The organism is Exiguobacterium sp. U13-1 (assembly GCF_001750115.1).
GTDB classification, from domain to species: Bacteria; Bacillota; Bacilli; order Exiguobacteriales; family Exiguobacteriaceae; genus Exiguobacterium_A; species Exiguobacterium_A acetylicum.
On the sequence record NZ_CP015731.1, the window covers coordinates 465,001 to 522,671 of the forward strand.

Genomic DNA, 57,671 nt, shown 5'->3' on the forward strand with positions numbered 1-57,671 from the left:
GAAGGACCTGGAAAGGTCGGCCGAAGAAGGTGACAGCCCTGTAGCTGAAACTGTTTTCCCTCCAGAGTGGATCCTGAGTACGGCGGGACACGTGAAACCCCGTCGGAATCCGGGAGGACCATCTCCCAAGGCTAAATACTCCCTAGTGACCGATAGTGAACCAGTACCGTGAGGGAAAGGTGAAAAGCACCCCGGAAGGGGAGTGAAATAGATCCTGAAACCGTATGCCTACAAGTAGTCAGAGCCCGTTAACGGGTGATGGCGTGCCTTTTGTAGAATGAACCGGCGAGTTACGATAACGCGCGAGGTTAAGCCGATGAGGCGGAGCCGTAGCGAAAGCGAGTCTGAACAGGGCGTTCAGTGCGTTGTCGTAGACCCGAAACCAGGTGATCTACCCATGTCCAGGATGAAGGTCAGGTAACACTGACTGGAGGTCCGAACCCACGCACGTTGAAAAGTGCGGGGATGAGGTGTGGGTAGCGGTGAAATGCCAATCGAACCTGGAGATAGCTGGTTCTCCCCGAAATAGCTTTAGGGCTAGCCTCGAGGTTGAGAGTTCTGGAGGTAGAGCACTGATTGGACTAGGGGCCCCCACAGGGTTACCGAATTCAGTTAAACTCCGAATGCCAGCAACTTATACTCGGGAGTCAGACTGCGAGTGATAAGATCCGTAGTCAAGAGGGAAACAGCCCAGACCGCCAGCTAAGGTCCCAAAGTGTATGTTAAGTGGAAAAGGATGTGGCGCTGCCTAGACAGCTAGGATGTTGGCTTAGAAGCAGCCACCATTCAAAGAGTGCGTAATAGCTCACTAGTCGAGTGGCGCCGCGCCGAAAATGTAACGGGGCTAAACATACCACCGAAGCTGCGGATTCCGTAAGGAATGGTAGGGGAGCGTTCCAAACCGCTGCGAAGCTGTACCGGAAGGAGCAGTGGAGCGTTTGGAAGTGAGAATGCCGGTGTGAGTAGCGAAAAGAGGGGTGAGAATCCCCTCCGTCGAAAGCCCAAGGTTTCCTGAGGAAGGCTCGTCCGCTCAGGGTTAGTCTGGACCTAAGCCGAGGCCGAAAGGCGTAGGCGATGGATAACAGGTTGATATTCCTGTACCGCCGATCCACCGTTTGAACAATGGGGGGACGCAGGAGGATAGTGACGCATGCGGATGGAAGTGCATGTGCAAGTTTCAAGACCGTCTGATTGGCAAATCCGTCAGGCATCAAAGTCAAGGAACGACGCGGAGTCCCGTAGGGACGTAGGTCACGATTTCACACTGCCAAGAAAAGCCTCTAGTGAGGGGGAAGGCGCCAGTACCGTAAACCGACACAGGTAGGCGAGATGAGAATTCTAAGACGCGCGGGATAACTCTCGTTAAGGAACTCGGCAAAATGGTCCCGTAACTTCGGGAGAAGGGACGCTCTACATGAGTAGAGCCGCAGTGAATAGGCCCAAACGACTGTTTAGCAAAAACACAGGTCTCTGCTAAATCGCAAGATGACGTATAGGGGCTGACGCCTGCCCGGTGCTGGAAGGTTAAGGGGATGGGTTAGCGCAAGCGAAGCTTTGAACCGAAGCCCCAGTAAACGGCGGCCGTAACTATAACGGTCCTAAGGTAGCGAAATTCCTTGTCGGGTAAGTTCCGACCCGCACGAAAGGCGTAACGATTTGGGCACTGTCTCAACGAGAGACCCGGTGAAATCATAGTACCTGTGAAGATGCAGGTTACCCGCGACAGGACGGAAAGACCCCATGGAGCTTTACTACAGCCTGATATTGAGGCTTTGTGCATGATGTACAGGATAGGCGGGAGACGTCGAGCCCGGAGCGCCAGCTTCGGAGGAGTCACCCTTGGGATACCGCCCTTCATGCATAGAGTCTCTAACTCGCAGCCGTGATCCGGCTGGAGGACCGTGTCAGGCGGGTAGTTTGACTGGGGCGGTCGCCTCCTAAACAGTAACGGAGGCGCCCAAAGGTTCCCTCAGAATGGTTGGAAATCATTCGTAGAGCGCAAAGGCAGAAGGGAGCTTGACTGCGAGACCTACAAGTCGAGCAGGGACGAAAGTCGGGCTTAGTGATCCGGTGGTTCCGCATGGAAGGGCCATCGCTCAACGGATAAAAGCTACCCTGGGGATAACAGGCTGATCTCCCCCAAGAGTCCACATCGACGGGGAGGTTTGGCACCTCGATGTCGGCTCATCGCATCCTGGGGCTGGAGTAGGTCCCAAGGGTTGGGCTGTTCGCCCATTAAAGCGGTACGCGAGCTGGGTTCAGAACGTCGTGAGACAGTTCGGTCCCTATCCGTCGTGGGCGCAGGAAATTTGAGGAGAGCTGTCCTTAGTACGAGAGGACCGGGATGGACGCACCGCTGGTGTACCAGTTGTTCCGCCAGGAGCATCGCTGGGTAGCTACGTGCGGACGGGATAAATGCTGAAAGCATCTAAGCATGAAGCCCCCTCCAAGATGAGATTTCCCTTTGAGTAATCAAGAAAGACCCCTCAGAGACGATGAGGTAGATAGGTCACGGGTGGAAGCATGGCGACATGTGGAGCTGAGTGATACTAATCGGTCGAGGCCTTGTTCTAGCAGATGCTTGTTGATGACTTCAGTTTTGAGGGCGCGAGCCCGATCGTCTGGTGACGATAGCCAAGTGGTCACACCCGTTCCCATGCCGAACACGGAAGTTAAGCACTTGAACGCCGAAAGTAGTTGGGGGCTTCCCCCTGTGAGGATAGGACGTTGCCAGGCACTTGACCGATCTGCAGATTGCAGGTCGGTCTTTTTGTGTAATCATTTTAGAGGAAAAGGAGTTTTTTCATGAAACACGAACTTCCTATTGTACATGCACTTCGACGTCACTTAGATCGAACGCCCATCTCATGGCATGTTCCTGGACATAAGAATGGGACATTAACACCGCTTCCTGACTTTTTTAAATGGGACGTCACAGAATTACCTGGTCTAGATGATTTTCATCATCCGGAAGAGGCCATTGCAGACGCGATAGCTTTGTTGCGAAAAGTCTATGATGCAAAAGCGAGTCATTTCCTTGTGAATGGTTCGACTGTTGGGAATTGGGCGATGCTTGCCGCTATAGCAACAAGAGGAGAGCGTGTTTATGTACAGCGTAACTCGCATAAATCCGTGTTCAATGCGTTAGAATGGCTAGGCATCGAACCGATCTTTCTTGAACCAGATATTCATGAGGAAACGGGAATTAGTGGCCATGTTTCACGTGAAACATTAAAGGAAGCGTTTACGAAATATCCAGGAGGAGTTGGCGTGTTTATCACTTCACCGACCTATTACGGGGAAGCAGCTGATATCATGTCACTCGTTCAGCTCACAGCGTCGCATGAATTCCCTTTATTAGTGGATGAAGCACACGGTGCACACTTCGGTGAAGCATTTGGTGTGCGCTCAGCATTTGAATTAGGAGCAACCGCGGTCGTTCAATCTGCCCATAAAACGCTTCCCGCACTAACGATGGGAGCATGGATGCACGAGCGATTTTCAGAAAAGACGAGAAGGAAGTTACAGCGAGCGCTTCAAGCGTTTCAGACCTCAAGTCCTTCATATTTACTTCTGGCTTCATTAGACTATGCGCGTTCCTATCGTGAACAATGGACAGTTAAAGGTATGTCAGATATTCAGGCTAGTCATGATGCATTCATCGAAGCACTTCAACGGTTCGATCATATGACGGTCCTTCGCTTCGATGATTGGTCACGGATGACATTAACGTATGAGGGATATTCAGGAGATGCGTTGCTGCACGCGTTACGAGCTGTTCAACTCGATGCGGAATTTGCTCTAGGAGATCACGTCGTCTGTATTTTGCCACTTCGTCCGCTAGCAAAGTCTGAGCAGAATGACTGGGTCCATCGTGTCGAACGAGCCATTCAAATGATGAAATCAGAAGGAATTCCTTTGAAAAGGTATATCGAGCAACCAATTATGGGTAAAATACAGGTATCTGCTTTATCTTGTTCTTATGAACAGTTAGAACAAGCAACAGGTACGTTCCGTCAGCTGGATGAGTGTATCGGTCATGTTTCACTCGAAACGATTATTCCGTACCCGCCAGGCATTCCGTTGATCGTCAGAGGAGAACGTATTACGGCGGAACAGGTATTACGTTTACGACATTATCAAACCGTAGCCGTTCATTTGCAAGGAGGCGAACAATTGCAACGAGGAGCGTTACGCGTCATAGAGGAAGGGTTTGAAGAATGAAAGGTACGTTCATTACTGTCGAAGGACCGGATGGTGCCGGTAAAACGACACAACTACAATTGCTTGGCGATGTGTTAAAAGAAAAGGGCTATAACGTCATGACGACCCGCGAGCCAGGTGGCACACGCGTTGGAAACGAAATTCGTTCGTTGATTTTGAATCCTGATTTTGAAGAGATGAAAGAGATGACGGAAATTCTGCTGTATGCAGCGTCTCGTGCCCAGCATGTCGAGGAATTGATTCGACCGGCGTTAGAGGCAGGCACAATCGTCTTATGTGACCGATTCGTCGATGCGTCACTTGCGTATCAAGGATATGGTCTTGGACATCCGATTGATCTCGTGCGTCAAATCAATGATTCTGCAACAGGCGGGTTGGCGCCAGACCGGACGTATTTGTTTGATTTAACGGTAAAAGATTCTAAAAAACGAATGATGGATCGGGGAGCACTTGATCGAATCGAGCAACGAGATGATGCGTTTCGTGCCCGCGTCTATGATGGTTTTCAGCAGATTGCGGCGTCGGATCCAGAACGGGTACAGATCGTACAAGCCAATCGGTCGATTGAAGCGATTCATCAGGACTTAGTGGAAGATGTCATTACGTATTTAGAAGAAAAGGAGAGATTCTCATGAAAATGGTCATTACGATCGTTCAAGATAAAGATAGCTTACGTTTGGCGGAAGCACTTGTCGAGCATGATTTCCGAGCAACGAAACTGGCAACGACAGGTGGTTTTCTTAAAGAAGGGAACACGACGTTCATGATTGGTGTACAGAGTGAGCGTCTCGATGATTTGTTACGATTGATCAAAAAGAACTGTTCGAGCCGCGAACAGATGGTCTCTCCAATCTCACCAATGGGTGGTCATGCCGATTCTTATATCCCGTATCCCGTTGAAGTCCAGGTAGGCGGGGCAACGGTCTTCGTCTTGCCAATCGAAGGGTTTCATCAATTCTGATGCAGACGTTTCATGAACTGGAACAGACACAATCGGTCATTTCGACGATTCTTCAAAATTCGTTACGGAACGATCGAATCAATCACGCTTATATCTTCACCGGAGACTATGAGCCGCTTCTACTTGAAGCGGCTCACTTGTTCGCGAAAAGCCTTTTTTGTGAGGCACCGGTCGATGTAGAACCGTGTGGTGTCTGTCGTAGCTGTCGGCGGATGGAAAGTGGCAACTTGGTCGATTATTATGAAATCGAACCAGATGGCGCGACCATCAAAAAAGAACAGATTCAACAATTGATGCATGATCTCTCACTCCGAGGACTCGAAGGCGATCGTCAGATTTATGTCATTACCCAGTCCCATAAGATGACTCCGCAGGCAGCGAACAGTTTGCTGAAGTTCTTTGAGGAACCAGGAGAAGGAAAAGTAGCCTTATTGTTGACGAATCAACCTCAACTCCTTTTACCGACGATTCGATCGCGGGGACAGTTATTAAGTTTTCGCCCAGCGGATCGTCAAATGATTGGCGAGGTTTTATCTGAAAAAACGGGACGGGACCACGAGTTGACGCAACTGGCAGCGCGTGTCTATCCAAAAGTCGAGGATGCGGAAGAAGCATTACTCGAAGACTGGTTTGTAAATGCGCGAGCGTCAGTGTTACAATTGATGGAGGAATTAGCGAATCGTCCGGCTGATTTACCGCTGTTCGTACAAGAGAAATGGATGGGACAATTCAAGAACCGTCAGGATGTCCGAATCGGTCTTGAACTCGTCACCTGTTTCTTCGAGGATGTCTTACGTCTGAAACTGAATCCGGCGTGGGAAGGTATGACCTATACGAATAGTAAACCCCAACTTGAACAGATGGGGTCTAAGAGCCAGACGACGATCACCCGCTGGTTGCAAGCTGTGCTTGCTGCAGTCCGACGGGTCGAAGCGAATGTTAATCCCCAATTAACAGTTGAGCGTCTCATGTTTGACTTACAGAAAGGGTAGAGCGACATGCTAGAAGTAGTAGGCGTTCGCTTTAAAGAAGCGGGCAAAATTTATTATTTTGCACCTGGACAAGAGTCATTATCACGAGGACAAGCAGTCATCGTTGAGACGGTACGGGGCATTGAATATGGCGAAGTGGTCATCGCCGATAAACAAATGGACGAAGAAGATGTGGTGTTGCCACTGAAATCCATTCTTCGAATTGCTGACGATAAGGATGCAATGATCGTCCGCGAAAATAAAGTCGCAGCGCTTGATGCGCATGCGGTATGTGTCGAAAAAATCCGTGAACATAAACTCGATATGAAATTGGTCGATGTCGAGTACACGTTTGACCGCAATAAGGTCATCTTCTACTTCACGGCAGAAGGACGTGTCGATTTCCGTGAGCTCGTCAAAGATTTAGCGGCTGTCTTCCGGACACGCATCGAACTCCGTCAAATCGGTGTTCGGGATGAAGCGAAGTTACTTGGAGGCATCGGTCCGTGTGGTCGTGTCTTATGTTGTTCATCTTTCCTTGGTGAGTTCGAACCGGTCTCGATCAAGATGGCAAAAGATCAAAACCTGTCGTTGAATCCGACGAAGATTTCAGGAGTATGTGGTCGTTTGATGTGCTGCTTGAAATATGAGAACGATACGTATGAAGAGATGCGCCGTGATTTGCCGGACTACGGAAAACGTTTGACGGTACCTGAAGGCGAAGGACGCGTCGTTGGCTTGAACATCCTCGATCAAGTCGTTCAAATCGAACTGAAGGATCGTTCCCGCGTCTTGACGTATTCGATGGAAGAACTATTATCCGTTGGTGCCGTAAAACCAAAACGACCAAAAGAATAACGGGGTGCATACGCGTGGAGAGAGTCGATAAAAAAGAAATCATTACGCGTGTCGATGCGATTGAGCAACAGATTCATTTGCTGACTGAGCATCTGAGCGTGTTAAAGGATCAGCTGGCTTACATGATGGAAGAGAACCAACATCTGTATCTGGAGAATCATCATCTTCGGGAAAAAGTCGAACGCGATGAACAACAGCCGGTCACGGAAGCGGAAGAAGCGGAAGCGGGCGTCGGTGCGGGCTACGATAATCTCGGACGATTGTACCAGGAAGGGTTCCACATCTGTAACTTGCATTATGGACAAGTACGAAAAGACGGCGATTGCCTCTTTTGCTTATCCATGTTAACGAAACATTGAGAGGCTGACTTCTACATGAGTCAGTCTTTTTTTCGGAAAGGAAGGCACGACATGTTTGAACTATTACCAGACGAACGACTTGATTATCTCTTAGGACAAGAAGGGAAAATCATTCAAAGTCCATCCGTCTTCTCGTATTCACTCGACGCGGCACTGCTCGCACGATTTGCGTGGGTCCCGATTCAACAGGGACGGATTGCCGATCTCTGTTCGGGAAACGGTGCGATTCCACTCTTTTTATCCTACCGGACGAAAGGGCAGATCACGGGTCTTGAAATTCAACCGCGACTAGCGGAGATGGCACGACGTAGCGTCAACTTGAATGAACTGAACAATCGGATTGAGATGATTGAAGGGGACGTCAAAGAGGCGGGTACGCGTCTTGGATACGGCATCTATGATGCTGTCACCTGTAATCCTCCTTATTTTTTAGCAAACGAGACATCGAACCAAAACCAAAGTGAACATTATACGATTGCAAGACATGAAGTCCTCTGTACACTCGAAGACTGTATTCGAGGTGCATCTGATTTGTTGAAACAAGGCGGGAAAGCAGCGTTCGTCCATCGACCGGAACGACTGCTTGATATCGTTACCTTGATGCGGGCGTATCGCTTGGAACCGAAACGGATGCAGCTGATTTATCCGAAAGCAGGGAAGGAAGCGAACATGCTCTTGATCGAGGGGATCAAGGATGCAAAACCTGGACTAAAGGTCCTTCCCCCATTCATCGTCTATGAAGCGGACAACTCGTATGCGGCTCAGATGAAGGAGCTGTTCGATGTCTGAGCATGCAGTCTATATTGTTCGTTGCCAAGATGATACGTATTATACGGGTTACGCGGTAGACGTCACGCAACGCATCGCGACACATAACGCAGGTAAGGGTGCGAAGTATACACGTGCCCGTCTACCGGTCGTCCTCGTTCATCAGGAGATATTCGCAACGAAGTCAGAGGCAATGAAGCGGGAATATGCGATTAAACAATTAACACGTTCACAAAAAGAACGTTTGATTCAAGGAGGAACCTCATGAAAGCGACGAGTAGCTATCAACAGCAAGGAGCCGGTCTCTATATCGTCCCGACACCGATCGGCAATTTAGAAGACATGACGTATCGGGCCGTCCGGATCTTACAGGAATCCGATATCGTCGCAGCAGAAGATACCCGGCAGACGATGAAACTGTTTCGGCACTTTTCGATTGAGACGAAGCTTGTCAGTTACCACGAACACAATAAACAAACGAGCGGAGAACGACTCCTCGCTGATTTAGAGGCAGGAAAACAAATCGCTCTCGTCTCCGATGCCGGCATGCCAGGTATCTCGGACCCGGGAAGTGATTTGATTCGTCAAGCGATTGCAGCAGACATTCCTGTCATCGTTCTTCCGGGTGCAAACGCTGCGTTAACAGCTCTTGTCGCGTCTGGTCTTTCGACAGAACGCTTTTTGTATTACGGCTTTTTGCCACGGAAGAAAAAAGAGCGTCGCGAAGCGTTAGAGCAATTGAAATACGAAACAGGAACGCTCGTCTTTTATGAAGCACCGCATCGTTTGAAAGAGATGTTACAAGGGGTCGAGGAAGTACTTGGTGATCGTCACGTGACGTTAGCTCGGGAACTAACGAAACGGTATGAAGAATACATTCGGGGGAGCGTGAGTGAATTACGCGCTTGGGCAGCAGAAGACGTTCGGGGCGAGTTCGTCGTTCTTGTCGAAGGATCAAACGAAGAACGACCGGATGCTGTCATCCAAGACAGTGATCCGCTCGAGCAAATCCGCCGGTACATCGAAGAAGGCGAAAAGCCTAATGCGGCGTTGAAGCGTGTCGCAAAGGAACGGGGACTGGACCGTCAGGAACTGTACCTCGCGTTTCACGAAGCAGATTAAAAAAGGAAGCCCCGTCAGGAGCTTCCTTTTGTGTTTATTCGTTGCTTGCGTAGTGACGATCGAGGAAATCTTTTAATTCAACGAGAACGCGTTGTGCGCCATCTGGTGAAAGAATCAATTTACCATCAGCCAATTTGAAGTTATCTTCTGAAACTTCTCCTGTGACTTGGCAAGTCATGTTTGGTTTATATTTTTTAAGGATGATCTGTTCGTTATCGACATAGATCTCGAGGGCATCCTTTTCTGCGATTTGAAGTGTACGGCGTAATTCGATTGGAATTACGACACGACCGAGCTCGTCTACTTTACGTACAATACCTGTTGATTTCATTTTGTTGTTCCTCCTTTGATGTCATGGATCTCTTTTTCTTTTGAAAAATCGTCAAAATTCGACATCGTTTCTATAGAATGTAGAATACTAGACTTTCCAAAAGTAGTCAACCAATCTGAATAGTTTGAAATCAAAATGTCATTTATTTCTCAAAAACACCATATTTGAAACGATTTATTAATATATTTTCCCTTTTTAAAGGAAATGAAACTATAGAGTGTGTTTTTTTGTAATTTGATGTCTGATGTCAAAAAATGTTTCGATTCGACAAAAAGTGAGTTTCGACATCAGTCCCGTAACAGCGTATAATAGCCTATAATGAAGATGGAAATCAGAGAACGGAGGAATAACATGGCAAAGACATTTTATATCACGACCCCAATTTATTATCCAAGTGCAAAACTACATATCGGTCACGCGTACACGACGGTGGCTGGAGATGCGATGGCACGGTACAAACGGCTTCAAGGATTCGACGTCCGGTATTTGACTGGTAGCGATGAGCACGGTCAAAAGATCCAGGAAAAAGCAGCAGAAGCAGGGATCTCGGAACAGGCATTCGTCGACGGTGTCGTCGAACAGATTAAAGTCTTATGGGATCGTCTCGACATCTCGTACGATGATTATATTCGGACGACAGAACCACGTCACAAGAAAGTCGTCGAAAAAGTGTTCGAAACACTTCTTGAATCAGGCGATATCTATTTAGGCGAATACGAAGGATGGTATTCGATTCCGGATGAGACGTACTATACGGAATCACAACTCGTCGATGGGAAGAGCCCTGACAGCGGACACCCGGTCGAACTCGTTCGCGAAGAATGTTACTTCTTCCGGATCAGCAAGTACGCGGACCGTCTGCTTGAGTACTTTGAAGCGAATCCGTCATTCATCTTACCGGAATCACGTAAACACGAAATGATCAATAACTTCATTAAACCAGGTCTTCAAGACTTAGCGGTCTCACGGACGACGTTCAACTGGGGTGTACAAGTCCCGTCGAATCCGAAGCATGTTGTCTACGTCTGGATCGATGCGTTGACGAACTATATCTCGTCACTCGGTTACGGTACAGATGATCATGGTAACTTCGATAAGTACTGGCCAGCAGATGTCCATCTCGTCGGAAAAGAAATCGTTCGTTTCCACACAATCATCTGGCCGGCACTCTTGATGGCGCTTGACCTCCCATTACCGAAGAAAGTCTTCGCACATGGTTGGTTGTTGATGAAAGACGGAAAAATGTCGAAATCAAAAGGAAACGTCGTTGATCCGATTCCATTAACGGATCGTTACGGTCTCGACGCTCTTCGTTACTACCTCTTACGGGAAGTGCCATTCGGTTCGGACGGTATGTTCACACCTGAAGCATTCGTTGAGCGGATGAACTACGATTTAGCAAACGACCTCGGGAACTTACTCAACCGGACAATCGCGATGGTCACGAAATACTTTGATGGTGAGATCCCAGCCTATACAGGTAATGTGACACCGTTTGATGCGACATTGTCGGATCTTGCAAAAGAAACGGTCACGAAAGTCGAAGCATCGATGGAACACATGGAATTCTCTGTTGTGCTGTCGAACATTTGGCAATTGATCAGCCGTGCCAATAAGTACATCGATGAGACACAACCCTGGGTGCTTGCAAAAGACGAAACGAAAACAGTCGAACTCGGTTCAGTCATGGTGCATCTCGTCGGCGTCTTGCGTCACGTGGCGATCATGTTGCAACCGTTCATGACGCGTTCACCAAAAGAGATCTTTGCGCAACTCGGTCTCTCTGGACAAGCGATGGACTGGGCAGCGCTCGAGAAGTTCGCAGACATCACACCAGGAACAAAAGTTGGAACAGCGACACCGATTTTCCCACGTCTCGACGTCAAAGAAGAAGTCGAAGCAATCGTCGACATGATGCGTCAAGCTTCTGCAGCACGTGTTGAGGAAGAGGAAGTCGAAGAGGCGGATGAAGATGTCCGTCCGGAAACGACGATCGATGTCTTTGACCAAATCGAATTACGTGTTGGTGAAGTCGTGACGGCTGAGAAAATCAAAAAGGCGAAAAAACTATTGAAGCTACAAGTCGATATGGGGAATGAAACACGCCAAATCGTCTCCGGTATCGCTCAGTGGTATGAGCCGGAAGATTTAGTCGGACGAAAAGTCATCGTCGTGGCGAACTTGAAACCGGTCACGTTACGTGGCGAACTCTCACAAGGAATGGTCCTTGCTGCTGAAAAAGCAGGAAAACTTGAACTGGCGACGGTCCCGTCAACGATGGCGAACGGCGCAAGCGTAAAATAAAACCGATGCCTGTGGACTTCATGTCACAGGCATTTTTTTAAAGAAGGAGTCGAATAGCTATGTTAATCGATACACATACTCACTTGAATGCAGACCAATTTGCGGATGACGTCCACGAGACGATCGAGCGGGCACGCGCGAACGGCGTCTCACCGATGATCGTCGTAGGATTTGATCATAAGACGATTGATCGCGCGATGGAGCTCGTCGAAGCGTATGACGATCTCTATGCGGTCATCGGCTGGCATCCTGTCGACTCGATTGATTTTGATGAGGAAGCTTATCAAAAGGTCGAACGGTTGATGGACCATGAAAAAGTCGTCGCGCTTGGAGAAATCGGGCTCGACTATCACTGGGACACGTCACCGAAGGACGTGCAGCAGGAAGCTTTCCGTAAACAGATCCGTCTCGCGAAGCAGAAGAAGAAGCCAATCGTCATCCATAACCGGGAAGCGACAGAAGATACGTTACGAATTCTTGAAGAAGAGGATGCAAAAGAAGTCGGGGGGATTCTGCACAGTTACAGCATGAGTGCTGAATTGCTACCACGATGCCTGGCGATGAACTTCTACATTTCACTCGGTGGTCCCGTGACGTTTAAGAATGCGAAGATGCCGAAGCGTGTCGCACAGGAAGTACCGCTCGATCGTTTACTCGTTGAGACGGATTGTCCGTATCTGACACCGACACCGCACCGCGGAAAACGCAACGAACCAGCTTACGTCCGGTTCGTCGCTGAAGAGATTGCGCAGCTCCGTGGCATGATGTATGCCGATGTGGAAGCGGCGACGACAGAAAATGCAAAACGGGTCTTCCGTCTGCCATGATGCGTTCGTTGACATTCGTTACGATCGGGTGCAGCCTGCTACTTGCGGCTGCACTCGTCTATGGGATGATGGATCATCCACAGACTGTGACTGTCTTGATTGATGGTCAAGAACAGCAAATTGAAACGACAGCTGACTCTGTCTATGGAGCACTCGAAGAAGCTGGTATTACGACGCGTGACAATGATGTGATTGAACCGGCTCTTAGTGCCGACTTGCCGGAAAAACGATTGATCGTCATTCAGCGGGCAAAAGAAATCACGCTGATCATGGGATATGGTGAATCACGTCGGGTTCGGACGCAGGCACGGCAAGTGAAGGATTTGCTTGCAGAACGCGGCATCAAGAAAGCAGACACCGATGATATCTATCCGTCCTCTGATGCTGTATTGACGAACGGCATGACGGTGCGGTACCGGGAAGCTTTTCCCGTTGATCTCGTCGTCGGTGGAAAAGCCCGACAAATCTACACGTATGAGACGTCCGTCCGCGAATTGTTAGCGCGAGAAGGAATCCGCTTGCAAAAAGAAGACCGGGTCGCTCCGGATCCCGACACCCGCGTGACGGAAGGTACGTTGATTACCGTCAACACGACACGTCGTGCGACGTTGACGCAAGAACAGCTCGTTCCGTTTGAAATTGAAGAAGTCGAGGATCCGACCTTACCGGAAGGCGAGCAACTCGTGACGGCATCTGGTCGTCCAGGTGTCCGAACGAAAAAGTATCAATTGACATTAGCTGACGGTCTTAGCAAAGAGAAGAAACTGATTGATGACCAAGTGACACGGACACCTATCAAACAAGTCGTCAAGGTCGGAACAAAACCAATCGAGACGCCTACTGAAGCACCCGTCTTTAACGAAGAGCAGGCGACGAATCCACTAACTGAAACACCGAAAGCCGATGCGGACCTTGATTTTTCGAGTGCGAAGAGTTTGATGGTCGAAGCGACGGCGTATACGAACGATCCAGCTTCGAACGGCAGTCGTTTGTACAACGGACGTGCCTTGACAGCGACCGGGTATGACGTGACGGATACGATTACTTATCAAGGGATGCCGATCATCGCGGTTGATCCGAAAGTCATTCCGCTTGGAACGAAGGTCTACGTCGAAGGAGTGGGTCTTGCGATCGCCCTCGATACCGGTGGAGCCATCAAAGGAAATAAGATCGATGTCTTGGTCGACGGAGAACAAAAAGCGAAGACGTTCGGTCGAAAACAACTGCAAGTCTGGGTCATTCCTAGTGCAACGGAAGCGGACACGTGACGCTTCCTTGTTTTTTTCGTGGAAACAGGTACAATTACGAGAGTGTTTGAAGAAGGTGGAGAGATCATGCGGAAACGCTTAAAAGAAGTCATAGTCGTCGAAGGACGGGATGATACGACACGATTACAGGAAGTTTTTGATGTCGATACAATTGAAACGAACGGCTCAGCCGTTAATGAACAAACGATGCAACGCATCGAGAAGGCCCTTGAACGACGCGGTGTCATCATCTTCACGGATCCTGATTTTCCAGGAGATCGTATCCGTGCCCGAATCAATGAACGCGTACCAGGCTGTAAACATGCTTATCTTCCGCGTGCCCAAGCAAAAGATAAACGAGGCAAAATCGGTGTGGAACATGCCTCACCTGACGCAATCGAAGAGGCGCTCGCTGCTGTCTATGAGACGGAAGAAGCACCGGTTGCCGAAGTGACACGTGAGATGATTCTAGCAGCCGATTTGATCGGTGGACCAGCAGCCTCGATCCGTCGTCGTCGTCTCGGTCAGATTCTTGCGATCGGTGAACCAAATGCAAAACAACTCGTCAAACGCGTCGCATCGATCCGAATCACGCGGGCGGAATGGGAAGCGGCATTGAAACAATTAGAGGAGGAAGAAGTTTGAAAGACATTGCTACATTGCACCGGACGAAAGAAATTTTAGCGAAACATGGCTTTTCGTTTAAAAAATCGTTGGGACAAAACTTTTTAATCGATTTAAACGTATTAGGAAACATCGTCGGGGCAGCTGGATTAACGCCTGAAAGCGGAGTACTCGAGATCGGACCAGGAATCGGCTCATTGACGGAACAATCGGCGAAACAGGCGAAAAAAGTCGTCGCTCTTGAAATCGATCAGCGGTTGCTACCGATTCTTGACGATACACTTTCACCGTATCCTCATACGAAGGTCATTCACGGCGATGCTCTTGAACTTGATCTTTCGACGATCGTCGCAGAAGAGTTCACGCAAGAAGGCATCACTGACATTGCCGTCGTCGCGAACCTCCCGTATTACGTCACGACACCGATCATCATGCGGATTCTCGAAGCGAAAGCACCGTTTCGGACGCTCGTCATGATGATTCAAAAGGAAGTCGCTGAACGAATTGGTGCAAAACCGGGCACGAAAGCATACGGTTCTCTATCGATCGCGATTCAGTATTATGCGGAAGCTGAAGTCTGCTTCACGGTTCCAAAACAAGTCTTCATTCCGGCACCAAATGTCGATTCAGCAGTCATCCGTTTGAACATTCGAAAAGAGCCGGCGGTACAGACACAGGATGAGGCATTATTCTTCGAAATCGTCCGAGCAAGTTTTGCACAACGCCGGAAAACGATTTTGAACAACTTGACGACACACTTCGGGAAGACGGAAAAGGCGGCGGTCGAAGCGGCATTGTTGGAAGCTGGAATCGAACCACGTCGTCGCGGAGAAACGCTCAGCCTGCAGGAATTCGCACAGTTAGCGGATGCACTTTTGCCAATTAAAAAACGTTGACGGATACGATTAGAACAGATATAATATTTCCCCTTTCTAATATTTATTTAATATGCTATAATAAATATTAGTGAGGTGAAGCGTATGCCAAAGACGTTGAACGAAATCAGACATGTTTTCGAAACACATGTTGGTGAAAGACTGACGCTAAAAGCAAGCGGCGGTCGTAAAAAGGTCGTAACCCGAATCGGAACGCTCGTTGAGACGTATCCTTCGGTGTTTGTAGTCAAGCTAGACGCAGAGCGCCACAATGTCGAGCGAGTTTCTTATAGCTACGCCGACGTGCTAACAGACTCCGTACAAATCGAATTTGCGAATTCGTAAACTTACCTTCCGAAGCGGACAAAATGTTCGCTTCTTTTTTTGTGGAAAGGTTGATACAATTCCTACAGGAAACGAACTAGAGGAGGAACGGCACGATGACGATTATTGTAAAGGCTCCGGCCAAGATCAACCTAGTCCTGGATGCGACGGCAAAGCGCCCGGACGGCTATCACGATGTACATATGGTGATGACGACAGTCGATTTGGCAGACCGTCTAGAATTGACGGAGCTGCCGTCAGGAGAAATTCGAATGAATGCCCAGCATGCTTACGTTCCGAACGACGAACGTAATCTTGCGTATAAAGCAGCAGCGATCTTAAAAGAAAAATACGACGTCAAGACAGGGGTCGAAATCTTCTTAGAAAAACACATCCCGGTCGCAGCGGGACTCGCTGGTGGTTCTAGTGATGCAGCAGCGACATTACGTGGTTTGAACGAGTTATGGCAACTTGGCTTGACGCTGGAAGAGTTGGCGGAAGTCGGGGCAGCGGTTGGCTCTGACGTCCCATTTTGTGTCATGGGAGGAACGGCGATTGCAACGGGTCGCGGAGAGAAGCTAGAAAAACTTGTTTCACCACCCCCATGCTGGGTCGTTCTTGCTAAACCGACGATTGGTGTCTCGACGGCTGACGTCTATGGTGCCCTTGACTTGAACACGGCAAAACGTCCGAACGTCGAAGCGATGATCGATGCGGTGAAGGCGCAAGATTTCCAAGGCATTTGCCAGTCACTCGGTAATGTTCTCGAATCGGTCACGTTGCCGATGCACCCGGAAGTCGAGCAGATCAAGGAATTCATGGCGAGTTGTGGCGCAGAAGGCGTCTTGATGAGCGGAAGTGGTCCGACGGTCTTTGCGTTGACGGAACACGAGAATCGGGCACAACGTCTCTATAATGGATTACGCGGCTTTTGTAACGAAGTCTACGTCGTTCGTCTTTTAGGCGAAAACCATTGATAATATCCGTATGAAAATGATATATTCACTATTGAATATTCGGAATTACGGAGAGGTGGAACAAAACAAATGAAAATTCGGAGAAGTGGTCGATTGGTCGACATGACGCGGTACTTGCTTGACCATCCCCATCATCTCGTCTCATTGACGATTTTTGCAGAACGCTATAAATCGGCGAAATCGTCGATCAGTGAAGATTTAGATATCGTCAGCGAGATGTTAGAGCATGAGGGAACGGGACGTCTCGTCACGGTACCAGGTGCTGCGGGTGGCGTCATGTTCATCCCGACGTGGAGCAGTAAGAAGGCGTTACCGTTCATCGACGATCTATGTGAACGTGTCGCACGTCCAGATCGACTGTTGCCAGGGGGATACCTTTATTTGACGGACTTACTAGGGGATCCGAAGATGGTCAAACAAATGGGGCAAGTGTTTGCATCTGTCTTTAGCCAAAAGAAAGTCGATGTCGTCATGACAATCGCGACGAAAGGGATTCCACTTGCTTATGCGGTCGCTGAGCAACTTGGTGTGCCGTTCGTCATCGTGCGTTCGGATAGTCGCGTGACAGAAGGTTCAACGGTCAGTATCAACTATGTCTCAGGTTCTTCAAAAGCGATTCGGACGATGGCACTTGCGCGTCGGAGTTTACCACGCGGGGCGAACGTCTTATTGATCGATGACTTCATGAAAGCCGGCGGAACGATTCGCGGAATGATGAGTCTCTTGAGCGAGTTCGAAGCAAAGGTCGCAGGTGTGGGTGTCTTGATCGAGGCAGAGGGTGCCGAGAAGAAGATGGTCAACGAATACGTCAGCTTAATGAAATTAGCGGACGTCGACGTCGATCTTGGTCAAATTCAAGTCAAGCGTGGAAACGTCGATCACTATTTCTCGGAAGTAGAGACTACCTGAAATTGACAGCCGCATGGATTGTAACTATACTGTAATTATCAAACTTTTGGAAATTATGCGTAAAAAGATTGGGAAAGACTAAATCTTTGTTTGTTTTAAGCCGTAAGTAGAAGTAGACAACGAAGAGTTGTGACAACGGTTAAAGGGGTGCGGACAAAATGAACGTTACGGACGTTAAAATTCGTCGCGTCGTGGCAGAGGGTCGAATGAAAGCACTTGCCTCTATTACGCTCGACCACGAATTCGTGGTACATGATTTGCGTGTGATCGAAGGGAACAGTGGTCTCTTCGTCGCCATGCCAAGCAAACGAACGCAAGAAGGTATCTTCCGGGATGTCGCTCATCCAATCAATGCATTAATGCGAAAAAAGGTCGAAGATTCAGTACTCGAAGCCTATGCGGCACGTGAGGATCAAGAAGATGGCGTCGGTTACGAAGTCTCTTCTGCCCAAACGACAGATCAAGCATAAGAAAAAGACAGGTTTTCTCTTCTTGGGAAAACCTGTCTTTTTTCTCGCTTTTTCCTCGATTCCGCTTCGTCCCATCATTGAATAACGATGCCATTTTCGTTATAGTTGGAACGAGTGTACTATTTCAGAACGAAATCAACACTAATTTATGTGGAGGAGCGACAAGGATGAATCATTTCGCGGTAATTCTAGCAGCGGGTAAAGGAACTCGGATGAAATCGAAGCTTTACAAAGTACTTCACCCAGTCGCTGGGAAACCTATGGTACAGCACGTCGTCGATCAATTAGCGACGCTCGGCGTCAAGCGACAGGTCGTCATCGTCGGTCACGGTGCGGAATCCGTCAAAGAAGTGCTTGGCACATCGGTGGAATACGCACTTCAAAGTGAGCAGCTTGGCACAGGTCATGCTGTTCAAATGGCAGAACCCGTACTCGGGAACGAACAGGGAGCAACACTCGTCGTCTGTGGCGATACACCACTCTTGACGAGCGAGACACTGTCTTCATTGTTACAACATCATACGGATACGAACGCAAAAGTGACTGTCTTGACGGCACTCGCTGACGATCCGACAGGTTACGGACGAATCGTGCGTGGCGAAGATGGAAACGTCTCGAAAATCGTCGAGCACAAGGATGCGAATGCAGAAGAACTTGCACTTCGGGAAATCAATACAGGTACGTATGTATTCGATAACGAGATGTTGTTCGCGACGCTGAAGCAGGTCAAGAACGATAACGCGCAAGGTGAGTATTACTTACCAGATGTGATTGAGATCGCTAAAGCAGCGGGCGAGACGATTGCAGCGTATGCGGCACCTACGTTCGAAGAGACAATCGGTGTCAACGATCGCGTCGCACTTGCGCAAGCGGAAACATCGATGCGTAAGCGGACGAACGAGTACTGGATGCGTCAGGGTGTCACATTCGTTGACCCGTCTTCGACGTATATCGGACCGGACGTCACGATTGGTTCAGATACTGTTCTTTATCCGGGAACGCAATTACTCGGTCGCACGGTCATTGGTTCAGAATGTACGATTGGTCCGAACTCGGATATTCGCAATAGTGAAGTGGCAGATGGTGCCATTGTTCGTCAATCCGTCGTCACGGATAGCAAGATTGGTCCAGCGGCACAAGTCGGTCCATTCGCGCATTTACGTCAGCAAGCGGTTCTCGGTGCGAACACACGCGTCGGAAACTTTGTTGAGATCAAGAAATCAACATTTGGCGAAGGTAGCAAATCAGCACACCTGAGCTATGTCGGAGATGCGACGATCGGAGAGAACGTCAACCTCGGTTGTGGATCAATCACGGTCAACTACGATGGAAAAAATAAATTCCAGACGATCATTGAAGACGATGCCTTCATCGGCTGTAACGTCAACTTGATTGCACCGGTCACGGTCGGCAAGAACGCCCTTGTTGCTGCCGGATCAACCGTCACGGATGATGTGCCGGAAAACGGTCTCGCGATCGCACGGGAACGTCAAACGACGAAACCTGATTATCGTTAATTCATTACTTGTCGCTCTACTCGTCTAAACCCAAACAAATGGAGGCCACCTACACATGTCTACTGTCTTAGAACATGAAATTCGTATTTTCGCACTCAACTCGAACAAACCACTGGCAGAGGAAATCGCTAAAGTCATCGGAATCCCGGTGAGCGAAAGTTCAGTCAAACACTTCAGTGATGGCGAAATTTCGATGAACATCGAAGAAAGTGTCCGGGGGGATGATATTTACATCATTCAATCGACAAGCCAACCAGTCAACGAAAACCTGATGGAACTTCTCATCATGATCGATGCACTGAAACGGGCGTCTGCACGGACAATCAACGTCGTCATTCCATATTACGGTTATGCGCGTCAAGACCGCAAAGCACGTTCACGTGAGCCAATCACGGCGAAACTCGTTGCGAACTTGCTTGAAGTAGCAGGGGCGACACGCGTCGTGACGATGGATCTCCATGCAGCACAAATCCAAGGGTTCTTCGATATTCCAGTAGATCAATTGATGGGTGTACCGCTTCTCGCTTCATACTTCGAGAAAAAGAACATCGATCCAAACGAACTCGTCATCGTTTCTCCAGACCATGGCGGTGTCACACGGGCACGTAAATTAGCAGAACAATTAAAAGCACCGATCGCGATCATCGACAAACGCCGTCCGAAACCGAACGTCGCAGAAGTCATGAACATCGTCGGTCAAGTCGATGGCAAGATTGCCATCATCATCGATGACATCATCGATACAGCGGGTACGATCACACTTGCAGCGAACGCTTTGATCGAAAACGGAGCGAAACAAGTCTATGCATGTTGTACACACCCTGTTCTTTCGGGTCCAGCAATGGAGCGAATCGAGAACTCAGCGATCGAAGAACTCGTCGTCTTGAACACGATTGACTTGACACAACGCGAATGTGCAAGCAAAATCAAACAAATCTCTGTGGCACGCTTGCTTGCAGAAGCAATCATCCGTGTACACGAACAGAAATCAATCAGCCCGCTCTTCAGCTGATTGCTTGATGCATACGAACGACGTGGTCCGGTTTATTGAAATCGGACCCTTGTTCGTTTACTTTTTTAAACAGAAATGAGGAATCGATATGAAATGTATCGTCGGATTAGGGAATCCTGGAGCAAAGTATGCCAATACGCGCCACAACATCGGTTTTCTCGCGATTGATGCCTTAGCGGAGAAGCACGGGATCAAGCTCTCAGAATCGAAGTTTAAAGCCCTCTTCGGAACGGGAATGATAAACGGAGAGCGTGTCGTACTCGTGAAGCCATTAACGTATATGAACTTATCAGGTGAAGCGGTTCGACCTTTGCTTGATTTTTATAAGATCGCGGTCGAGGATGTTCTCGTTATCTATGATGATCTGGATTTACCGCTTGAGAAATTACGCTTGCGTTCAAAAGGAAGTGCAGGCGGTCATAATGGCGTCAAGTCCTTGATCCAGCATCTCGGTACGCAGGAGATCAAGCGCCTTAAGCTCGGCGTCGGTCGACCACCGGCACCCATCCAAGTCATTGACTGGGTGTTGATGAACTTTTCGAAGGCGGAACAAGGAAGTTTGCAACACGTACTCAATGCGTCTGTCGATGTAGCGACGGACTTCATAGACACACCGTTTCTCGCTTTGATGAATCGGTATAACTGAACGCAACGCTTTGGGGCTCCAAAGCGTTTTTGCTGTCGTGTTTTAGGAGGAAGAAGATGAAACAATTACAAGAACTCTTACTAGCGATTCCTGAAATCAAGACGGTTCGGGAACGCTTCCGGGACGGTGTCAACGCCCAGTTGATCACCGGTCTGATGAATAGCGGAAAGGCACTGTTCGTCGCCGGGATTTATCAGGAGACGAAACGTCGATTCGTACTCGTGACACATAATATGTTCCAAGCGCAAAAACTGTACGATGATTTGATTGAACTCGTACCGGAAGAAGACGTCATGCTCTATCCAGTCGATGAGACGTTAGCAGCAGAACTTTCTTATGGCGCCAGTCCAGAACTGCGGGCGACGCGGATCGAGACCCGCCATCGTTTACTGACGACAGACGACGGGATCCTGATCATTCCGCTCGTTGGCTTGCGTCGATATGTTCCAGATGCACAGACGTTCCTGTCACACGTCAAACAGGTGAAGCCGGGCGACATCTTATCGATTCCGGACTTCGTCCAGGATTTAGTCGATGCGGGGTACGAACGGACAGCGACGGTGACGACACCAGGTGAGTTTGCTGTTCGCGGAAGTATCATCGATATTTATCCGCTCACGGTCGAACGTCCGTACCGGCTCGATCTATTTGACGAGGAAGTCGACTCGATCTATACATTTGATGCGGAGACTCAACGTTCGCTCGGTGTCGTCGCAGAAGCATGTTTGATGCCAGCAGCCGAACACTTCGCGACGAAGGATCAGTTGAAGGACGCGGGTGAAAAAGTCCGTCGTCTTTATGAGGCGACGAAAGAGCGCGTCCAAAGTACGGAGGTCCTCGCGGCACTTGAAGAGGGAATCGCCTATGACGTCGAGTTGTTAGAAAACGGCGATCGTCCGAAACAGTTCGCGAAGTATGCACCGATTCTCTACACGTCGACGTTACGTCAAGACGTGACGGGAAGCGTCTTGATCGTCGATGAAGTCGCACGGGTCGAAGAAGCGGCGGAAGTCCAGGATGCAGAGGAAGCAGAATGGATGGCGTCTCTCATTGAACGCGGACAAAGCGTCAGTGATTACGTCCTGTCTGTTCCGATGGCACATGTCTTTGAAGGACAACCCTTGTTGTATCTCTCGCTCCTACCGACCCGCCGGAGTGGGGTACCGGAAAGTGCGGCAATCCATTTCAGCATCAAACCGATTGCACCGTTCCATGGTCAGATGGAACGCCTGAAGCAAGAAGTCGAGCGATATCGTCGCGCTGACATGTGGATGGTTTTCTTAGCGAGTAACCGAGAACGTGCCGAACGAATGCGTCAGACGTTATCCGATTATGGGGTGGAAGCGTCGATCGTCACAAAAGAAGACATCACTCGGGGTCAACCAGCGATTCTGATCGGTGGAATTCATGGTGGATTCGAGATGACGAATGCGCGCCTCGTCGTCATCACAGAAGAAGAAGTCTTTAAGCAACCGGCGCGTCGCCGGAAGCAGACGACGAAGCTGACGAACGCTGAACGGATTAAGAGCTACCAAGAATTGAAGACAGGCGATTACGTCGTTCATATTCATCATGGGATTGGTCGGTACCACGGCATCAAGACGATTGATGTAGCCGGTAATCATCAGGACTATCTCCATCTCGTTTACGCGGGAGAGGACTCTTTGTATGTTCCTGTCGATCAGATCGACTTGATTCAAAAGTATGTCGGGGCTGAAGGGAAAGAGCCGAAGATCTATAAACTCGGCGGGACGGAATGGAAAAAGGTCAAAGCGAAGGTTCAAAAATCGGTCGAAGATATCGCTGATGAATTGATCAAGCTCTATGCTGCTCGTGAAGCTGCCGTCGGTTTTGCGTTCCCAGAGGACGACGATAACATGCAAGCGTTCGAGGCTTCCTTCCCGTATGAGGAAACGGTCGATCAATTGCGATCGATTGCCGAGATCAAGAAAGATATGGAACGTCCGCGTCCGATGGATCGTCTATTATGTGGCGACGTTGGATACGGAAAAACAGAAGTGGCGATTCGGGCAGCGTTCAAAGCGGTCATGTCTGGAAAACAAGTTGCGTTGCTCGTACCGACGACCGTCCTTGCACAACAACACTACGAAACGATGCTTGAGCGATTCAGTGAATGGCCGATTCGTGTGTCGGTCATGAGCCGGTTCCGTTCGCCAGCAGAATTAAAGGCGACGAAACAAGGACTAAAAGAGGGGACGATCGATGTCGTCGTCGGAACACACCGTGTGCTGTCGAAAGACGTCCAGTTCGCTGATATCGGATTGTTGATCATTGATGAAGAGCAACGTTTCGGCGTTAAACATAAAGAACGTCTGAAACAGTTGAAGACGAACGTCGACGTCTTGACGTTGACGGCGACACCGATTCCAAGGACATTGCACATGTCGATGATCGGAATCCGTGATCTCTCGGTCCTTGAGACACCGCCGGAAAACCGTTACCCGGTCCAAACGTATGTCATGGAATACGACGGAATCGTCATGCGGGAAGCACTCGAGCGGGAACTCGGTCGAGGGGGACAAGCGTTCTTCCTCTATAACCGGGTCGAAGGCATCGAGCGAAAGGCAGAAGAGATTCGTGCGCTCGTACCGGAAGCGCGAATCGTGACGGCGCACGGTCGGATGACGGAAACCGAACTCGAGAGTCAGTTAATCGCGTTCTTCGAAGGGGACGCGGATGTTCTTGTCAGTACGACAATCATCGAGACAGGAATCGACATTCCGAACGTCAATACGTTGATTGTTCATGACGCGGATCAAATGGGACTATCCCAACTGTATCAATTACGCGGTCGTGTCGGTCGGTCAAGCCGCGTCGCCTATTCGTACTTTACGTACCGTCCGCAAAAACGATTGACGGAAGTCGCGGAAAGTCGTCTACAGGCGATCAAGGAATTCACAGAGCTCGGTAGCGGCTTTAAGATCGCGATGCGCGACTTATCGATTCGCGGTGCCGGGAACTTACTTGGTTCCCAACAATCGGGCTTCATTGATTCGGTCGGTTTCGATCTTTATTCGCAGATGCTGGCAGAAGCAGTTGAAGAACGCAAAGAACGAATGAAAGGTAAAAAACGCGTCCAGAAATTCGTGCCGGAGTTCACGTTCAGTCTTGATGCGTATATTCCATCACACTACATGACGGACTCCGAGCTGAAAATCGAGTTTTACAAACGCTTGAAATATGTCGATACCGTCGATAGTCTCGAACAGCTCGAAACAGAGATACTCGAACGATTCGGTGAGTTCCCAGATGAGGTTGCTCGTTTAATCCAATTGACACGGATGAGGATTTTTGCCGAACGGGCGCGTGTCGAGCGTGTCAAACAAACCGATCCGAAAATCGAAATCGTTTTGTCGCTCGAATCCACACAGCAGCTTGACGTGGCGGACTTCGTTAAATGGACTGTTCCGCTAGGACGTGGTCTAGGCATGGGACAACAAGAACAGAAACTCGTCTTGACCCTGAACCGGAATAAACAGTCGACGCAACAGATGACGATGCAGGCAGAACAGTTGCTAGCAGAGCTTGATCGTCGGCTCGTCGCGCGATGAATAGACGAACGATTGCGCAAGGCGCAGCACTACTTGCGATCTCTAGCTATATCTCGAAATTGCTCAGCTTCTTTTACCGGATTCCATATCAGAATCTCGCCGGCGATTTCGGATTGTACGTCTATCAGACGGTCTATCCCTTATTCGCGATAGCGGCAGCGCTTGGCATTTATGCGCTGCCCGTCATCGTGGCGAAGTTGACGCTCCATCATCCAGACGAGAAACGAGAAGTCTTGTGGTCGATTTTCTATGTCTTGCTTGCGATGACAGTCTTCTTCGGATTACTTGGTTGGTGGATCGCCCCAACGCTCGCAGGGTGGTTCGGGGATGAGAAACTGGTCGTTCCCTTGCGTGCGGTGACATGTACGTTTTATTTACTACCCGTGATTGCCGTTCTTAGAGGTATGTTTCAAGCAGATCTCGAGATGCGACCGACGGCTGTATCCCAAGTCTCTGAAAATGCCGTCCGCGTCGGACTATTGTTGCTCGTGACCTATATCGGTGTCTCGATGCAGGCGGACCCTTACTGGATTGGTGCCAGTGCCCATCTGACAGCGATCGGCGGTAGCATCGTTTCGTTATTCGTCCTGTTACGTTTTGCGAAAGGAAAAATCGGTCGCCCTGTATTTTCAAGTATTCACGTACGGCGGGTCGGAAAGGTGCTCGTGACAAGCGGGGTGGCGGTCAGTATCGCCTCACTTGCTTTATTGCTGATGCAATTGATCGATGGATTGACGTTCGTCAATCTACTTGGCAATACGACGGAGACGAAAATTGAAAAAGGGGTGCTCGACCGTGGGTATCCGTTACTCCAATTTGCGATTCTCTTTGCAACGTCGATGAGTCTTGCGAGTGTTCCGTCCTTATCGACCGCATATCGTAAACACGATTCGCAGATGATGCGTCAACAACTGGAGACATTACTCCGTTCCGGTCTATTGATTGCCGCTGCAGCGACGATCGGACTAATGGGTGTGATGCGTCCGCTCAATATTGCGTTGTATCAAGATGACCAGGGAACAGCAGGGCTGATTTGGCTCGCAGCGACGGCATTTGCTGCTTCGATTGCGATGATGATCGTCTCTTGTCTCCAGTCGGTCGATGCTGAAAAGTATGCGCTCGTTGGTGTTCTTGTCGGATTAGGGGCGAAGCTCGCTCTGAATCTCTATTTCATTCCCCGATATGGTATGATCGGGGCGGGTATGGCGACATTTGGCGGTTTTGCCGTCATGGCGGCAGCACAATGGATTTTATTGAACCGGAAGTTTGGTCGCGTATCGGCAGGAAACACGTTCTACCGACGACTGGTCTTACCTGTGCTCGCCATGGGTGTGTTTCTGTATCTGATCGAAACGTTCTTTCAGCTGTTTGAGCTTGAGACACGAATCGGTGCGGCACTCGAAGTCGGCGTCCTTGTCGTCGGTGGTGCCATCATTTATGGCAGTATGGCGTTACGCGTCCGTGCATTAACAGAACAAGAGTGGGCGCTATTGCCTTTAGGAGATAAGTTATATCAGATGTACCAACGTAGGAGGAGCATATGACACACCGAATCAAAATCGTCGGTCTTGGCGTCGGCGAACTCGAACAATTGCCGTTTGGCATCTATCGATTATTAAAAAACACGACACAGCCTGTCTATTTACGGACAATGGATCATCCAGTCGTTTCAGAACTCGCAGCAGAGGGAATGAAGTTTACATCATTTGACTCGGTTTACGAACGACATAGTCGGTTTGAAGACGTATACACAGAAATCGTTGAGGAATTGCTTCGTCTCTCAAAGACGACGGACATCATTTATGCCGTCCCAGGTCATCCACTGGTCGCGGAGAGTACCGTCCAGCAGTTATTAGAGCGGACGGACGCGGTCGACGTCATAGGCGGACAAAGTTTTCTTGATCCGATGTTCGCAGCGCTTGGTGTGGATCCAATTGAAGGATTCCAGTTGCTTGATGCAACAGCGTTTGCCGTCGATGAAGCACAGATCCGTCAGCATCTACTAATTGGACAAGTTTATGATGCGCTCGTCGCGGGCGACTTAAAGGTCCAGTTGATGGAACGTTATCCGGACGAACATCTAGTCACTTTGGTCACGGCAGCGGGTACAAGCAAACAGTCCGTCCAAAGCGTACCGTTATATGAACTCGATCATGTGACGACGCTCAGTAACTTGACGACAGTCTACGTGCCACCTGTCACGGATGAGCAGACGTTGAACCGTGACTTCGCGACACTAAAAGAGATCATCGCGCGATTACGCGGTGAAGGCGGTTGTCCATGGGATCAAGAGCAGACGCATGAGTCCTTAAAACGTCATTTAATCGAAGAATCTTACGAATTACTGGAAGCAATCGACCTTCAGGACGATAACTTAATGATAGAAGAGCTAGGAGACGTCCTTTTACAGGTCATGCTCCACGCACAAATTGGTCTAGATGAAGGGTATTTTGATATTCGAGACGTCATCGGAAGCGTCAGTGATAAGATGATTCGTCGCCATCCGCATGTCTTTGGGGAAACAACAGTCGATTCTTCAGCAGACGTCGTTTCGAACTGGCAAGACATCAAAGCACAAGAAAAGCCGGAGCGGACTTCCTTGCTCGATGGTGTGACAAAAGGAGCACCCGCTTTGATGCGCGCAGAAGACATTCAAAAGAAAGTGGCGAAAGTCGGTTTTGAATGGAGTGACGTCGAGGGTGCACTTGAAAAAGTAATCGAAGAGTTACGTGAATTGAAGGAAGCCGCACCAGAAGAACGACTAGGTGAATTCGGAGATGTTCTGTTTTCGATGACGCTCGTCGGGAAATACCTCGGTCTCTCGGCAGAAGAGGGGCTACAACAGACGAATGATAAATTCATCCGTCGCTTTACGCGAATGGAACAACTAGCGGACCGACCGCTCGTTGAGATGACGCTTGAAGAGCAAGATTCACTCTGGCATCAAGCGAAGCAGGAGGAACAGTCATGAGACTTGATAAATTTTTAAAAGTATCGCGTCTGATCAAACGACGGACGCTTGCAAAAGAAGTAGCGGATCAAGGTCGGATCACGATCAATGGTAATGTGGCGAAAGCAAGTAGCACGGTAGCAGCAGGTGATGAGATGACAATCCGGTTCGGAAACAAGATTGTCACGGTTGCGATTTCGAGCATTAAAGAACATGCCAAAAAAGAAGAAGCGTCTGATATGTATGAGATCATCCGTGAAGAAAAGGTGAATTCCGAAGAATCGATGTAATTTACCGGAAAAAGGAAGTATACTAAAGAGTGTCAGGGATGACCACTCAGAAAGAGGAGGGATGATATGCCAACACCGCTCGAATCAGGGCGTCCAGCGCCAAAGATCAAGCCGCTCAATGACCGTAAGAAGCAGTTGAGTCAGAATGCCATCGAAAACCGTCGACGCCTCAAAAATCGCTTTTTCTTGTGTCTGACCGTCTTTTTGCTCATCTTTTCCCTCATGGGGTGGTCATACATGGAAAAACGGCAATTGATCGCTGAACAAAAGCAGTCGTTTCAAGTCGCTGAACAAGAGCAGACGAAAGCAAAAAAAGAGACCGCCCGTCTGAAGGAAGAAATCAATCGTCTCAATGATAAAGAGTATGTAGCGAACTTAGCTCGGAGCGAGTTGCTCTATTCGAAAAAAGGGGAAACGATCTTCTACTTTTCACCGGAAGACTAATTGAAGGTTGCCGATTGATTGAAAAAAGAATGAATCACTCGTATAATAAGAAACGAATCAACTAAAAAGGAGCAATACAATTTATGTCGATTGAAGTAGGCAGCAAAGTGCAAGGGAAAGTAACAGGCATCACGAATTTCGGAGCGTTCGTTGAGTTACCAACAGGGAAAACTGGTCTTGTTCACATCAGTGAAGTGGCAGATTCTTACGTTAAAGACATCAATGATGTGTTGACGGTTGGTCAAGAAATCACCGTCAAAGTCTTAAGTGTTGAAAACGATGGTAAGATTGGTCTTTCCATCAAAAAAGCCGTCGATCGTCCAGAAGGCGAACGTCCTCGTCCTGCACGTCAGTTCGACCGTGGACCACGTCCAGCAGGACAAGATCGTGGACCACGTTCGTTCGATAACAAAGGACCACGTGGAGGCGGTAACCGTGGAGGCTTCAACAAAGGCGGCCGTGGTACACCACCACCGCGCAAAGAACAATCGTTCGATACGCTGATGTCTAGTTTCCTGAAAGATAGTGAAGATCGTCTTGCTACATTGAAACGTCAAACGGATTCAAAACGTGGCGGACGCGGCGCAAAACGTCAATAACTTGCTGACCTGTTCTTTATAAGAATAGAGATGGAATGACGCCGTTCATTCCATCTTTTATTTTTTTGAAATTATTTTTAGAAAAAGCGTTGACTTTCATTTGACCTGCCCGTATTATAGAAAATGTGCTTAAGACGCACGAGTTAAAAATATGGCGGTGTAGCTCAGCTGGCTAGAGCGTACGGTTCATACCCGTGAGGTCGTGGGTTCGACTCCCTCCGCCGCTACCATATTTTTTTGGCCCGTTGGTCAAGCGGTTAAGACACCGCCCTTTCACGGCGGTAACACGGGTTCGAATCCCGTACGGGTCATTCTCAAAAGCTATCTCTATTATATAGAGATAGCTTTTTTTAGGTTTTAACGGAAAGGGGGAAATCGCTATGGAAGGTATGCCGTTCGAACCACTTTTAGTAGGTGTTTCGGGAGGTTGTGATTCGATGGTACTCGTCGATCGGTTGTACAAAGAAGGTTACGATATCGCGATTGCGCATGTGCATCATGGATTACGAGAGGCGTCCGACGAAGAAGCGTGCTTTATTAAGGAGTGGGCAACGGCCCGAAAGATATCTTTTTTCATGACGCGTTTAGAATGGACAGGACGTACGAGCTCTCAAGCAGCTTGTCGCGAAGAGAGATATGCGTTTTTTGAACGAATCATGGAAGAGACCGGGCGCTCGCGTCTGATTCTCGCCCATCATCAAGACGATCAAATTGAGACGCTACTCATTCAGCTCATTCGTGGAGAAGCGCAGGTTGATGGTATTCCCGTCGTTCGTCCGTTTGGTAACGGTTGGTTGCATCGACCGTTGCTACATGAATCGAAGCAGGCTTTGCTCGAGTATGCGTTGCAACATGAAGTTCCGTGGCGAGAAGATGCGTCAAATGCAGAAACTACTTATTTGCGCAATCAAATCCGACATATGATTGTTCCGCCACTCCGAGAAATTCGTCCGGAGTTTGAACAAGCAACAGCAGCTGCAGCACATGCGCGACAGCAAATCATGCGTGAGCAGGTGACATTCGTCGCGACGTATCTCGACCGATGTAAGGAAGCCAACGGAATTCCGGTAGCACGTATTTTAGAATTACCGACGGATTTACAGCGGCTTGTCTTGCCGACGCTAACGGGAGAAACGTTTTCTTCAGAAACGATTCGTCACTTCATCACGTGGCTTCGGGTGGATAAGGGCTCGGACGAAGTGTATTATGGAAACTGGAGGATGCGACGTGCATATGGCTTTTTGATGCAGGATCGTGTGATACGGTCAATGAATGACGATTTACCGTTTCAAGTAGGGGAGAATTTGGGAACGTATCATTATGGTGAACAAATGGTTCGCTTCTCAATCGGAAACCAAGGTATCCCGCTGGACGCGATTGCGTTCCCGTTGACGGTGCGCCCGCCATGTCCGGGAGATCGAATCCAGCTTGCTGTGGGTTCGAAAAAAGTCAGTCGAATTCTGATTGATGCTAAGGTTCCGCGTTATCTCCGGGAACAGGTTCCGGTCGTCGTCGATGCAAATGGAGTGATTTTAGCCGTCATTGGACATCGAATTGCAATATTCGGGTCATTTGAACTCCTCGCAAAATCTTATTTAATGATAGAATGGTAATGTAGTGTTTATTATGGAGGAGGAATACCTAGCATGACCTTGATGAACGATATGGAAAAAGTACTGATTTCAGAAGAAGAGATCCAAAATAAAGTGGGCGAACTCGCCGGCGAATTGACAGCGGATTATCACGATCGTTTTCCGTTGCTTGTGTGTGTCTTAAAAGGCGCAATGCCGTTCATGTCTGATCTTGTCAAAAAGATGGATATGCACCTTGAAATGGACTTCATGGACGTTTCAACATATCACGGTGGGACAACATCAACAGGTGAAGTCAAGATTGAAAAAGATTTGAACACATCGGTAGAAGGACGCGACATCTTGATTGTCGAAGATATCATCGACAGCGGATTGACGCTTGGTTACCTCGTTGACCTCTTCAAGTACCGGAAAGCGAAGTCCGTTAAAATCGTGACGTTGCTCGACAAACCAACAGGACGGAAGAATGACTTGCACGCAGATTACAGCGGCTTCGTCATTCCACACGAATTCGTCGTCGGTTATGGTCTGGATTACGAAGAGAAATACCGTAACCTTCCGTATGTAGGTGTCTTGAAACCTGCAGTCTACGGCGGCTAATTATTTTTAATCTCGTCTGTCCCATGATAAGATGAAACCAATTACAAAGCGCGCCCTGTCGCGCCAGGATTCGTATTCATCCACTAGAAAAACGAGATGGATGCGGAGAGGAGGCATAAGATGAACCGAGCAGTGAAGAATACCCTCGTGTTTGGGGTCATTTTTCTAGCTTTGATCTTGTTTCTGCAATACTTGCAGAGTCCAGTGAACAAAAGCAAAGAAATCAATTACACACAGTTTGTCGAGTCTGTTGAAAAAGGTGAAATCAAGACGGCTACCTTCCAATATGAAGGGCAGACGTATAATGTGACAGGAGATTTGCGTGAAAAAGATTCAACGTATGAAACGGTCGTACCGGCTGTGGATACGGAACTAACGGATCTCTACACGCAACTCAGAAGCCAAGGAGTCAAATTGGACTTCAAGGCAGCAGAAACGAATGGTGGTTGGATCGCGTTACTAACGACAATCGTTCCATTCATCATCATCTTCATCCTCTTCTTCTTCTTGATTAATCAAGCGCAAGGTGGCGGTGGTGGCGGTCGCGTCATGAACTTCGGGAAATCGAAGGCACGCCTCTATGATACAGAGAAGAAAAAGATCACGTTTGATGATGTAGCCGGCGCAGACGAAGAGAAACAAGAACTTGTCGAAGTCGTCGAATTCTTGAAAGATCCGCGTAAATTTGCGAAACTCGGTGCCCGTATTCCGAAAGGGGTCCTACTCGTAGGTCCTCCAGGTACAGGTAAGACGTTGCTTGCGCGTGCCGCAGCTGGTGAAGCCGGCGTACCATTCTTCTCGATTTCAGGTTCTGACTTCGTTGAGATGTTCGTTGGTGTCGGGGCATCACGTGTCCGTGACTTGTTCGAAAACGCGAAGAAAAATGCACCATGTATCATCTTCATCGATGAAATCGATGCTGTCGGTCGTCAACGGGGCGCAGGTCTCGGTGGTGGACACGATGAGCGTGAGCAGACATTGAACCAACTTCTCGTTGAGATGGATGGATTCAGTGAAAACGAAGGCATCATCATGATCGCAGCAACGAACCGTGCTGATATTCTTGACCCAGCATTACTCCGTCCAGGTCGTTTTGACCGTCAAATCACGGTTGACCGTCCAGATGTCGTCGGTCGTGAAGCAGTCTTGAAAGTTCACGCACGGAATAAACCGCTCGATTCAACGGTTGATTTGAAAGCTATCGCACAGCGGACACCTGGATTCTCAGGTGCGGATCTTGAGAACCTTCTGAATGAAGCAGCACTTGTTGCAGCACGTTCAGACCGTGATAAAGTGTCGATCGTTGATCTCGAAGAAGCGATTGACCGTGTCATCGCGGGACCAGCGAAGAAGAGCCGGATCATCTCGCCGAAAGAGAAAAAGATTGTCGCATGGCACGAAGCAGGACATACGATCATTGGTGTCACGCTCGACGATGCGGATGAAGTACACAAGGTAACGATCGTTCCTCGCGGAAACGCGGGCGGATATGTCGTCATGTTGCCAAAAGAAGATCGTTACTTCATGACGAAGCCGGAACTCGAAGATAAGATTACTGGATTGCTCGGTGGTCGCGTCGCAGAGGACATCGTCTTCGGAGAAGTCTCGACTGGAGCAAGCAATGACTTCCAACGTGCGACAGGTCTTGCACGGAAAATGGTCATGGAGTTCGGGATGAGTGAAAAACTCGGACCGCTTCAATTCGGATCAGGTCAAAGCGGTAACGTCTTCCTCGGTCGTGATTTCCAAAACGAACAGAATTACTCGGATGCAATTGCACACGAGATCGATACGGAAATCCAAGCGATCATCAACCGCTGTTACCAAAAAGCGAAAGATATCCTGACTGAGAAACGCGATCAGCTCGACTTGATTGCAACAACGTTGCTTGAAGTTGAAACACTCGATCAAAAACAAATTCACCATCTCCTAGAGACGGGCGAATACAAAAAACATGAACCAGAAGCAACGACTCCAAAAGCAGAAGAGAAAGCACCGGAATCGACAGATGCAACTGTTGATCAACCGACAGAGTCTCCAACGCAAATGGGTTCAGTCGTTGACGAAGGGAAAAATGTAGATATGGATACACCAGATACGCCGCGTCGCGACGATCAAGTGTAAACGGATGGAACGGATTCGATTGATATCGAATCCGTTCTTTTTTGTGGCAGACCGAGCGAATACACATCGGTAGGTGTGACCATACGAGCATGGTATAATCACAACGTATATAGTTCCGATCGTGAAACAACGGAATACAATAGAAGCATGAAAATTGAGAAGAAGCGGGGAAATAAGCAAATGATTTTAGTCATCGATGTCGGAAATACGAATATCGTCTTAGGTGTCTATCAAGGACAAGAGTTGATTGAGCATTGGCGGATTGCGACAGACCGGACACGGACGACGGACGAATACGGTATGCTCGTCAAAGCGTTGTTCCGTGACGCAGAGCTAAACGTGGAAGAAATCGAGGGAATCGTGTTATCATCTGTCGTACCCCCCGTCGTGTTTCCACTAGAAAATATGTGTGTGCGTTACTTTAAACGTCGTCCGTTCTTGATTGGACCAGGAATCAAGACAGGACTCGATTTAAAAGTCGATAATCCACGGGAAGTGGGAGCCGATCGAATCGTCAATGCAGTAGCGGCGACGGCGAAATACGAGGGGCCGATGATCATCGTCGATTTCGGAACAGCGACGACGTATTGTTACATCGATGCACAAAAACGGTATTACGGTGGCATCATCTCACCCGGTGTGATGGTTGCAACCGAGGCACTCTATAATAAGGCAGCAAAATTGCCACGAATCGAAATCGCGAAACCGCAGTCAGCGATTGGACGAAATACGATCCATGCGATGCAGTCGGGGACCTATTTCGGATATGTGGCACAGGTGGACGGACTCGTTCACCGGATGAAAGAGGAAATGGGAGAAGCGAAGGTCATTGCGACCGGTGGCTTAGCCCGATTAATCAGCGAGGAATCCACGATGATTGAGGTCGTCGATCCATTCTTGACGTTAGATGGATTACGGATTATCTACGAACGAAATAAGTGAGGGAATCAAGATGAAACGTGAAGAATTATTAGCACAATTAAAAGATGACTATTTAGTACGGGCGTTAGGCTTCAATGGAGAAGTCCGTGCGTTTGCGATCCGTTCGACGAAAACGGTCTATGAAGCACAACTGCGCCATCAGACAACACCGGTCGTTACAGCAGCACTCGGTCGGACACTGACGATCGGCGCAATGATGGGTACGATGCAAAAAGGCGATACACGTGTCACATTAAAAGTCGAAGGCGATGGACCGATTGGGAAAATCATCGTCGATGCCGACGCAAAAGGTGTCGTTCGTGGATATGTCAGTCGTCCCCGCGTCGAAATGGATACGTACGTCAATGCAGACGGTCTGACGAAACTAAAAGTGGGTGAAGCAGTCGGTCGCGGAAACATCTCTGTCATCAAAGACCTCGGGTTGCGTGACTTCGTCGGTGGTCAATCGCCGATTCAAACAGGTGAGATTAGCGAAGACTTCACGTATTACTTCGCTGTATCGGAACAAAGCCCATCGGTCGTTGGAGCTGGCGTTCTCGTCTATCCGGAAGACGAATCAGTCATTGCAGCAGGTGGTTTGATCGTTCAATTGATGCCAGGTGCGTCGGAAGAGACGATCTCAGCACTTGAAAAACGTGTTGGAGCCCTTAAACCGATCTCGATTCTTGTCGGTGAGGAAAAAACACCAGAAGAAATGTTAGAACTCGTTCTCGGTGACTATGAGCATCTCGACACGATCCCGGTATCATTCGAATGTACGTGTGACCGTGAAAAATTAGCGACAGCGATCATCGCTCTTGGACCAGATGAGATCCAAGCGATGATTGATGAAGATGGTGGTGCGGAAGCGGTTTGTCACTTCTGTTCAGAGCATTATCACTATGATGTTCCAGAGTTAGAGGAACTTCGTGAAAAATCACTCGAAAGAGCATAAGAGGGATCTAATATGGGGAATGTACAACCTAAGTACTTGTGGATGTTGATCTTCATCTTAATGTTGACGAATTTCATGACCGGTGCTTACGCCTTCATGGGTGAGCTCCCAAAGGTCGATTCTCCTAAAATCGTTCAAGACAGCATCGGTGGTCCGCTCGAGGATGTCGTCGCCGAAGTCGGTGATGAGAAAATCACGCGCGCGATGGTCTATCAGACGATGCGAACGGAACAGGAAAAACAGACGATTGATCGTTTGATTCAAGAAGCGGTCGAACGCCAGACGAAGGATGGAAAAAAGCCGGAAGTCAAACGCTTTGATTGACAGATTTCATCCAGTCCGCTGATAATTAGTCTATCGGATTACTTGGAATTCAAGCGGTTCACTAATGAGGAGGAATGGTCATGCGTATTGCGAATTCAGTATTAGATTTAGTCGGTCGGACCCCGATCGTCAAGTTACATCATCTAACGGGTCCTGAGGATGCAGATGTGTATCTGAAATTGGAGTACATGAACCCTGGATCAAGCGTAAAAGACCGGATTGCGTTGGCGATGATTGAGGCGGCAGAAGAAGCGGGTCAACTCAAAGAAGGAGACACGATCATCGAGCCGACGAGTGGGAACACAGGCATCGGACTAGCGATGGTCGCTTCGGCGAAAGGATACCGCGCCATTCTCGTCATGCCGGAAACGATGAGCATGGAGCGCCGGACGTTGCTCCGCGCCTATGGTGCGGAATTGATTTTGACACCGGGTCCTGAAGGAATGAAGGGTGCGATCGCTCGCGCGACAGCGGAAGCAGAAGAACATGGTTACTTCATGCCACAACAATTCAATAACGGCGCCAATCCAGTCGTCCATGAAAAAACGACAGGTCCTGAAATCGTCGAAGCGTTCGAAGGCATGCAACTCGATGCATTCATCGCGGGAATTGGAACGGGTGGAACGATCACCGGTGCTGGTAAAGTGTTACGCGATGCCTTCCAAGGGATTGAAATCATTGCTGTTGAACCAACGGATTCACCTGTCTTATCGGGTGGTAAACCGGGACCGCACAAACTGCAAGGAATCGGTGCTGGATTCGTGCCGTCGATTCTTGATACTGAGATTTATGATGGTGTTGAGCAGATCACGACGGAAGAAGCATTTGATCACGCACGGCGAGCAGCGAAGACGAACGGTGTCTTAGGCGGTATCTCGTCAGGTGCTGCGATTGCAGCAGCGCTCAAGACGGCGAAACGTCTCGGGAAAGGGAAAAACGTTCTCGCGATCATTCCTTCGAATGGGGAGCGGTACTTAAGTACACCGCTGTATCAAATCGAGGAAGAAGCAGACCAATCGAAGTAATCAACTGGACGTACACGGAAGTCATTCGGCTTCCGTGTACTTTTTTGCGTATAATGAGAGCAGAATAGTGTGAAGTGGGGGACGCGTATGCGACAGACGAAATACAAAGCAGTACCATGGACGAAAGAACAATTCTACAATCGATATGTTGAACAGACGAATGGAACAGCGGGACACGTCTGGCTCGAAAGCGGCCGAATCGGACGGTATACGATGGCGGCGACTCGTCCTGTCGGATACGTCCGAACGAAGGACGGGATGACGACGATTGAGACAGATGGAAAAGTCGAGACGTCGACGGCGAATCCGTTTGATGTACTCGAACAGCTCCGCGTCGAACGTGAATCGATCCGACCGGATGGAATGCCACCTTTCTTTGGTGGATTTGCCGGTTACGTCAGTTATGATGCCGTCCGTTATTTAGAAAAGCTACCGGAGCGAGCGATGGATGATTTGCAAACACCCGATCTGTCATTTTACTGGTACGATGAAGTCGCCGTGTTTGATGAGGAAACGAAGCAATTGTTCATTGCCGTAACACGAGACACAGTAGAAGAAGCAGAGCGAGTTCTTGAAACAGAAGTCGCGCGTTGGTGTATCGAGACGGAAGCACCTCAATTTTCAGCGACCGGTTCGTCCGGTGAGCGGGAACGGGCTTTCGGGCAGGAAGCGTTCATGACAGCGGCGCACCGGATTAAATCGTATATTGGGGACGGTGACGTCTTTCAAGTCAATTTGTCCGTCCGCCAACAAGAACCGCTTGGGACGACAGCGGAACATTTGTATGATGTATTACGACAAGTCAATCCTTCTCCGTACATGGGCTACTTTGCGGATGAAGATTTAACACTCGTGTCCGCCTCACCCGAGTTGCTCGTTGAAAAAATCGGTGATGCGTTAGCGACACGCCCGATCGCGGGAACACGGCCACGCGGGAAGGATGAAGCAGAGGATTTACGACTTGCGAAAACCTTACTCGATAACGAAAAAGAACGGGCAGAACATGTGATGCTTGTTGATTTAGAGCGGAATGATTTAGGACGCGTCAGTCGTTATGGTACGGTTCATGTCGATGAGTTGATGGTGATTGAGAAATACTCGCACGTGCAGCACATCGTCTCAAACGTCAGAGGGGAAGTAGCTCCGGAACACTCGGGGAGTCAGGTGCTTGCTGCGATGTTCCCAGGTGGTACGATCACTGGCGCACCAAAAATCCGGACGATGGAAATCATTGAAGAACTGGAACCGGTCCGGCGTGGTATCTATACCGGATCACTTGGCTTCATCAGTTGGGCGGATGATGTCATTTTCAATATCTTGATCCGGACACTCGTCGCAAAAGACGGGATGGCATATGTTCAAGCAGGTGCTGGAGTCGTCACAGATTCGGACGCAGCACGTGAATACGAAGAGTCACTTAGTAAAGCCAAAGCGTTATGGGTGACAAAAGAAACAGCGGAGGGAACGCAATGATTGTATTGATTGATAACTATGATTCCTTTACGTACAACTTAGTCCAGTATTTCGGCGAACTTGGGCAAGACATCCGGGTATTTCGCAACGACGCGATCACGCTTGCGGAAATCGAAGCGTTGCAACCGGATCATCTTGTCATCTCACCGGGTCCCTGTACGCCGAATGAAGCGGGAATCAGTCTAGAAGCGATTGCTTATTTTGCTGGAAAGGTACCGATTTTAGGTGTCTGTTTGGGTCATCAAGCGATCGGTCAAGTATTCGGGGGTAAAGTCGTCCGCGCGAAGGAATTGATGCACGGAAAAGTCTCGCCACTGACGCATGACGGACAAGGCATCTTTGAACGGATCCCACAAGCGACGCCGGTGACACGTTACCACTCGCTCGTCGTTGAACGCGAGACATTCCCGGAAGTACTTGAAGTAACAGCGGAAGCTGGCGGAGAAATCATGGCACTCCGTCACCGGACGTTGCCGATTCTCGGTGTCCAGTTCCATCCGGAAGCGATTTTGACACGAGACGGGAAACAGATGTTAAAAAATTTCTTGGAGTTGACGCATTATGTATCTCTGGCATGACGGAACCATTAAACGAGAAGAAGAGATAAGAATTTCCCCACTCGATCACGGATTCGTCTACGGGATGGGAGTATTCGAGACGTTTCGGACCTATAATGGACATCCGTTTTTGTTCGATGATCATATCGAACGCTTGCGGATGAGTTGTGTCGCACTCGGGATCCAGCTAGGATATGACCGGGAAACCTTACGGCAAGCGATCCAAGATTTATATGACGCATATGAGGCGAACGATTTATACATTCGGTTGAATGTCTCGGCCGGTCCACGCGAGATCGGGTTATCGATCGATCCTTACGATACGCCGACCGTGTTGATCTATGCGAAACCGATCGCTCCGCGAAAACGAGCGGAACGGGCACTCGAGACGATTCGTTTACCGCGTAGTACACCGGAGACGACATACCGCTTGAAGTCGCATCATTACATGAACAATCTAGTGGCGAAACGCCAATTGTTCAATCCGGAAGCAGAAGGGCTGTTTTTGACGAAGGAAGGTCATGTCTGTGAAGGGATTACGTCAAATATTTTTTGGCGTTACGGAAGTACATGGTATACGTCATCGCTTGAGACCGGTGCACTGAACGGAATTACTCGTCAGTTCCTCATGCAACATGTACCGGTCGAAGAACGCCTGGCGTATTTACCACAGCTCGAAGAAGCAGACGAGATCATCTATACGAATTCCGTTCAGGAAGCGGTCGCGATTTCGTCACTTGACGGACGTCCTTTCCCCGGAATCAACGGATTAGGATATGCACAAATCATGACGCTGTTCGATCAATCCGTCGAACATGTGACGACAAGGAGGGAACAACGATGACCTACATCATGGGTATCTTGAATGTGACACCGGACTCCTTTTCGGACGGTGGACAATATGTCGATGTCGAACAAGCGATGCGGCAAGCGCGTCAGCTCATCGCGGACGGAGCGGATGCGATCGATGTCGGTGGAGAGTCGACACGACCGGGTGCAGCGTTCGTATCAGTCGAAGAAGAACTCGCTCGTGTTTTACCGATCATCAAGCGCATCAAACGAGAACTGAACGTCCTCGTGTCGATCGATACGTACAAACCGGTCGTCGCAGAAGCTGCTATTCAAGCAGGAGCGGACATCATCAACGATGTTTGGGGCTCGAAGTGGGGCGATCGTTCGATGGTCAACGTCGCAGCACGATACAGTGTCCCCATCATTTTGATGCATAACCGGGAGACGGCGCATGGGGAAGATATGCTTGCAGAAGTTCGGGCTGACCTTGAGGAATCAATCCGATTAGCGAAACAGGCAGGTGTAGCGGAAGAGCACATTTGGCTCGACCCGGGGATTGGGTTCATGAAGACGCATGAAGAAAACTTGTACCTAATGCGTCATCTATCGATCGTAACGGACTTCGGATATCCAGTTTTACTCGGAACGTCTCGTAAATCGATGATCGGTCTCGCGCTTGGATTACCGACGGAAGAACGAATCGAAGGAACGATTGCGACGGTTTGCTACGGGATTCAACAAGGATGCGACTGGATGCGTGTGCATGATGTCAAAGAAGTCAAACGGGCAGCGCGGATGATGGACATCATGTTGGCTGCGACGAAGGGGGAATAACGGTGGATCGAATTCACGTAACAGGAATGCGTTTTTATGGGTATCACGGTGTATTCGCAGAAGAGACGAAACTCGGTCAACGCTTTAATGTCGACTTATCGATCGGACTTGCATTGGCAGAAGCCGGTCGGACGGATGATTTGACGAAAAGTGTCAATTACGCCGAATTGTATGAAGCGACGAAACGTGTCGTCGAAGGAGAACCGCTCCAACTCGTCGAAGCCTTGGCGGATCGTATCGCAAAAGAAGTCTTTGCGTTAGATGAGCGAATTCAAGAAGCGTCGATCAAGGTCATCAAACCGGATCCGCCGATTGCCGGTCATTATGAACATGTGGCGGTCGAGATCAATCGCCTTCGGGAGGACTATGCATGAAGGAAGCTTATATTGCACTCGGTTCGAACATCGGTGATAAAGCGGCTCACTTAAGAGCAGCGATTGCTCGCCTAAGAGCGTTACCGTCCGTTCATGACGTAAAGACCTCTTCCATTTATGAGACTGTACCTGTCGGGTATCTAGATCAGGATTTATTCTATAATATGGTCGTCGCAGTTCGAACGACGGATGAGGCAGATGTCTTACTTGGACGACTGCAGGAAATTGAACAGCTAGAAGGACGCGAGCGTCTGTTCAAAAATGGACCACGGACGCTTGACTTAGATATTTTGCTGTATGAGGAAGAACGCATTGACCTCGAAGGATTAACCGTTCCGCATCCGCGGATGCAAGAGCGGGCATTCGTTCTCGCACCATTACGTGAGCTCGCAGCAACATTCGTCGTACCTGGTCTTGGGCAAAGTGTCGAGCGGTTGTATCAGCAGTTACCGGAGACAGAACGAAACGGTGTGCGACGCTTAGGTGGTCTTTTAGAAGCGGAGGAACAATAATGGAATTTAACATTGGCGATGTCAAACTGAAGAATCAAGTCATCTTGGCGCCGATGGCAGGCGTCTGTAATCCGGCGTTTCGATTAATCGCAAAAGAATTCGGTGCAGGACTTGTCTGTGCGGAGATGGTCAGCGATAAAGGCATCTTGTATGAGAACGAACGGACGCTACAGATGCTCTATGTGGATGAGCGGGAAAAACCGCTGAGTCTTCAAATCTATGGTGGTTCAAAAGAGACGCTCGTTCAAGCAGCACGATATGTCGAAGCGAACACGAATGCCGACATCATTGATATCAATATGGGCTGTCCGGTTCCGAAAGTCACGAAAAGTGATGCTGGAGCGAAATGGTTGCTTGATCCCGATAAGGTGTATGAGATGGTCCATGCGGTAACGCAAGCGATCGATAAACCGGTGACGGTCAAGATGCGGACCGGCTGGGACAGTCATCACATCTATTGTGTCGATAATGTCAAAGCGGCAGAAGCGGGTGGTGCGAAAGCCGTTGCCATCCACGGGCGAACACGTTCTCAAAAGTACGAAGGTGTCGCAGACTGGAACATCATTGGGGAAGCCAAAAAAGCGGTCAACATTCCAATCATCGGAAATGGAGATGTTCAGACTCCGCAAGATGCAAAACGGATGATTGACGAGATCGGCGTCGACGGTGTCATGATCGGACGGGCAGCTCTCGGGAACCCATGGATGTTGTATCAGACGATCCAGTATCTCGAATCAGGAACGCTTCCGGCAGAACCGACAGCGCGCGAGAAGATTGATATTTGTCTTTTGCACGCCACGCGACTGGTCGCGCTAAAGGGAGAAGAACTCGCCGTGCGCGAAATGCGGACACACGTCGCTTGGTACTTGAAAGGAATGAAGGGGAACGGTCGCGTTCGCAATGCGTTGTTTAATATCGATACGCACGCGGGACTCGTTGAACTCTTACAGCAGTACTTGCGGACACTCGAAGAAGACGTAGCATATGCCTAACAGGTAAAGTATGGTCGGACAGAGTCGTTTTGTGGTACGCTAGTTGCATTGAAGATGAGCGTATCGGTTTTCTAAAGGGCTGTCGGTCATTCCGGCAGCTTTTTATTCGAGAGAATCGTCGTGAACCATTATTAAAAGGAGTGAAGACAGTGAGTCAGGATATGGAAATGAACGATCAAATGCAGGTGCGTCTCGGTAAGATGAACGCCATGCGTGAACAAGGTCTCGATCCATTCGGCGCACGTTTTGAACGTTCGACGGATACTGCGAGCATTCGTGCATCATTTGGTGAACATACAAAAGAAGAGTTGGCTGAACTGAAACCGGAAGTTGCCATCGCGGGTCGTGTCATGACGACACGTCGTAAAGGAAAGGTTGGCTTTACGAACGTCCAGGATGTACAAGGTCAAATTCAGTTGTATGTCCGTAAAGATGATGTCGGTGAAGATGCCTATGAGATCTATAAGACATGTGACTTAGGTGACATCGTCGGGATCCAAGGTTACGTGTTCAAGACGAATGTTGGTGAACTCTCTGTTCACGTCACAGCATTTACGTTATTAACGAAAGCGTTACGTCCACTTCCGGATAAATATCACGGATTAAAAGATATCGAACAACGTTACCGTCAGCGTTACCTCGACCTTATTACGAACCAAGAATCACGTGAGACATTCATCGCACGGAGTAAAGTCATTCGTGGAATCCGTCAATATCTCGATAACCTCGGATACTTGGAAGTCGAAACACCAATGTTGCACACGATTGCGGGTGGAGCATCGGCTCGTCCGTTCATCACGCATCATAATGCACTTGACATGACGCTTTACATGCGGATTGCGATCGAGCTCCATTTGAAACGTTTGATCGTCGGTGGACTTGAGAAAGTCTACGAAATCGGTCGTGTGTTCCGTAATGAAGGAATCTCAACACGCCATAACCCAGAATTCACGATGATCGAACTCTATGAAGCGTATGCGGATTATAAAGACATCATGAACTTAACAGAGAATCTGATCGCTCACGTCGCACAAGAAGTACTCGGTACGACACAAGTCACTTACGGAGAAGACGTCATCGATCTATCTGTCGGTTGGAAACGAGCACACATGGTAGATCTCGTTAAAGAAGCGACAGGTGTCGACTTCTTCGAACAGATTTCAAACGAACGTGCTCTTGAACTGGCACATGAACACGGTGTTGAAGTCCAGTCGCACATGACGACGGGACATATCTTGAATGAGTTCTTCGAACAAAAAGTAGAAGAAACACTCGTCCAACCAACATTCGTCTATGGTCACCCTGTTGAAGTATCACCGCTGGCGAAGAAAAATCCAGAGGATCCACGTTTTACGGATCGCTTTGAATTGTTCATCGTCCGTCGTGAGCATGCGAATGCCTTCACGGAATTGAACGATCCAATCGATCAACGTGAACGTTTCGAAGCACAACTCGTCGAAAAAGAAGCAGGAAACGACGAAGCACATGAAATGGATACAGACTTCATTGAAGCACTCGAGTACGGTATGCCGCCAACGGGTGGTCTTGGAATCGGGATCGATCGTCTCGTCATGCTGTTGACGAATGCGCCATCGATTCGTGATGTGTTACTCTTCCCGACGATGCGTCATCAACAAAATTAATGAGTAGAGCTCCGTTTCTTCTATACCTTATAGAAGGAACGGAGCGTTCTTTTTGAAGTCAATGTAGGGATAAACGAGTCAAAAAACGGGTAAATGAAAGTTTTTAAATGTTTTTCTAATAAAATGCTTGTACGATTCAAAAAGCCATGGTATATTACTTCTTGTGCCGCGAATGGTCGTGACACACAAAAATAAATATCAAAAAAGTTGTTGACAATCGAGTTGATAACTTGTTAAGATATTAAAGTCGCTGAAAACGACACGACGAACTTTGAAAACTGAACGATGAGGCAAAAAACGTATTCTACGGAATACAAACATGAATGAAGCGCAAGCTTCGTCAATCGTGACTTCGGTCACAAAAACGAGCAAGTCAAACACTTCATGGAGAGTTTGATCCTGGCTCAGGACGAACGCTGGCGGCGTGCCTAATACATGCAAGTCGAGCGCAGGAAACTGACGGAACTCTTCGGAGGGAAGGCAGTGGAATGAGCGGCGGACGGGTGAGTAACACGTAAGGAACCTGCCTCAAGGATTGGGATAACTCCGAGAAATCGGAGCTAATACCGGATAGTTCAACGGACCGCATGGTCCGCTGATGAAAGGCGCTCCGGCGTCACCTTGAGATGGCCTTGCGGTGCATTAGCTAGTTGGTGAGGTAACGGCCCACCAAGGCGACGATGCATAGCCGACCTGAGAGGGTGATCGGCCACACTGGGACTGAGACACGGCCCAGACTCCTACGGGAGGCAGCAGTAGGGAATCTTCCACAATGGACGAAAGTCTGATGGAGCAACGCCGCGTGAGTGATGAAGGTTTTCGGATCGTAAAACTCTGTTGTAAGGGAAGAACACGTACGAGAGGTAATGCTCGTACCTTGACGGTACCTTACGAGAAAGCCACGGCTAACTACGTGCCAGCAGCCGCGGTAATACGTAGGTGGCAAGCGTTGTCCGGAATTATTGGGCGTAAAGCGCGCGCAGGCGGCCTTTTAAGTCTGATGTGAAAGCCCCCGGCTCAACCGGGGAGGGCCATTGGAAACTGGAAGGCTTGAGTACAGAAGAGAAGAGTGGAATTCCACGTGTAGCGGTGAAATGCGTAGAGATGTGGAGGAACACCAGTGGCGAAGGCGACTCTTTGGTCTGTAACTGACGCTGAGGCGCGAAAGCGTGGGGAGCAAACAGGATTAGATACCCTGGTAGTCCACGCCGTAAACGATGAGTGCTAGGTGTTGGGGGGTTTCCGCCCCTCAGTGCTGAAGCTAACGCATTAAGCACTCCGCCTGGGGAGTACGGCCGCAAGGCTGAAACTCAAAGGAATTGACGGGGACCCGCACAAGCGGTGGAGCATGTGGTTTAATTCGAAGCAACGCGAAGAACCTTACCAACTCTTGACATCCCATTGACCGCTTGAGAGATCAAGTTTTCCCTTCGGGGACAATGGTGACAGGTGGTGCATGGTTGTCGTCAGCTCGTGTCGTGAGATGTTGGGTTAAGTCCCGCAACGAGCGCAACCCCTATCCTTAGTTGCCAGCATTTAGTTGGGCACTCTAGGGAGACTGCCGGTGACAAACCGGAGGAAGGTGGGGATGACGTCAAATCATCATGCCCCTTATGAGTTGGGCTACACACGTGCTACAATGGACGGTACAAAGGGCAGCGAGACCGCGAGGTGGAGCCAATCCCATAAAGCCGTTCCCAGTTCGGATTGCAGGCTGCAACTCGCCTGCATGAAGTCGGAATCGCTAGTAATCGCAGGTCAGCATACTGCGGTGAATACGTTCCCGGGTCTTGTACACACCGCCCGTCACACCACGAGAGTTTGCAACACCCGAAGCCGGTGAGGTAACCGCAAGGAGCCAGCCGTCGAAGGTGGGGTAGATGATTGGGGTGAAGTCGTAACAAGGTAGCCGTATCGGAAGGTGCGGCTGGATCACCTCCTTTCTAAGGAAAACGTCCCTTACGGGACATGCCCATCGTTCAGTTTTGAGAGCTCGTCTCTCAGTCTCGATAGAGACACTCGCACCTTGAAAACTGAAGACATCAACAAGACATCAAACTTTTAATTAACCATGTCATTTAAGACGTGTGTTCTTAGAATACCAACGCTAGATCAAGGTATGAAGGGCGTACGGTGGATGCCTTGGCACTAGGAGCCGATGAAGGACGCGACGAACAGCGATATGCTTCGGGGAGCAGTAAGTATGCTTTGATCCGAAGATTTCCGAATGGGGGAACCCACCATCTGTAATGGGATGGGACATGTTACGTGAATACATAGCGTAGCGTGAGGCAGACCCGGGGAACTGAAACATCTAAGTACCCGGAGGAAGAGAAAGCAAATGCGATTCCCTGAGTAGCGGCGAGCGAAACGGGAACAGCCCAAACCGAAGAGCATGCTCTTCGGGGTTGTAGGACACTCTATACGGAGTCAAAAAGGAAGACAGTAGGTGAAGGACCTGGAAAGGTCGGCCGAAGAAGGTGACAGCCCTGTAGCTGAAACTGTTTTCCCTCCAGAGTGGATCCTGAGTACGGCGGGACACGTGAAACCCCGTCGGAATCCGGGAGGACCATCTCCCAAGGCTAAATACTCCCTAGTGACCGATAGTGAACCAGTACCGTGAGGGAAAGGTGAAAAGCACCCCGGAAGGGGAGTGAAATAGATCCTGAAACCGTATGCCTACAAGTAGTCAGAGCCCGTTAACGGGTGATGGCGTGCCTTTTGTAGAATGAACCGGCGAGTTACGATAACGCGCGAGGTTAAGCCGATGAGGCGGAGCCGTAGCGAAAGCGAGTCTGAACAGGGCGTTCAGTGCGTTGTCGTAGACCCGAAACCAGGTGATCTACCCATGTCCAGGATGAAGGTTAGGTAACACTGACTGGAGGTCCGAACCCACGCACGTTGAAAAGTGCGGGGATGAGGTGTGGGTAGCGGTGAAATGCCAATCGAACCTGGAGATAGCTGGTTCTCCCCGAAATAGCTTTAGGGCTAGCCTCGAGGTTGAGAGTTCTGGAGGTAGAGCACTGATTGGACTAGGGGCCCCCACAGGGTTACCGAATTCAGTTAAACTCCGAATGCCAGCAACTTATACTCGGGAGTCAGACTGCGAGTGATAAGATCCGTAGTCAAGAGGGAAACAGCCCAGACCGCCAGCTAAGGTCCCAAAGTGTATGTTAAGTGGAAAAGGATGTGGCGCTGCCTAGACAGCTAGGATGTTGGCTTAGAAGCAGCCACCATTCAAAGAGTGCGTAATAGCTCACTAGTCGAGTGGCGCCGCGCCGAAAATGTAACGGGGCTAAACATACCACCGAAGCTGCGGATTCCGTAAGGAATGGTAGGGGAGCGTTCCAAACCGCTGTGAAGCTGTACCGGAAGGAGCAGTGGAGCGTTTGGAAGTGAGAATGCCGGTGTGAGTAGCGAAAAGAGGGGTGAGAATCCCCTCCGTCGAAAGCCCAAGGTTTCCTGAGGAAGGCTCGTCCGCTCAGGGTTAGTCTGGACCTAAGCCGAGGCCGAAAGGCGTAGGCGATGGATAACAGGTTGATATTCCTGTACCGCCGATCCACCGTTTGAACAATGGGGGGACGCAGGAGGATAGTGACGCATGCGGATGGAAGTGCATGTGCAAGTTTCAAGACCGTCTGATTGGCAAATCCGTCAGGCATCAAAGTCAAGGAACGACGCGGAGTCCCGTAGGGACGTAGGTCACGATTTCACACTGCCAAGAAAAGCCTCTAGTGAGGTGGAAGGCGCCAGTACCGTAAACCGACACAGGTAGGCGAGATGAGAATTCTAAGACGCGCGGGATAACTCTCGTTAAGGAACTCGGCAAAATGGTCCCGTAACTTCGGGAGAAGGGACGCTCTACATGAGTAGAGCCGCAGTGAATAGGCCCAAACGACTGTTTAGCAAAAACACAGGTCTCTGCTAAATCGCAAGATGACGTATAGGGGCTGACGCCTGCCCGGTGCTGGAAGGTTAAGGGGATGGGTTAGCGCAAGCGAAGCTTTGAACCGAAGCCCCAGTAAACGGCGGCCGTAACTATAACGGTCCTAAGGTAGCGAAATTCCTTGTCGGGTAAGTTCCGACCCGCACGAAAGGCGTAACGATTTGGGCACTGTCTCAACGAGAGACCCGGTGAAATCATAGTACCTGTGAAGATGCAGGTTACCCGCGACAGGACGGAAAGACCCCATGGAGCTTTACTACAGCCTGATATTGAGGCTTTGTGCATGATGTACAGGATAGGCGGGAGACGTCGAGCCCGGAGCGCCAGCTTCGGAGGAGTCACCCTTGGGATACCGCCCTTCATGCATAGAGTCTCTAACTCGCAGCCGTGATCCGGCTGGAGGACCGTGTCAGGCGGGTAGTTTGACTGGGGCGGTCGCCTCCTAAACAGTAACGGAGGCGCCCAAAGGTTCCCTCAGAATGGTTGGAAATCATTCGTAGAGCGCAAAGGCAGAAGGGAGCTTGACTGCGAGACCTACAAGTCGAGCAGGGACGAAAGTCGGGCTTAGTGATCCGGTGGTTCCGCATGGAAGGGCCATCGCTCAACGGATAAAAGCTACCCTGGGGATAACAGGCTGATCTCCCCCAAGAGTCCACATCGACGGGGAGGTTTGGCACCTCGATGTCGGCTCATCGCATCCTGGGGCTGGAGTAGGTCCCAAGGGTTGGGCTGTTCGCCCATTAAAGCGGTACGCGAGCTGGGTTCAGAACGTCGTGAGACAGTTCGGTCCCTATCCGTCGTGGGCGCAGGAAATTTGAGGAGAGCTGTCCTTAGTACGAGAGGACCGGGATGGACGCACCGCTGGTGTACCAGTTGTTCCGCCAGGAGCATCGCTGGGTAGCTACGTGCGGACGGGATAAATGCTGAAAGCATCTAAGCATGAAGCCCCCTCCAAGATGAGATTTCCCTTTGAGTAATCAAGAAAGACCCCTCAGAGACGATGAGGTAGATAGGTCACGGGTGGAAGCATGGCGACATGTGGAGCTGAGTGATACTAATCGGTCGAGGCCTTGTTCTAGCAGATGCATTGTTGATGACTTCAGTTTTGAGGGCGCGAGCCTTTCAAAAAAACGAAAAAAAGTCTTGACGTTATGTGAACATAATGTTAAGATAATAAATGTCTGGTGGCGATAGCCAAGTGGTCACACCCGTTCCCATGCCGAACACGGAAGTTAAGCACTTGAACGCCGAAAGTAGTTGGGGGCTTCCCCCTGTGAGGATAGGACGCTGCCAGGCGATACATATGGAGGATTAGCTCAGCTGGGAGAGCACCTGCCTTACAAGCAGGGGGTCGGCGGTTCGATCCCGTCATCCTCCACCATTTTTTATTACACTTGCCGGTGTAGCTCAGCTGGTAGAGCAACTGACTTGTAATCAGTAGGTCGCGGGTTCGACTCCTGTTGCCGGCACCATCTTTATCTTCAATGATCACCAGAATTCAATTATGAATGAAGGTTCTACCTTTTATATCCCTGCCGGGGTGGCGGAACTGGTAGACGCACAGGACTTAAAATCCTGCGGGGGTTTCCCCGTGCCGGTTCGATTCCGGCCCTCGGTACCATTTTCATTTTGATGTTTGCTGTTTGATCCTTATATTCCGCACCCTTAGCTCAGCTGGATAGAGTACTTGACTACGAATCAAGGGGTCGGGAGTTCGAATCTCTCAGGGTGCATTTTCGGGAAGTAGCTCAGCTTGGTAGAGCACTTGGTTTGGGACCAAGGGGTCGCAGGTTCGAATCCTGTCTTCCCGACCATCTTCAATTTCATCCCTTTAATGGGGCCTTAGCTCAGCTGGGAGAGCGCCTGCCTTGCACGCAGGAGGTCAGCGGTTCGATCCCGCTAGGCTCCACCATTTTTATGACGAACTTTGAAAACTGAACGATGAGGCAAAAATCGTATTCTACGGAATACAAACATGAATGAAGCGCAAGCTTCGTCAATCGTGACTTCGGTCACAAAAACGAGCAAGTCAAACACTTCATGGAGAGTTTGATCCTGGCTCAGGACGAACGCTGGCGGCGTGCCTAATACATGCAAGTCGAGCGCAGGAAACTGACGGAACTCTTCGGAGGGAAGGCAGCGGAATGAGCGGCGGACGGGTGAGTAACACGTAAGGAACCTGCCTCAAGGATTGGGATAACTCCGAGAAATCGGAGCTAATACCGGATAGTTCAACGGACCGCATGGTCCGCTGATGAAAGGCGCTCCGGCGTCACCTTGAGATGGCCTTGCGGTGCATTAGCTAGTTGGTGGGGTAACGGCCCACCAAGGCGACGATGCATAGCCGACCTGAGAGGGTGATCGGCCACACTGGGACTGAGACACGGCCCAGACTCCTACGGGAGGCAGCAGTAGGGAATCTTCCACAATGGACGAAAGTCTGATGGAGCAACGCCGCGTGAGTGATGAAGGTTTTCGGATCGTAAAACTCTGTTGTAAGGGAAGAACACGTACGAGAGGTAATGCTCGTACCTTGACGGTACCTTACGAGAAAGCCACGGCTAACTACGTGCCAGCAGCCGCGGTAATACGTAGGTGGCAAGCGTTGTCCGGAATTATTGGGCGTAAAGCGCGCGCAGGCGGCCTTTTAAGTCTGATGTGAAAGCCCCCGGCTCAACCGGGGAGGGCCATTGGAAACTGGAAGGCTTGAGTACAGAAGAGAAGAGTGGAATTCCACGTGTAGCGGTGAAATGCGTAGAGATGTGGAGGAACACCAGTGGCGAAGGCGACTCTTTGGTCTGTAACTGACGCTGAGGCGCGAAAGCGTGGGGAGCAAACAGGATTAGATACCCTGGTAGTCCACGCCGTAAACGATGAGTGCTAGGTGTTGGGGGGTTTCCGCCCCTCAGTGCTGAAGCTAACGCATTAAGCACTCCGCCTGGGGAGTACGGCCGCAAGGCTGAAACTCAAAGGAATTGACGGGGACCCGCACAAGCGGTGGAGCATGTGGTTTAATTCGAAGCAACGCGAAGAACCTTACCAACTCTTGACATCCCATTGACCGCTTGAGAGATCAAGTTTTCCCTTCGGGGACAATGGTGACAGGTGGTGCATGGTTGTCGTCAGCTCGTGTCGTGAGATGTTGGGTTAAGTCCCGCAACGAGCGCAACCCCTATCCTTAGTTGCCAGCATTGAGTTGGGCACTCTAGGGAGACTGCCGGTGACAAACCGGAGGAAGGTGGGGATGACGTCAAATCATCATGCCCCTTATGAGTTGGGCTACACACGTGCTACAATGGACGGTACAAAGGGCAGCGAGACCGCGAGGTGGAGCCAATCCCATAAAGCCGTTCCCAGTTCGGATTGCAGGCTGCAACTCGCCTGCATGAAGTCGGAATCGCTAGTAATCGCAGGTCAGCATACTGCGGTGAATACGTTCCCGGGTCTTGTACACACCGCCCGTCACACCACGAGAGTTTGCAACACCCGAAGCCGGTGAGGTAACCGTAAGGAGCCAGCCGTCGAAGGTGGGGTAGATGATTGGGGTGAAGTCGTAACAAGGTAGCCGTATCGGAAGGTGCGGCTGGATCACCTCCTTTCTAAGGAAAACGTCCCTTACGGGACATGCCCATCGTTCAGTTTTGAGAGCTCGTCTCTCACGTCTCGATAGAGACACTCGCACCTTGAAAACTGAAGACATCAACAAGACATCAAACTTTTAATTAACCATGTCATTTAAGACGTGTGTTCTTAGAATACCAACGCTAGATCAAGGTATGAAGGGCGTACGGTGGATGCCTTGGCACTAGGAGCCGATGAAGGACGCGACGAACAGCGATATGCTTCGGGGAGCAGTAAGTATGCTTTGATCCGAAGATTTCCGAATGGGGGAACCCACCATCTGTAATGGGATGGGACATGTTACGTGAATACATAGCGTAGCGTGAGGCAGACCCGGGGAACTGAAACATCTAAGTACCCGGAGGAAGAGAAAGCAAATGCGATTCCCTGAGTAGCGGCGAGCGAAACGGGAACAGCCCAAACCGAAGAGCATGCTCTTCGGGGTTGTAGGACACTCTATACGGAGTCAAAAAGGAAGACAGTAGGTGAAGGACCTGGAAAGGTCGGCCGAAGAAGGTGACAGCCCTGTAGCTGAAACTGTTTTCTCTCCAGAGTGGATCCTGAGTACGGCGGGACACGTGAAACCCCGTCGGAATCCGGGAGGACCATCTCCCAAGGCTAAATACTCCCTAGTGACCGATAGTGAACCAGTACCGTGAGGGAAAGGTGAAAAGCACCCCGGAAGGGGAGTGAAATAGATCCTGAAACCGTATGCCTACAAGTAGTCAGAGCCCGTTAACGGGTGATGGCGTGCCTTTTGTAGAATGAACCGGCGAGTTACGATAACGCGCGAGGTTAAGCCGATGAGGCGGAGCCGTAGCGAAAGCGAGTCTGAACAGGGCGTTCAGTGCGTTGTCGTAGACCCGAAACCAGGTGATCTACCCATGTCCAGGATGAAGGTCAGGTAACACTGACTGGAGGTCCGAACCCACGCACGTTGAAAAGTGCGGGGATGAGGTGTGGGTAGCGGTGAAATGCCAATCGAACCTGGAGATAGCTGGTTCTCCCCGAAATAGCTTTAGGGCTAGCCTCGAGGTTGAGAGTTCTGGAGGTAGAGCACTGATTGGACTAGGGGCCCCCACAGGGTTACCGAATTCAGTTAAACTCCGAATGCCAGCAACTTATACTCGGGAGTCAGACTGCGAGTGATAAGATCCGTAGTCAAGAGGGAAACAGCCCAGACCGCCAGCTAAGGTCCCAAAGTGTATGTTAAGTGGAAAAGGATGTGGCGCTGCCTAGACAGCTAGGATGTTGGCTTAGAAGCAGCCACCATTCAAAGAGTGCGTAATAGCTCACTAGTCGAGTGGCGCCGCGCCGAAAATGTAACGGGGCTAAACATACCACCGAAGCTGCGGATTCCGTAAGGAATGGTAGGGGAGCGTTCCAAACCGCTGTGAAGCTGTACCGGAAGGAGCAGTGGAGCGTTTGGAAGTGAGAATGCCGGTGTGAGTAGCGAAAAGAGGGGTGAGAATCCCCTCCGTCGAAAGCCCAAGGTTTCCTGAGGAAGGCTCGTCCGCTCAGGGTTAGTCTGGACCTAAGCCGAGGCCGAAAGGCGTAGGCGATGGATAACAGGTTGATATTCCTGTACCGCCGATCCACCGTTTGAACAATGGGGGGACGCAGGAGGATAGTGACGCATGCGGATGGAAGTGCATGTGCAAGTTTCAAGACCGTCTGATTGGCAAATCCGTCAGGCACCAAAGTCAAGGAACGATGCGGAGTCCCGTAGGGACGTAGGTCACGATTTCACACTGCCAAGAAAAGCCTCTAGTGAGGGGGAAGGCGCCAGTACCGTAAACCGACACAGGTAGGCGAGATGAGAATTCTAAGACGCGCGGGATAACTCTCGTTAAGGAACTCGGCAAAATGGTCCCGTAACTTCGGGAGAAGGGACGCTCTACATGAGTAGAGCCGCAGTGAATAGGCCCAAACGACTGTTTAGCAAAAACACAGGTCTCTGCTAAATCGCAAGATGACGTATAGGGGCTGACGCCTGCCCGGTGCTGGAAGGTTAAGGGGATGGGTTAGCGCAAGCGAAGCTTTGAACCGAAGCCCCAGTAAACGGCGGCCGTAACTATAACGGTCCTAAGGTAGCGAAATTCCTTGTCGGGTAAGTTCCGACCCGCACGAAAGGCGTAACGATTTGGGCACTGTCTCAACGAGAGACCCGGTGAAATCATAGTACCTGTGAAGATGCAGGTTACCCGCGACAGGACGGAAAGACCCCATGGAGCTTTACTACAGCCTGATATTGAGGCTTTGTGCATGATGTACAGGATAGGCGGGAGACGTCGAGCCCGGAGCGCCAGCTTCGGAGGAGTCACCCTTGGGATACCGCCCTTCATGCATAGAGTCTCTAACTCGCAGCCGTGATCCGGCTGGAGGACCGTGTCAGGCGGGTAGTTTGACTGGGGCGGTCGCCTCCTAAACAGTAACGGAGGCGCCCAAAGGTTCCCTCAGAATGGTTGGAAATCATTCGTAGAGCGCAAAGGCAGAAGGGAGCTTGACTGCGAGACCTACAAGTCGAGCAGGGACGAAAGTCGGGCTTAGTGATCCGGTGGTTCCGCATGGAAGGGCCATCGCTCAACGGATAAAAGCTACCCTGGGGATAACAGGCTGATCTCCCCCAAGAGTCCACATCGACGGGGAGGTTTGGCACCTCGATGTCGGCTCATCGCATCCTGGGGCTGGAGTAGGTCCCAAGGGTTGGGCTGTTCGCCCATTAAAGCGGTACGCGAGCTGGGTTCAGAACGTCGTGAGACAGTTCGGTCCCTATCCGTCGTGGGCGCAGGAAATTTGAGGAGAGCTGTCCTTAGTACGAGAGGACCGGGATGGACGCACCGCTGGTGTACCAGTTGTTCCGCCAGGAGCATCGCTGGGTAGCTACGTGCGGACGGGATAAATGCTGAAAGCATCTAAGCATGAAGCCCCCTCCAAGATGAGATTTCCCTTTGAGTAATCAAGAAAGACCCCTCAGAGACGATGAGGTAGATAGGTCACGGGTGGAAGCATGGCGACATGTGGAGCTGAGTGATACTAATCGGTCGAGGCCTTGTTCTAGCAGATGCTTGTTGATGACTTCAGTTTTGAGGGCGCGAGCCCATCGTCTGGTGACGATAGCCAAGTGGTCACACCCGTTCCCATGCCGAACACGGAAGTTAAGCACTTGAACGCCGAAAGTAGTTGGGGGCTTCCCCCTGTGAGGATAGGACGTTGCCAGGCACTTGACCGATCTGCAGATTGCAGGTCGGTCTTTTTGTGTTTTATAAAAAGCCTTATCAGTTGCATTTCTTTTTTTAGATGATTACTATTAAATCAAACAATAGTCAAAGATGGTCAGAGAGGTGGTGCCAATGCAAAACATCACAGATATCATCGAAGCCTATTTAAAGCAAATTTTACACGACGAAAAGACGATTGAAATCAAACGTCAAGAAATTGCACAGCGTTTTGACTGTGTTCCATCACAAATCAACTACGTCATCAATACTCGTTTTACGGTCGAAAAGGGTTATTTCGTTGAAAGTAAACGGGGTGGCGGTGGATACATTCGGATTCAAAAAATCGTTGTGCTCGATAGTCACGATCTATTAGATGAAGTCAGTTCATGGATCGATGATCATTTGACGGAACAAGCTGCAGAAGATTATTTGATTCGTTTGATGAACGAACAATTACTGACGCGGCGGGAAGCTATTTTGATTCAATCGCTGTTGCAAAAAGAGAGTTTGCCAATGGCGGTCGAAGATCAACACCGGATGCGTGCCCACTTGATGCGGACGCTTCTTCAAACCATGAAGCGACTCTAGTCGTCGGACATTGGAGGAATGCATGATGCGTTGTCAACGATGTGGCGAACGAGAAGCAATCGTCCGTGTCAAACTTCCACAAGAATCGGAAACCGATGAGAAGTTCTTATGCTCGGTTTGTGTGCGGGAGTTAGCACGTGAATATCAAGGGACGGCGTGTCCGTCTTGCGGTATGACCCGTCAACAATTGCTTCATCTTCGTAAAGTCGGTTGCCCGACTTGTTATTCATTTTTTAAAGACGAAGTCGACGGCATGGTTCGTCAGTTCCAACACGGTCATACGCAACACTATGGCTCACGACCTGATGAGGAATCCGTGGAAAAACGATTGAACCAGCAGCTCAGTCGACTGAAAGAACAACTCAATCGCAAAATCTTAGCAGAAGACTATGAAGAAGCAGAAATCATAAAACAACAGATTGAAAGTGTCGAGGAGGATTTGCGTCATGTTTGAAGAGTTGCTCCAACACCCTTTAAGCGAATCGATGAATCAATCTTCTCCCTTTGACGACATCGTCGTTTCGACACGGATCCGATTGGCGCGCAATACGACACGTTATCCGTTCTCAACGATGTTGTCAGAAGCACAAGCCAATGCGCTCATTGACGAGACGGAACGCCAACTAAACGGGATGAAAGGGTTTCGGTTTGGTCGCGTCGATCAGGCGGATGTCCTGACTCGAACCGCTTTAGTAGAAAAGCATCTAATCAGTCCGGCGTTAGCGAGTCATCCACGGACAGGACTCTTCATCAGTGAAGATGAGCAGATCAGTGTCATGGTCAATGAAGAGGATCATTTCCGGATTCAGACGTTATTACCGGGACTTCAACTTGAAGAAGCGTTTCGGATCGCAAAACAAGTCGATCGCTTGATCAGTGAACGATTTAAAATTGCTTTTGATGACACGCTTGGTTATTTAACGACATGTCCGAGTAACGTCGGAACAGGTCTTCGTGCTTCCGTGATGTTGCATTTACCGGGACTGGTCCTGACGAATCAGATTCAAGGCTATATCAAACACTTACGACAGCTTGGATTCGCGATTCGTGGGCGTTACGGCGAGGGAAGCGATGCATCTGGTCGTATGTTTCAACTGTCGAACCAACGGACGCTTGGGGCAAGCGAGGATATGCTAATCACGGACTATCAATTTGCCGTTGAAGCATTAATTGAAGCAGAACAGGCAGCACGAAAAGGATTATTGGAGATGTATCAAGAAGAACTAGAGGACAGACTATATCGTTCCTATGGCATCCTGACATCAGCTCGACTGATTACAGCGCGGGAAGCAACGGAACGACTATCGGATGTCCGCTTAGCAGATAGTCTGGGACTAGAGGTCAATCTTCCTCCAAATCTTTTTCATCAACTGCTCGTATCACTACAAACAGGTTTTCTACAAAAGCATTTCGGGAAACAATTAACATCTAGAGAACGGGACATCGAACGGGCGAAACGAATCCGGACGATGTTAACCGAACAGACAAACAGGGATCACACACAAGGAGGTTTTGCATAATGATGTTTGGACGATTCACAGAACGTGCACAACGTGTATTGGCACTTGCTCAAGAAGAGGCAGTACGGTTGGGGCACCACAATATCGGAACAGAACACATTTTACTCGGACTTGTACGTGAAGGAGACGGAATCGCTGCGAAAGCCTTAACAGCACTCGGTCTCAGTTCAGATAAAATTCAAATGGAAGTCGAAGCATTGATCGGTCGCGGACAAGATGGTGCAACGACGATTCACTATACACCACGTGCGAAAAAGGTCATCGAGTTATCAATGGATGAGGCACGTAAACTTGGTCACTCTTACGTTGGGACAGAACACCTCTTGCTCGGATTGATTCGAGAAGGAGAGGGCGTTGCTGCTCGTGTCTTGAATAACTTAGGCATCAGTCTTTCAAAAGCCCGTCAGCAAGTACTCCAGTTGCTCGGGAACAGCGAAACGACAGCAAACGCGTCGCAAGCAGGTTCAGGTGTCGCAACACCTACACTTGATGGTCTTGCTCGTGATTTGACACAACAAGCGCGCGAAACACGTCTTGACCCAGTTATCGGTCGTGCGAAAGAAATTCAACGCGTCATCGAAGTCTTAAGCCGCCGGACGAAGAATAACCCGGTCTTGATCGGGGAACCAGGGGTCGGTAAAACGGCTGTCGTCGAAGGTCTCGCTCAACAAATCATCAACAACGAAGTGCCGGAGACGTTACGCAATAAACGTGTCATGGTACTCGACATGGGAACACTCGTCGCTGGTACGAAATACCGTGGTGAATTCGAAGATCGTTTGAAAAAGGTCATGGATGAGATTCGTCAAGCGGGGAACATCATTCTCTTCATCGATGAGTTGCATACATTGATTGGAGCGGGTGGAGCAGAAGGTG

Annotated in this window: 47 protein-coding genes, 8 tRNA genes and 8 rRNA genes (2 of these 63 only partly in view); 62 read left to right on the top strand and 1 reads right to left on the bottom strand. The window is 49.6% G+C overall.

Annotated elements, in window-relative coordinates:
- The 11 genes from ESP131_RS02420 to rsmI all read left to right on the top strand — a co-directional run.
- A 23S ribosomal RNA gene (locus ESP131_RS02420) occupies positions 1-2,573 on the top strand; it begins 341 nt to the left of the window's first position.
- 47 nt (positions 2,574-2,620) lie between these two features.
- A 5S ribosomal RNA gene (gene rrf / locus ESP131_RS02425) occupies positions 2,621-2,736 on the top strand.
- A gap of 69 nt (positions 2,737-2,805) precedes the next feature.
- Complete coding sequence (locus ESP131_RS02430; RefSeq protein ID WP_069940136.1) at positions 2,806-4,224, top strand: aminotransferase class I/II-fold pyridoxal phosphate-dependent enzyme; 1,419 nt, start codon at positions 2,806-2,808, stop codon at positions 4,222-4,224.
- A complete protein-coding gene (gene tmk, locus ESP131_RS02435; protein ID WP_029343042.1) occupies positions 4,221-4,859 on the top strand; it encodes a dTMP kinase in 639 nt (212 codons plus the stop codon). Before ESP131_RS02430 ends, tmk begins: the two co-directional genes overlap by 4 nt.
- Complete coding sequence (locus ESP131_RS02440) at positions 4,856-5,185, top strand: cyclic-di-AMP receptor (protein WP_023466519.1); 330 nt, start codon at positions 4,856-4,858, stop codon at positions 5,183-5,185. The genes tmk and ESP131_RS02440 overlap by 4 nt, the downstream gene beginning before the upstream one ends.
- The gene (locus tag ESP131_RS02445) at positions 5,185-6,177 is read left to right on the top strand and encodes a DNA polymerase (protein WP_050677360.1); all 993 of its coding nucleotides are present in this window, start codon (positions 5,185-5,187) and stop codon (positions 6,175-6,177) included. The genes ESP131_RS02440 and ESP131_RS02445 overlap by 1 nt, the downstream gene beginning before the upstream one ends.
- A gap of 6 nt (positions 6,178-6,183) precedes the next feature.
- The gene (locus ESP131_RS02450) at positions 6,184-7,014 is read left to right on the top strand and encodes a PSP1 domain-containing protein (protein ID WP_029343044.1); all 831 of its coding nucleotides are present in this window, start codon (positions 6,184-6,186) and stop codon (positions 7,012-7,014) included.
- A gap of 8 nt (positions 7,015-7,022) precedes the next feature.
- Positions 7,023-7,373, top strand: a complete 351-nt coding sequence (gene yabA, locus ESP131_RS02455; RefSeq protein ID WP_119182633.1) for a DNA replication initiation control protein YabA — start codon at positions 7,023-7,025, stop codon at positions 7,371-7,373.
- Positions 7,374-7,424: 51 nt separating this feature from the next.
- Positions 7,425-8,162: a tRNA1(Val) (adenine(37)-N6)-methyltransferase gene (locus ESP131_RS02460; protein WP_029343046.1), complete on the top strand. Its 738-nt coding sequence runs from the start codon at positions 7,425-7,427 to the stop codon at positions 8,160-8,162.
- A complete protein-coding gene (locus tag ESP131_RS02465; protein WP_029343047.1) occupies positions 8,155-8,409 on the top strand; it encodes a GIY-YIG nuclease family protein in 255 nt (84 codons plus the stop codon). Before ESP131_RS02460 ends, ESP131_RS02465 begins: the two co-directional genes overlap by 8 nt.
- The gene (gene rsmI / locus ESP131_RS02470) at positions 8,406-9,263 is read left to right on the top strand and encodes a 16S rRNA (cytidine(1402)-2'-O)-methyltransferase (RefSeq protein WP_047392712.1); all 858 of its coding nucleotides are present in this window, start codon (positions 8,406-8,408) and stop codon (positions 9,261-9,263) included. Before ESP131_RS02465 ends, rsmI begins: the two co-directional genes overlap by 4 nt.
- 34 nt (positions 9,264-9,297) lie before the next feature.
- On the opposite strand, the gene ESP131_RS02475 is transcribed toward rsmI, so the two are convergent.
- Complete coding sequence (locus tag ESP131_RS02475; RefSeq protein WP_023466531.1) at positions 9,298-9,594, bottom strand: transition state genes transcriptional regulator AbrB; 297 nt, start codon at positions 9,592-9,594, stop codon at positions 9,298-9,300.
- 324 nt (positions 9,595-9,918) lie between these two features.
- Here ESP131_RS02475 and metG point away from each other — a divergent pair, with 324 nt between their 5' ends.
- The 51 genes from metG to clpC form a co-directional block, all read left to right on the top strand.
- Entirely contained in the window at positions 9,919-11,898 is a 1,980-nt protein-coding gene (gene metG, locus ESP131_RS02480) for a methionine--tRNA ligase (RefSeq protein ID WP_257785285.1), read from the top strand.
- Between the two features lie 59 nt (positions 11,899-11,957).
- A complete protein-coding gene (locus ESP131_RS02485) occupies positions 11,958-12,725 on the top strand; it encodes a TatD family hydrolase (protein ID WP_023466535.1) in 768 nt (255 codons plus the stop codon).
- On the top strand, positions 12,722-13,993 hold the full coding sequence (locus ESP131_RS17025) for a 3D domain-containing protein (protein WP_047392709.1): 1,272 nt from the start codon (positions 12,722-12,724) through the stop codon (positions 13,991-13,993). The genes ESP131_RS02485 and ESP131_RS17025 overlap by 4 nt, the downstream gene beginning before the upstream one ends.
- A gap of 66 nt (positions 13,994-14,059) precedes the next feature.
- A complete protein-coding gene (rnmV, locus tag ESP131_RS02495) occupies positions 14,060-14,617 on the top strand; it encodes a ribonuclease M5 (RefSeq protein WP_069940138.1) in 558 nt (185 codons plus the stop codon).
- Positions 14,614-15,492, top strand: a complete 879-nt coding sequence (gene rsmA / locus ESP131_RS02500; RefSeq protein WP_023466540.1) for a 16S rRNA (adenine(1518)-N(6)/adenine(1519)-N(6))-dimethyltransferase RsmA — start codon at positions 14,614-14,616, stop codon at positions 15,490-15,492. Before rnmV ends, rsmA begins: the two co-directional genes overlap by 4 nt.
- A gap of 84 nt (positions 15,493-15,576) precedes the next feature.
- On the top strand, positions 15,577-15,816 hold the full coding sequence (locus tag ESP131_RS02505; protein ID WP_012368950.1) for a Veg family protein: 240 nt from the start codon (positions 15,577-15,579) through the stop codon (positions 15,814-15,816).
- A gap of 95 nt (positions 15,817-15,911) precedes the next feature.
- The gene (gene ispE / locus ESP131_RS02510; protein WP_023466542.1) at positions 15,912-16,772 is read left to right on the top strand and encodes a 4-(cytidine 5'-diphospho)-2-C-methyl-D-erythritol kinase; all 861 of its coding nucleotides are present in this window, start codon (positions 15,912-15,914) and stop codon (positions 16,770-16,772) included.
- Positions 16,773-16,841: 69 nt separating this feature from the next.
- Positions 16,842-17,681 (top strand): pur operon repressor, encoded by an 840-nt coding sequence (gene purR / locus ESP131_RS02515; RefSeq protein WP_053454586.1) that lies wholly within the window; start codon positions 16,842-16,844, stop codon positions 17,679-17,681.
- A 158-nt stretch (positions 17,682-17,839) separates the two neighbouring features.
- Positions 17,840-18,151, top strand: a complete 312-nt coding sequence (spoVG, locus tag ESP131_RS02520) for a septation regulator SpoVG (RefSeq protein ID WP_029343053.1) — start codon at positions 17,840-17,842, stop codon at positions 18,149-18,151.
- Positions 18,152-18,318: 167 nt separating this feature from the next.
- Complete coding sequence (gene glmU, locus ESP131_RS02525; protein ID WP_047392689.1) at positions 18,319-19,668, top strand: bifunctional UDP-N-acetylglucosamine diphosphorylase/glucosamine-1-phosphate N-acetyltransferase GlmU; 1,350 nt, start codon at positions 18,319-18,321, stop codon at positions 19,666-19,668.
- Between the two features lie 55 nt (positions 19,669-19,723).
- Entirely contained in the window at positions 19,724-20,680 is a 957-nt protein-coding gene (locus tag ESP131_RS02530) for a ribose-phosphate diphosphokinase (RefSeq protein ID WP_012368955.1), read from the top strand.
- A gap of 88 nt (positions 20,681-20,768) precedes the next feature.
- Positions 20,769-21,326 (top strand): aminoacyl-tRNA hydrolase, encoded by a 558-nt coding sequence (pth, locus tag ESP131_RS02535; protein WP_023466549.1) that lies wholly within the window; start codon positions 20,769-20,771, stop codon positions 21,324-21,326.
- 56 nt (positions 21,327-21,382) lie between these two features.
- Entirely contained in the window at positions 21,383-24,898 is a 3,516-nt protein-coding gene (mfd, locus tag ESP131_RS02540) for a transcription-repair coupling factor (RefSeq protein WP_069940139.1), read from the top strand.
- On the top strand, positions 24,895-26,442 hold the full coding sequence (locus ESP131_RS02545) for a putative polysaccharide biosynthesis protein (protein ID WP_069940140.1): 1,548 nt from the start codon (positions 24,895-24,897) through the stop codon (positions 26,440-26,442). The genes mfd and ESP131_RS02545 overlap by 4 nt, the downstream gene beginning before the upstream one ends.
- Positions 26,439-27,869: a bifunctional methyltransferase/pyrophosphohydrolase YabN gene (gene mazG, locus ESP131_RS02550; protein WP_069940141.1), complete on the top strand. Its 1,431-nt coding sequence runs from the start codon at positions 26,439-26,441 to the stop codon at positions 27,867-27,869. Before ESP131_RS02545 ends, mazG begins: the two co-directional genes overlap by 4 nt.
- Positions 27,866-28,138, top strand: coding sequence for an RNA-binding S4 domain-containing protein (locus ESP131_RS02555; protein WP_023466556.1), 273 nt, complete (start codon positions 27,866-27,868; stop codon positions 28,136-28,138). The genes mazG and ESP131_RS02555 overlap by 4 nt, the downstream gene beginning before the upstream one ends.
- Before the next feature lie 66 nt (positions 28,139-28,204).
- Entirely contained in the window at positions 28,205-28,582 is a 378-nt protein-coding gene (locus ESP131_RS02560) for an FtsB family cell division protein (RefSeq protein ID WP_023466557.1), read from the top strand.
- A gap of 83 nt (positions 28,583-28,665) precedes the next feature.
- Positions 28,666-29,181: a S1 domain-containing RNA-binding protein gene (locus tag ESP131_RS02565; RefSeq protein ID WP_023466558.1), complete on the top strand. Its 516-nt coding sequence runs from the start codon at positions 28,666-28,668 to the stop codon at positions 29,179-29,181.
- Positions 29,182-29,334: 153 nt separating this feature from the next.
- Positions 29,335-29,411, top strand: a tRNA-Met gene (locus tag ESP131_RS02570).
- 9 nt (positions 29,412-29,420) lie between these two features.
- Positions 29,421-29,492: transfer RNA gene (locus tag ESP131_RS02575), tRNA-Glu, on the top strand.
- Positions 29,493-29,561: 69 nt separating this feature from the next.
- On the top strand, positions 29,562-30,794 hold the full coding sequence (gene tilS / locus ESP131_RS02580; RefSeq protein ID WP_069940142.1) for a tRNA lysidine(34) synthetase TilS: 1,233 nt from the start codon (positions 29,562-29,564) through the stop codon (positions 30,792-30,794).
- A gap of 33 nt (positions 30,795-30,827) precedes the next feature.
- Positions 30,828-31,373, top strand: a complete 546-nt coding sequence (gene hpt, locus ESP131_RS02585) for a hypoxanthine phosphoribosyltransferase (RefSeq protein ID WP_023466560.1) — start codon at positions 30,828-30,830, stop codon at positions 31,371-31,373.
- Between the two features lie 120 nt (positions 31,374-31,493).
- Positions 31,494-33,497 (top strand): ATP-dependent zinc metalloprotease FtsH, encoded by a 2,004-nt coding sequence (ftsH, locus tag ESP131_RS02590; protein WP_047392677.1) that lies wholly within the window; start codon positions 31,494-31,496, stop codon positions 33,495-33,497.
- A 180-nt stretch (positions 33,498-33,677) separates the two neighbouring features.
- Complete coding sequence (locus ESP131_RS02595; RefSeq protein WP_029343061.1) at positions 33,678-34,439, top strand: type III pantothenate kinase; 762 nt, start codon at positions 33,678-33,680, stop codon at positions 34,437-34,439.
- 10 nt (positions 34,440-34,449) lie between these two features.
- Positions 34,450-35,373 carry an Hsp33 family molecular chaperone HslO gene (gene hslO, locus ESP131_RS02600; protein ID WP_029343062.1) on the top strand — a complete coding sequence of 308 codons (924 nt, stop codon included), beginning with the start codon at positions 34,450-34,452 and terminating at the stop codon, positions 35,371-35,373.
- A gap of 42 nt (positions 35,374-35,415) precedes the next feature.
- On the top strand, positions 35,416-35,697 hold the full coding sequence (locus ESP131_RS02605; protein WP_231925671.1) for a SurA N-terminal domain-containing protein: 282 nt from the start codon (positions 35,416-35,418) through the stop codon (positions 35,695-35,697).
- An 80-nt stretch (positions 35,698-35,777) separates the two neighbouring features.
- Entirely contained in the window at positions 35,778-36,722 is a 945-nt protein-coding gene (gene cysK / locus ESP131_RS02610) for a cysteine synthase A (RefSeq protein ID WP_029343063.1), read from the top strand.
- A gap of 87 nt (positions 36,723-36,809) precedes the next feature.
- Complete coding sequence (locus ESP131_RS02615) at positions 36,810-38,195, top strand: anthranilate synthase component I family protein (RefSeq protein ID WP_029343064.1); 1,386 nt, start codon at positions 36,810-36,812, stop codon at positions 38,193-38,195.
- Positions 38,192-38,773 carry an anthranilate synthase component II gene (locus tag ESP131_RS02620; protein ID WP_029343065.1) on the top strand — a complete coding sequence of 194 codons (582 nt, stop codon included), beginning with the start codon at positions 38,192-38,194 and terminating at the stop codon, positions 38,771-38,773. Before ESP131_RS02615 ends, ESP131_RS02620 begins: the two co-directional genes overlap by 4 nt.
- A complete protein-coding gene (locus ESP131_RS02625; RefSeq protein WP_069940143.1) occupies positions 38,757-39,596 on the top strand; it encodes an aminotransferase class IV in 840 nt (279 codons plus the stop codon). Before ESP131_RS02620 ends, ESP131_RS02625 begins: the two co-directional genes overlap by 17 nt.
- The gene (gene folP, locus ESP131_RS02630) at positions 39,593-40,378 is read left to right on the top strand and encodes a dihydropteroate synthase (protein ID WP_029343067.1); all 786 of its coding nucleotides are present in this window, start codon (positions 39,593-39,595) and stop codon (positions 40,376-40,378) included. Before ESP131_RS02625 ends, folP begins: the two co-directional genes overlap by 4 nt.
- Positions 40,379-40,380: 2 nt before the next feature.
- Positions 40,381-40,752 (top strand): dihydroneopterin aldolase, encoded by a 372-nt coding sequence (gene folB / locus ESP131_RS02635; RefSeq protein ID WP_029343068.1) that lies wholly within the window; start codon positions 40,381-40,383, stop codon positions 40,750-40,752.
- Entirely contained in the window at positions 40,749-41,264 is a 516-nt protein-coding gene (gene folK / locus ESP131_RS02640) for a 2-amino-4-hydroxy-6-hydroxymethyldihydropteridine diphosphokinase (protein ID WP_047392671.1), read from the top strand. The genes folB and folK overlap by 4 nt, the downstream gene beginning before the upstream one ends.
- Complete coding sequence (gene dusB / locus ESP131_RS02645; RefSeq protein WP_069940144.1) at positions 41,264-42,256, top strand: tRNA dihydrouridine synthase DusB; 993 nt, start codon at positions 41,264-41,266, stop codon at positions 42,254-42,256. Before folK ends, dusB begins: the two co-directional genes overlap by 1 nt.
- Before the next feature lie 161 nt (positions 42,257-42,417).
- A complete protein-coding gene (gene lysS, locus ESP131_RS02650; RefSeq protein ID WP_148661999.1) occupies positions 42,418-43,899 on the top strand; it encodes a lysine--tRNA ligase in 1,482 nt (493 codons plus the stop codon).
- A 381-nt stretch (positions 43,900-44,280) separates the two neighbouring features.
- A 16S ribosomal RNA gene (locus ESP131_RS02655) occupies positions 44,281-45,842 on the top strand.
- A gap of 167 nt (positions 45,843-46,009) precedes the next feature.
- Positions 46,010-48,923: ribosomal RNA gene (locus ESP131_RS02660) — 23S ribosomal RNA — on the top strand.
- A 102-nt stretch (positions 48,924-49,025) separates the two neighbouring features.
- Positions 49,026-49,141: ribosomal RNA gene (gene rrf, locus ESP131_RS02665) — 5S ribosomal RNA — on the top strand.
- A 9-nt stretch (positions 49,142-49,150) separates the two neighbouring features.
- A tRNA-Val gene (locus ESP131_RS02670) sits at positions 49,151-49,226 on the top strand.
- A 15-nt stretch (positions 49,227-49,241) separates the two neighbouring features.
- A tRNA-Thr gene (locus tag ESP131_RS02675) sits at positions 49,242-49,317 on the top strand.
- 62 nt (positions 49,318-49,379) lie between these two features.
- A tRNA-Leu gene (locus ESP131_RS02680) sits at positions 49,380-49,466 on the top strand.
- 38 nt (positions 49,467-49,504) lie between these two features.
- Positions 49,505-49,578: transfer RNA gene (locus tag ESP131_RS02685), tRNA-Arg, on the top strand.
- Between the two features lie 4 nt (positions 49,579-49,582).
- Positions 49,583-49,659, top strand: a tRNA-Pro gene (locus ESP131_RS02690).
- 22 nt (positions 49,660-49,681) lie between these two features.
- Positions 49,682-49,757 (top strand) — tRNA-Ala (locus tag ESP131_RS02695).
- A 125-nt stretch (positions 49,758-49,882) separates the two neighbouring features.
- A 16S ribosomal RNA gene (locus ESP131_RS02700) occupies positions 49,883-51,444 on the top strand.
- Positions 51,445-51,612: 168 nt separating this feature from the next.
- Positions 51,613-54,526 (top strand): 23S ribosomal RNA (locus ESP131_RS02705).
- 46 nt (positions 54,527-54,572) lie between these two features.
- Positions 54,573-54,688: ribosomal RNA gene (gene rrf / locus ESP131_RS02710) — 5S ribosomal RNA — on the top strand.
- The 16S, 23S and 5S rRNA genes sit together here with 6 tRNA genes alongside, the layout of an rRNA operon.
- Before the next feature lie 131 nt (positions 54,689-54,819).
- On the top strand, positions 54,820-55,275 hold the full coding sequence (locus tag ESP131_RS02715; RefSeq protein ID WP_029343072.1) for a CtsR family transcriptional regulator: 456 nt from the start codon (positions 54,820-54,822) through the stop codon (positions 55,273-55,275).
- Between the two features lie 22 nt (positions 55,276-55,297).
- Positions 55,298-55,729, top strand: a complete 432-nt coding sequence (locus ESP131_RS02720) for a hypothetical protein (RefSeq protein ID WP_231925672.1) — start codon at positions 55,298-55,300, stop codon at positions 55,727-55,729.
- Positions 55,722-56,795 carry an ATP--guanido phosphotransferase gene (locus ESP131_RS02725; RefSeq protein ID WP_029343074.1) on the top strand — a complete coding sequence of 358 codons (1,074 nt, stop codon included), beginning with the start codon at positions 55,722-55,724 and terminating at the stop codon, positions 56,793-56,795. The genes ESP131_RS02720 and ESP131_RS02725 overlap by 8 nt, the downstream gene beginning before the upstream one ends.
- Positions 56,795-57,671, top strand: partial view of an ATP-dependent protease ATP-binding subunit ClpC gene (gene clpC / locus ESP131_RS02730; RefSeq protein WP_023466588.1) — the 5' portion only. Its footprint extends 1,571 nt past the window's final position; 877 of the gene's 2,448 nt are visible here — the first part of the coding sequence; it begins with the start codon at positions 56,795-56,797; its stop codon lies off the right edge, out of view. Before ESP131_RS02725 ends, clpC begins: the two co-directional genes overlap by 1 nt.

What these genes read in the sequence shown, in the direction of transcription:
- ESP131_RS02430 (WP_069940136.1), top strand. Translation starts at nt 2,806, where the DNA reads ATGAAACACGAACTTCCTATTGTACATGCACTTCGACGTCACTTAGAT.
- tmk (WP_029343042.1), top strand. Translation starts at nt 4,221, where the DNA reads ATGAAAGGTACGTTCATTACTGTCGAAGGACCGGATGGTGCCGGTAAA.
- ESP131_RS02440 (WP_023466519.1), top strand. Translation starts at nt 4,856, where the DNA reads ATGAAAATGGTCATTACGATCGTTCAAGATAAAGATAGCTTACGTTTG.
- ESP131_RS02445 (WP_050677360.1), top strand. Translation starts at nt 5,185, where the DNA reads ATGCAGACGTTTCATGAACTGGAACAGACACAATCGGTCATTTCGACG.
- ESP131_RS02450 (WP_029343044.1), top strand. Translation starts at nt 6,184, where the DNA reads ATGCTAGAAGTAGTAGGCGTTCGCTTTAAAGAAGCGGGCAAAATTTAT.
- ESP131_RS02460 (WP_029343046.1), top strand. Translation starts at nt 7,425, where the DNA reads ATGTTTGAACTATTACCAGACGAACGACTTGATTATCTCTTAGGACAA.
- ESP131_RS02465 (WP_029343047.1), top strand. Translation starts at nt 8,155, where the DNA reads ATGTCTGAGCATGCAGTCTATATTGTTCGTTGCCAAGATGATACGTAT.
- rsmI (WP_047392712.1), top strand. Translation starts at nt 8,406, where the DNA reads ATGAAAGCGACGAGTAGCTATCAACAGCAAGGAGCCGGTCTCTATATC.
- ESP131_RS02475 (WP_023466531.1), bottom strand. Translation starts at nt 9,594, where the DNA reads ATGAAATCAACAGGTATTGTACGTAAAGTAGACGAGCTCGGTCGTGTC.
- metG (WP_257785285.1), top strand. Translation starts at nt 9,919, where the DNA reads ATGGAAATCAGAGAACGGAGGAATAACATGGCAAAGACATTTTATATC.
- ESP131_RS02485 (WP_023466535.1), top strand. Translation starts at nt 11,958, where the DNA reads ATGTTAATCGATACACATACTCACTTGAATGCAGACCAATTTGCGGAT.
- ESP131_RS17025 (WP_047392709.1), top strand. Translation starts at nt 12,722, where the DNA reads ATGATGCGTTCGTTGACATTCGTTACGATCGGGTGCAGCCTGCTACTT.
- rnmV (WP_069940138.1), top strand. Translation starts at nt 14,060, where the DNA reads ATGCGGAAACGCTTAAAAGAAGTCATAGTCGTCGAAGGACGGGATGAT.
- ESP131_RS02505 (WP_012368950.1), top strand. Translation starts at nt 15,577, where the DNA reads ATGCCAAAGACGTTGAACGAAATCAGACATGTTTTCGAAACACATGTT.
- ispE (WP_023466542.1), top strand. Translation starts at nt 15,912, where the DNA reads ATGACGATTATTGTAAAGGCTCCGGCCAAGATCAACCTAGTCCTGGAT.
- purR (WP_053454586.1), top strand. Translation starts at nt 16,842, where the DNA reads ATGAAAATTCGGAGAAGTGGTCGATTGGTCGACATGACGCGGTACTTG.
- spoVG (WP_029343053.1), top strand. Translation starts at nt 17,840, where the DNA reads ATGAACGTTACGGACGTTAAAATTCGTCGCGTCGTGGCAGAGGGTCGA.
- glmU (WP_047392689.1), top strand. Translation starts at nt 18,319, where the DNA reads ATGAATCATTTCGCGGTAATTCTAGCAGCGGGTAAAGGAACTCGGATG.
- ESP131_RS02530 (WP_012368955.1), top strand. Translation starts at nt 19,724, where the DNA reads ATGTCTACTGTCTTAGAACATGAAATTCGTATTTTCGCACTCAACTCG.
- pth (WP_023466549.1), top strand. Translation starts at nt 20,769, where the DNA reads ATGAAATGTATCGTCGGATTAGGGAATCCTGGAGCAAAGTATGCCAAT.
- mfd (WP_069940139.1), top strand. Translation starts at nt 21,383, where the DNA reads ATGAAACAATTACAAGAACTCTTACTAGCGATTCCTGAAATCAAGACG.
- ESP131_RS02545 (WP_069940140.1), top strand. Translation starts at nt 24,895, where the DNA reads ATGAATAGACGAACGATTGCGCAAGGCGCAGCACTACTTGCGATCTCT.
- mazG (WP_069940141.1), top strand. Translation starts at nt 26,439, where the DNA reads ATGACACACCGAATCAAAATCGTCGGTCTTGGCGTCGGCGAACTCGAA.
- ESP131_RS02555 (WP_023466556.1), top strand. Translation starts at nt 27,866, where the DNA reads ATGAGACTTGATAAATTTTTAAAAGTATCGCGTCTGATCAAACGACGG.
- ESP131_RS02560 (WP_023466557.1), top strand. Translation starts at nt 28,205, where the DNA reads ATGCCAACACCGCTCGAATCAGGGCGTCCAGCGCCAAAGATCAAGCCG.
- ESP131_RS02565 (WP_023466558.1), top strand. Translation starts at nt 28,666, where the DNA reads ATGTCGATTGAAGTAGGCAGCAAAGTGCAAGGGAAAGTAACAGGCATC.
- tilS (WP_069940142.1), top strand. Translation starts at nt 29,562, where the DNA reads ATGGAAGGTATGCCGTTCGAACCACTTTTAGTAGGTGTTTCGGGAGGT.
- hpt (WP_023466560.1), top strand. Translation starts at nt 30,828, where the DNA reads ATGACCTTGATGAACGATATGGAAAAAGTACTGATTTCAGAAGAAGAG.
- ftsH (WP_047392677.1), top strand. Translation starts at nt 31,494, where the DNA reads ATGAACCGAGCAGTGAAGAATACCCTCGTGTTTGGGGTCATTTTTCTA.
- ESP131_RS02595 (WP_029343061.1), top strand. Translation starts at nt 33,678, where the DNA reads ATGATTTTAGTCATCGATGTCGGAAATACGAATATCGTCTTAGGTGTC.
- hslO (WP_029343062.1), top strand. Translation starts at nt 34,450, where the DNA reads ATGAAACGTGAAGAATTATTAGCACAATTAAAAGATGACTATTTAGTA.
- ESP131_RS02605 (WP_231925671.1), top strand. Translation starts at nt 35,416, where the DNA reads ATGTTGATCTTCATCTTAATGTTGACGAATTTCATGACCGGTGCTTAC.
- cysK (WP_029343063.1), top strand. Translation starts at nt 35,778, where the DNA reads ATGCGTATTGCGAATTCAGTATTAGATTTAGTCGGTCGGACCCCGATC.
- ESP131_RS02615 (WP_029343064.1), top strand. Translation starts at nt 36,810, where the DNA reads ATGCGACAGACGAAATACAAAGCAGTACCATGGACGAAAGAACAATTC.
- ESP131_RS02620 (WP_029343065.1), top strand. Translation starts at nt 38,192, where the DNA reads ATGATTGTATTGATTGATAACTATGATTCCTTTACGTACAACTTAGTC.
- ESP131_RS02625 (WP_069940143.1), top strand. Translation starts at nt 38,757, where the DNA reads ATGTATCTCTGGCATGACGGAACCATTAAACGAGAAGAAGAGATAAGA.
- folP (WP_029343067.1), top strand. Translation starts at nt 39,593, where the DNA reads ATGACCTACATCATGGGTATCTTGAATGTGACACCGGACTCCTTTTCG.
- folK (WP_047392671.1), top strand. Translation starts at nt 40,749, where the DNA reads ATGAAGGAAGCTTATATTGCACTCGGTTCGAACATCGGTGATAAAGCG.
- dusB (WP_069940144.1), top strand. Translation starts at nt 41,264, where the DNA reads ATGGAATTTAACATTGGCGATGTCAAACTGAAGAATCAAGTCATCTTG.
- lysS (WP_148661999.1), top strand. Translation starts at nt 42,418, where the DNA reads ATGGAAATGAACGATCAAATGCAGGTGCGTCTCGGTAAGATGAACGCC.
- ESP131_RS02715 (WP_029343072.1), top strand. Translation starts at nt 54,820, where the DNA reads ATGCAAAACATCACAGATATCATCGAAGCCTATTTAAAGCAAATTTTA.
- ESP131_RS02720 (WP_231925672.1), top strand. Translation starts at nt 55,298, where the DNA reads ATGATGCGTTGTCAACGATGTGGCGAACGAGAAGCAATCGTCCGTGTC.
- ESP131_RS02725 (WP_029343074.1), top strand. Translation starts at nt 55,722, where the DNA reads ATGTTTGAAGAGTTGCTCCAACACCCTTTAAGCGAATCGATGAATCAA.